55 protein-coding genes and 1 pseudogene (2 of these 56 cut by a window edge) are annotated in these 56,152 nt (G+C 67.0%); 28 read left to right on the top strand and 28 right to left on the bottom strand.

Translation table 11 applies throughout. From position 1 onward, the window contains the following. The 4 genes from ACOI2T_RS27500 to ACOI2T_RS27485 all read left to right on the top strand — a co-directional run. Positions 1-589: the 3' end of a M20 family metallopeptidase gene (locus ACOI2T_RS27500; protein WP_409504572.1), read on the top strand. The gene continues 596 nt to the left of window position 1, outside the view; the window shows 589 of its 1,185 coding nt (coding positions 597-1,185); its start codon lies off the left edge, out of view; its stop codon occupies positions 587-589. Further along, positions 586-1,752, top strand: a complete 1,167-nt coding sequence (locus ACOI2T_RS27495) for a M20 family metallopeptidase (protein WP_067843138.1) — start codon at positions 586-588, stop codon at positions 1,750-1,752. Before ACOI2T_RS27500 ends, ACOI2T_RS27495 begins: the two co-directional genes overlap by 4 nt. Before the next feature lie 135 nt (positions 1,753-1,887). Then, positions 1,888-2,835: a hypothetical protein gene (locus ACOI2T_RS27490; protein WP_409504571.1), complete on the top strand. Its 948-nt coding sequence runs from the start codon at positions 1,888-1,890 to the stop codon at positions 2,833-2,835. A 162-nt stretch (positions 2,836-2,997) separates the two neighbouring features. After that, positions 2,998-3,897 (top strand): type IV toxin-antitoxin system AbiEi family antitoxin, encoded by a 900-nt coding sequence (locus ACOI2T_RS27485; RefSeq protein WP_409504570.1) that lies wholly within the window; start codon positions 2,998-3,000, stop codon positions 3,895-3,897. An 85-nt stretch (positions 3,898-3,982) separates the two neighbouring features. On the opposite strand, the gene ACOI2T_RS27480 is transcribed toward ACOI2T_RS27485, so the two are convergent. Continuing rightward, positions 3,983-4,450 (bottom strand): gamma-glutamylcyclotransferase family protein, encoded by a 468-nt coding sequence (locus tag ACOI2T_RS27480; RefSeq protein ID WP_409504569.1) that lies wholly within the window; start codon positions 4,448-4,450, stop codon positions 3,983-3,985. A 41-nt stretch (positions 4,451-4,491) separates the two neighbouring features. Between ACOI2T_RS27480 and ACOI2T_RS27475 the strand changes: the two genes are divergently transcribed. The 3 genes from ACOI2T_RS27475 to ACOI2T_RS27465 all read left to right on the top strand — a co-directional run bounded on the left by ACOI2T_RS27475 (position 4,492) and on the right by ACOI2T_RS27465 (position 8,585). After that, positions 4,492-5,907 carry an NAD(P)H-quinone dehydrogenase gene (locus tag ACOI2T_RS27475; protein ID WP_085146908.1) on the top strand — a complete coding sequence of 472 codons (1,416 nt, stop codon included), beginning with the start codon at positions 4,492-4,494 and terminating at the stop codon, positions 5,905-5,907. A 66-nt stretch (positions 5,908-5,973) separates the two neighbouring features. After that, on the top strand, positions 5,974-7,719 hold the full coding sequence (locus ACOI2T_RS27470) for a glycerol-3-phosphate dehydrogenase/oxidase (RefSeq protein ID WP_085146910.1): 1,746 nt from the start codon (positions 5,974-5,976) through the stop codon (positions 7,717-7,719). Further along, positions 7,716-8,585 carry a pseudouridine synthase gene (locus ACOI2T_RS27465; RefSeq protein WP_409504568.1) on the top strand — a complete coding sequence of 290 codons (870 nt, stop codon included), beginning with the start codon at positions 7,716-7,718 and terminating at the stop codon, positions 8,583-8,585. Before ACOI2T_RS27470 ends, ACOI2T_RS27465 begins: the two co-directional genes overlap by 4 nt. Here the strand turns inward: ACOI2T_RS27465 and ACOI2T_RS27460 are convergent. The 3 genes from ACOI2T_RS27460 to ACOI2T_RS27450 form a co-directional block, all read right to left on the bottom strand. Further along, positions 8,574-9,740, bottom strand: a complete 1,167-nt coding sequence (locus ACOI2T_RS27460; RefSeq protein WP_409504567.1) for a zinc-dependent alcohol dehydrogenase — start codon at positions 9,738-9,740, stop codon at positions 8,574-8,576. The two genes, ACOI2T_RS27465 and ACOI2T_RS27460, sit on opposite strands and share 12 nt — an antisense overlap. 10 nt (positions 9,741-9,750) lie before the next feature. After that, positions 9,751-10,266, bottom strand: coding sequence for a hypothetical protein (locus tag ACOI2T_RS27455; protein WP_409504566.1), 516 nt, complete (start codon positions 10,264-10,266; stop codon positions 9,751-9,753). Positions 10,267-10,342: 76 nt separating this feature from the next. After that, positions 10,343-12,136, bottom strand: a complete 1,794-nt coding sequence (locus ACOI2T_RS27450; RefSeq protein ID WP_409504673.1) for a glycoside hydrolase family 2 protein — start codon at positions 12,134-12,136, stop codon at positions 10,343-10,345. Between the two features lie 370 nt (positions 12,137-12,506). Here ACOI2T_RS27450 and ACOI2T_RS27445 point away from each other — a divergent pair, with 370 nt between their 5' ends. Then, positions 12,507-12,776 (top strand): RNA-binding protein, encoded by a 270-nt coding sequence (locus ACOI2T_RS27445; protein ID WP_409504565.1) that lies wholly within the window; start codon positions 12,507-12,509, stop codon positions 12,774-12,776. Here ACOI2T_RS27445 and ACOI2T_RS27440 read toward each other — a convergent pair whose 3' ends face one another. Continuing rightward, positions 12,777-13,364 (bottom strand): Rv1733c family protein, encoded by a 588-nt coding sequence (locus tag ACOI2T_RS27440; protein ID WP_085146920.1) that lies wholly within the window; start codon positions 13,362-13,364, stop codon positions 12,777-12,779. Positions 13,365-13,495: 131 nt separating this feature from the next. On the opposite strand from ACOI2T_RS27440, the gene ACOI2T_RS27435 reads away from it, so the two are divergent. Then, the gene (locus ACOI2T_RS27435; RefSeq protein WP_409504564.1) at positions 13,496-14,266 is read left to right on the top strand and encodes an SDR family NAD(P)-dependent oxidoreductase; all 771 of its coding nucleotides are present in this window, start codon (positions 13,496-13,498) and stop codon (positions 14,264-14,266) included. Here ACOI2T_RS27435 and ACOI2T_RS27430 read toward each other — a convergent pair. Both ACOI2T_RS27430 and ACOI2T_RS27425 read right to left on the bottom strand, forming a co-directional pair. Further along, positions 14,235-15,010, bottom strand: a pseudogene (locus ACOI2T_RS27430) (enoyl-CoA hydratase/isomerase family protein). The gene ACOI2T_RS27435 and the pseudogene ACOI2T_RS27430 overlap by 32 nt on opposite strands. A 9-nt stretch (positions 15,011-15,019) precedes the next feature. Continuing rightward, the gene (locus ACOI2T_RS27425; RefSeq protein WP_409504563.1) at positions 15,020-15,703 is read right to left on the bottom strand and encodes a TetR family transcriptional regulator; all 684 of its coding nucleotides are present in this window, start codon (positions 15,701-15,703) and stop codon (positions 15,020-15,022) included. 71 nt (positions 15,704-15,774) lie between these two features. Between ACOI2T_RS27425 and ACOI2T_RS27420 the strand changes: the two genes are divergently transcribed. Both ACOI2T_RS27420 and ACOI2T_RS27415 read left to right on the top strand, forming a co-directional pair. Beyond that, positions 15,775-16,860, top strand: a complete 1,086-nt coding sequence (locus ACOI2T_RS27420; RefSeq protein ID WP_409504562.1) for a ferredoxin reductase — start codon at positions 15,775-15,777, stop codon at positions 16,858-16,860. A 25-nt stretch (positions 16,861-16,885) separates the two neighbouring features. Then, the gene (locus tag ACOI2T_RS27415; protein ID WP_409504561.1) at positions 16,886-18,031 is read left to right on the top strand and encodes a fatty acid desaturase family protein; all 1,146 of its coding nucleotides are present in this window, start codon (positions 16,886-16,888) and stop codon (positions 18,029-18,031) included. Here the strand turns inward: ACOI2T_RS27415 and ACOI2T_RS27410 are convergent. From ACOI2T_RS27410 to ACOI2T_RS27400, 3 genes are all read right to left on the bottom strand, one after another. Next, complete coding sequence (locus ACOI2T_RS27410; protein ID WP_409504560.1) at positions 18,021-18,536, bottom strand: GNAT family N-acetyltransferase; 516 nt, start codon at positions 18,534-18,536, stop codon at positions 18,021-18,023. The two genes, ACOI2T_RS27415 and ACOI2T_RS27410, sit on opposite strands and share 11 nt — an antisense overlap. A 68-nt stretch (positions 18,537-18,604) precedes the next feature. After that, entirely contained in the window at positions 18,605-18,907 is a 303-nt protein-coding gene (locus tag ACOI2T_RS27405; protein ID WP_409504559.1) for an HNH endonuclease signature motif containing protein, read from the bottom strand. A gap of 226 nt (positions 18,908-19,133) precedes the next feature. Further along, a complete protein-coding gene (locus tag ACOI2T_RS27400) occupies positions 19,134-19,496 on the bottom strand; it encodes a hypothetical protein (RefSeq protein WP_409504558.1) in 363 nt (120 codons plus the stop codon). A gap of 70 nt (positions 19,497-19,566) precedes the next feature. Between ACOI2T_RS27400 and ACOI2T_RS27395 the strand changes: the two genes are divergently transcribed. After that, positions 19,567-19,827 carry a DUF732 domain-containing protein gene (locus tag ACOI2T_RS27395; RefSeq protein WP_409504557.1) on the top strand — a complete coding sequence of 87 codons (261 nt, stop codon included), beginning with the start codon at positions 19,567-19,569 and terminating at the stop codon, positions 19,825-19,827. An 829-nt stretch (positions 19,828-20,656) separates the two neighbouring features. On the opposite strand, the gene nei2 is transcribed toward ACOI2T_RS27395, so the two are convergent. Genes nei2 through ACOI2T_RS27370 form a run of 5 tightly spaced genes read right to left on the bottom strand, consistent with a single transcriptional unit; the run spans position 20,657 to position 28,601 of the window. Next, positions 20,657-21,409, bottom strand: a complete 753-nt coding sequence (nei2, locus tag ACOI2T_RS27390) for an endonuclease VIII Nei2 (RefSeq protein WP_409504556.1) — start codon at positions 21,407-21,409, stop codon at positions 20,657-20,659. 3 nt (positions 21,410-21,412) lie between these two features. After that, entirely contained in the window at positions 21,413-22,360 is a 948-nt protein-coding gene (locus tag ACOI2T_RS27385) for an SDR family NAD(P)-dependent oxidoreductase (RefSeq protein ID WP_409504555.1), read from the bottom strand. A gap of 43 nt (positions 22,361-22,403) precedes the next feature. After that, positions 22,404-26,909, bottom strand: a complete 4,506-nt coding sequence (locus ACOI2T_RS27380; protein ID WP_409504554.1) for an ATP-dependent helicase — start codon at positions 26,907-26,909, stop codon at positions 22,404-22,406. Then, positions 26,910-27,911, bottom strand: coding sequence for a hypothetical protein (locus tag ACOI2T_RS27375; RefSeq protein WP_409504553.1), 1,002 nt, complete (start codon positions 27,909-27,911; stop codon positions 26,910-26,912). A gap of 36 nt (positions 27,912-27,947) precedes the next feature. Beyond that, positions 27,948-28,601: a TetR/AcrR family transcriptional regulator gene (locus ACOI2T_RS27370; RefSeq protein WP_409504552.1), complete on the bottom strand. Its 654-nt coding sequence runs from the start codon at positions 28,599-28,601 to the stop codon at positions 27,948-27,950. A 92-nt stretch (positions 28,602-28,693) separates the two neighbouring features. On the opposite strand from ACOI2T_RS27370, the gene ACOI2T_RS27365 reads away from it, so the two are divergent. Further along, positions 28,694-30,058, top strand: coding sequence for a cytochrome P450 (locus ACOI2T_RS27365; protein WP_409504551.1), 1,365 nt, complete (start codon positions 28,694-28,696; stop codon positions 30,056-30,058). Here the strand turns inward: ACOI2T_RS27365 and ACOI2T_RS27360 are convergent. After that, on the bottom strand, positions 30,055-30,228 hold the full coding sequence (locus ACOI2T_RS27360; RefSeq protein ID WP_409504550.1) for a hypothetical protein: 174 nt from the start codon (positions 30,226-30,228) through the stop codon (positions 30,055-30,057). The genes ACOI2T_RS27365 and ACOI2T_RS27360 overlap by 4 nt on opposite strands. A 90-nt stretch (positions 30,229-30,318) precedes the next feature. On the opposite strand from ACOI2T_RS27360, the gene ACOI2T_RS27355 reads away from it, so the two are divergent. Next, a complete protein-coding gene (locus ACOI2T_RS27355) occupies positions 30,319-31,776 on the top strand; it encodes a lipase maturation factor family protein (RefSeq protein ID WP_409504549.1) in 1,458 nt (485 codons plus the stop codon). A 14-nt stretch (positions 31,777-31,790) separates the two neighbouring features. Here ACOI2T_RS27355 and ACOI2T_RS27350 read toward each other — a convergent pair whose 3' ends face one another. Then, a complete protein-coding gene (locus tag ACOI2T_RS27350; protein ID WP_409504548.1) occupies positions 31,791-32,405 on the bottom strand; it encodes a TetR/AcrR family transcriptional regulator in 615 nt (204 codons plus the stop codon). Between the two features lie 294 nt (positions 32,406-32,699). Here ACOI2T_RS27350 and ACOI2T_RS27345 point away from each other — a divergent pair, with 294 nt between their 5' ends. From ACOI2T_RS27345 to ACOI2T_RS27325, 5 genes are read left to right on the top strand one after another with little or no spacing between them, the layout of a single operon-like run. Further along, complete coding sequence (locus tag ACOI2T_RS27345; protein WP_409504547.1) at positions 32,700-33,533, top strand: SDR family NAD(P)-dependent oxidoreductase; 834 nt, start codon at positions 32,700-32,702, stop codon at positions 33,531-33,533. After that, positions 33,530-35,587, top strand: coding sequence for an acetate--CoA ligase family protein (locus ACOI2T_RS27340; protein ID WP_409504546.1), 2,058 nt, complete (start codon positions 33,530-33,532; stop codon positions 35,585-35,587). Before ACOI2T_RS27345 ends, ACOI2T_RS27340 begins: the two co-directional genes overlap by 4 nt. 34 nt (positions 35,588-35,621) lie before the next feature. Beyond that, positions 35,622-36,821 (top strand): acyl-CoA dehydrogenase family protein, encoded by a 1,200-nt coding sequence (locus ACOI2T_RS27335; RefSeq protein WP_409504545.1) that lies wholly within the window; start codon positions 35,622-35,624, stop codon positions 36,819-36,821. Positions 36,822-36,825: 4 nt separating this feature from the next. Further along, positions 36,826-37,566: an enoyl-CoA hydratase/isomerase family protein gene (locus ACOI2T_RS27330; protein WP_409504544.1), complete on the top strand. Its 741-nt coding sequence runs from the start codon at positions 36,826-36,828 to the stop codon at positions 37,564-37,566. A 6-nt stretch (positions 37,567-37,572) separates the two neighbouring features. Next, positions 37,573-38,988, top strand: a complete 1,416-nt coding sequence (locus tag ACOI2T_RS27325) for an MFS transporter (protein ID WP_409504543.1) — start codon at positions 37,573-37,575, stop codon at positions 38,986-38,988. Positions 38,989-39,057: 69 nt separating this feature from the next. Here ACOI2T_RS27325 and ACOI2T_RS27320 read toward each other — a convergent pair whose 3' ends face one another. The 3 genes from ACOI2T_RS27320 to amaB all read right to left on the bottom strand — a co-directional run bounded on the left by ACOI2T_RS27320 (position 39,058) and on the right by amaB (position 41,999). Then, positions 39,058-39,528: an MPT63 family protein gene (locus ACOI2T_RS27320; protein WP_067843232.1), complete on the bottom strand. Its 471-nt coding sequence runs from the start codon at positions 39,526-39,528 to the stop codon at positions 39,058-39,060. Positions 39,529-39,623: 95 nt separating this feature from the next. Further along, a complete protein-coding gene (locus ACOI2T_RS27315) occupies positions 39,624-40,424 on the bottom strand; it encodes an SDR family oxidoreductase (protein WP_409504542.1) in 801 nt (266 codons plus the stop codon). A gap of 9 nt (positions 40,425-40,433) precedes the next feature. Beyond that, positions 40,434-41,999, bottom strand: coding sequence for an L-piperidine-6-carboxylate dehydrogenase (gene amaB, locus ACOI2T_RS27310; protein ID WP_067843257.1), 1,566 nt, complete (start codon positions 41,997-41,999; stop codon positions 40,434-40,436). Between the two features lie 60 nt (positions 42,000-42,059). Here amaB and ACOI2T_RS27305 point away from each other — a divergent pair, with 60 nt between their 5' ends. Together ACOI2T_RS27305 and lat are read left to right on the top strand one after the other, a co-directional pair. Then, positions 42,060-42,524: an Lrp/AsnC family transcriptional regulator gene (locus tag ACOI2T_RS27305; RefSeq protein WP_067843260.1), complete on the top strand. Its 465-nt coding sequence runs from the start codon at positions 42,060-42,062 to the stop codon at positions 42,522-42,524. Positions 42,525-42,576: 52 nt separating this feature from the next. Next, positions 42,577-43,902, top strand: coding sequence for an L-lysine 6-transaminase (lat, locus tag ACOI2T_RS27300; protein ID WP_409504541.1), 1,326 nt, complete (start codon positions 42,577-42,579; stop codon positions 43,900-43,902). Between the two features lie 118 nt (positions 43,903-44,020). Here the strand turns inward: lat and ACOI2T_RS27295 are convergent, their stop codons facing one another. Further along, on the bottom strand, positions 44,021-46,189 hold the full coding sequence (locus tag ACOI2T_RS27295; RefSeq protein ID WP_409504540.1) for a hypothetical protein: 2,169 nt from the start codon (positions 46,187-46,189) through the stop codon (positions 44,021-44,023). Positions 46,190-46,965: 776 nt separating this feature from the next. Then, positions 46,966-47,538, bottom strand: coding sequence for a restriction endonuclease (locus ACOI2T_RS27290; RefSeq protein ID WP_409504539.1), 573 nt, complete (start codon positions 47,536-47,538; stop codon positions 46,966-46,968). A 71-nt stretch (positions 47,539-47,609) separates the two neighbouring features. Between ACOI2T_RS27290 and ACOI2T_RS27285 the strand changes: the two genes are divergently transcribed. The 5 genes from ACOI2T_RS27285 to ACOI2T_RS27265 all read left to right on the top strand — a co-directional run bounded on the left by ACOI2T_RS27285 (position 47,610) and on the right by ACOI2T_RS27265 (position 49,963). Further along, positions 47,610-48,296 (top strand): PAS and ANTAR domain-containing protein, encoded by a 687-nt coding sequence (locus ACOI2T_RS27285; protein WP_409504538.1) that lies wholly within the window; start codon positions 47,610-47,612, stop codon positions 48,294-48,296. Positions 48,297-48,357: 61 nt separating this feature from the next. Next, positions 48,358-48,603: a metallothionein gene (locus ACOI2T_RS27280; RefSeq protein WP_409504537.1), complete on the top strand. Its 246-nt coding sequence runs from the start codon at positions 48,358-48,360 to the stop codon at positions 48,601-48,603. An 11-nt stretch (positions 48,604-48,614) separates the two neighbouring features. Beyond that, on the top strand, positions 48,615-48,992 hold the full coding sequence (locus ACOI2T_RS27275; protein ID WP_409504536.1) for a hypothetical protein: 378 nt from the start codon (positions 48,615-48,617) through the stop codon (positions 48,990-48,992). Beyond that, positions 48,989-49,609 carry a flavodoxin family protein gene (locus tag ACOI2T_RS27270; RefSeq protein ID WP_409504535.1) on the top strand — a complete coding sequence of 207 codons (621 nt, stop codon included), beginning with the start codon at positions 48,989-48,991 and terminating at the stop codon, positions 49,607-49,609. The genes ACOI2T_RS27275 and ACOI2T_RS27270 overlap by 4 nt, the downstream gene beginning before the upstream one ends. A gap of 108 nt (positions 49,610-49,717) precedes the next feature. Beyond that, the gene (locus ACOI2T_RS27265) at positions 49,718-49,963 is read left to right on the top strand and encodes a LapA family protein (RefSeq protein WP_421877424.1); all 246 of its coding nucleotides are present in this window, start codon (positions 49,718-49,720) and stop codon (positions 49,961-49,963) included. A 63-nt stretch (positions 49,964-50,026) separates the two neighbouring features. Here ACOI2T_RS27265 and mbp1 read toward each other — a convergent pair whose 3' ends face one another. The 4 genes from mbp1 to ACOI2T_RS27245 all read right to left on the bottom strand — a co-directional run bounded on the left by mbp1 (position 50,027) and on the right by ACOI2T_RS27245 (position 52,301). Continuing rightward, positions 50,027-50,269, bottom strand: a complete 243-nt coding sequence (gene mbp1, locus ACOI2T_RS27260) for a microaggregate-binding protein 1 (RefSeq protein ID WP_409504534.1) — start codon at positions 50,267-50,269, stop codon at positions 50,027-50,029. 119 nt (positions 50,270-50,388) lie between these two features. Further along, complete coding sequence (locus ACOI2T_RS27255) at positions 50,389-51,411, bottom strand: iron-containing redox enzyme family protein (protein ID WP_409504533.1); 1,023 nt, start codon at positions 51,409-51,411, stop codon at positions 50,389-50,391. A gap of 74 nt (positions 51,412-51,485) precedes the next feature. Then, positions 51,486-51,641: a hypothetical protein gene (locus tag ACOI2T_RS27250; RefSeq protein ID WP_165766058.1), complete on the bottom strand. Its 156-nt coding sequence runs from the start codon at positions 51,639-51,641 to the stop codon at positions 51,486-51,488. A gap of 162 nt (positions 51,642-51,803) precedes the next feature. Beyond that, positions 51,804-52,301, bottom strand: a complete 498-nt coding sequence (locus tag ACOI2T_RS27245; RefSeq protein ID WP_409504532.1) for a DUF4383 domain-containing protein — start codon at positions 52,299-52,301, stop codon at positions 51,804-51,806. 244 nt (positions 52,302-52,545) lie between these two features. On the opposite strand from ACOI2T_RS27245, the gene ACOI2T_RS27240 reads away from it, so the two are divergent. Both ACOI2T_RS27240 and ACOI2T_RS27235 read left to right on the top strand, forming a co-directional pair. Beyond that, entirely contained in the window at positions 52,546-53,064 is a 519-nt protein-coding gene (locus ACOI2T_RS27240) for a hypothetical protein (RefSeq protein WP_409504531.1), read from the top strand. Positions 53,065-53,110: 46 nt separating this feature from the next. Beyond that, positions 53,111-54,469, top strand: coding sequence for a cytochrome P450 (locus tag ACOI2T_RS27235; RefSeq protein WP_409504530.1), 1,359 nt, complete (start codon positions 53,111-53,113; stop codon positions 54,467-54,469). Between the two features lie 2 nt (positions 54,470-54,471). On the opposite strand, the gene ACOI2T_RS27230 is transcribed toward ACOI2T_RS27235, so the two are convergent. Together ACOI2T_RS27230 and ACOI2T_RS27225 are read right to left on the bottom strand one after the other, a co-directional pair. Next, positions 54,472-55,407 carry a ribonuclease Z gene (locus ACOI2T_RS27230; RefSeq protein WP_409504529.1) on the bottom strand — a complete coding sequence of 312 codons (936 nt, stop codon included), beginning with the start codon at positions 55,405-55,407 and terminating at the stop codon, positions 54,472-54,474. 3 nt (positions 55,408-55,410) lie between these two features. Further along, positions 55,411-56,152 carry the 3' portion of a hypothetical protein gene (locus ACOI2T_RS27225; protein ID WP_409504528.1) on the bottom strand. It continues 338 nt past the right edge of the window, so the window shows 742 of its 1,080 coding nt (coding positions 339-1,080); its start codon lies beyond the right edge, outside the window — the gene reads right to left on this strand; the stop codon is at positions 55,411-55,413.

The following is a 56,152-nucleotide window of genomic DNA, read 5'->3' as shown; positions in this document are numbered from 1 at the left end:
CCAGGTGGCGATCGGCCTGTTGCGTCAGCAGTTGATGCCGGGCCAGATGGTGCACGGCATCGTCACCCATGGCGGCCAGGCCACCAACGTCATTCCGGGCCGGGCCGAGATGCGCTACACGATGCGGGCCACCGACATGGCGGCGCTGCGCGAACTGGAAGGGCGCATGGCCGGCTGCTTCGAGGCCGGTGCGCTGGCCACCGGCTGCGAGCACCAGGTCACCGAGACCGCACCGGCCTACGCCGAACTACTACCTGATCCCTGGCTTTCGGAGACGATCCGCGCCGAGATGGTTCGGCTCGGGCGGGATCCGCTGCCCGAGAGCGTCGAGGCGAGCGTGCCGTTGGGCAGCACCGACATGGGCAACATCACGCAGGTCATGCCGGGCATTCACCCGGTGATCGGCATCGACTCGGGCGGTGCGGCCATCCACCAGCCTGCGTTCGCGACGGCCGCGGTGGGACCGAGCGCGGACAAGGCCGTGGTCGAAGGGGCAATCATGTTGGCGCGCACCGTCGTTCGGTTGGCCGAAACGCCTGCCGAGCGTGATCGCGTGCTCGAAGCACAGCAGAGGAGGCAGGTGCGATGAGCGTGTTGTCGCACGCCGCCGCGCGGTGGTTGTCGGCGAACTACGACGAGATGGTGTCGTGGCGTCGCCACATCCACGCCCATCCAGAGCTGGGCCGTCAGGAATTCGCCACCACCGAGTTCGTCGCCCGCCACCTCGCCGACGCCGGGCTCAACCCGAAGGTGCTGCCCGGAGGAACCGGGCTGACCTGTGACTTCGGACCCGAGGACGGCCCGCGGATCGCGTTGCGCGCCGACATGGATGCGCTGCCGATGGCCGACCGGACCGGGGCGTCGTACGCGTCCACCGTGCCCAATGTCGCCCACGCGTGCGGCCACGACGCACACACCGCGGTGCTGCTGGGTACTGCGCTCGCGCTGGCGTCGGCTTCCGAACTCCCGGTCGGCGTGCGGCTGGTCTTCCAGGCCGCCGAGGAACTCATGCCCGGCGGCGCGATCGACGCCGTCAACGCCGGCGTCCTCAACGGTGTGTCCCGCATCTACGCGTTGCACTGCGATCCGCGGCTCCGGGTCGGCCGGGTCGCGACCAAGCCGGGTCCCATCACCTCGGCCGCCGATTCGATCGAGATCACCCTGCACTCACCCGGCGGGCACACCTCGCGGCCACACCTGACCGGCGACCTCGTCTACGGGCTCGGCACGCTGATCACCGGCCTGCCCGGGGTCTTGTCCCGTCGTATCGACCCGCGGCATGACACCGTCATGGTGTGGGGCGCGGTCAACGCAGGCGTCGCCGCCAACGCCATCCCGCAGATCGGCACGCTCGCCGGCACCATCAGGACCGCGAGCCGCGACACCTGGCTGACGCTGGAATCCATTGTGGAAGAGACGGTTACGTCGCTGCTCGCACCGCTGAACATCGAGCACAGCCTGAACTACCGGCGTGGTGTGCCGCCCGTCGTCAACGAAGAGGTGTCCACCCGCATCCTCACCCACGCGATCGAGGCCGTCGGCCCGGACGTCCTCGCCGACACCCACCAGTCCGGCGGCGGCGAGGACTTCTCCTGGTACCTCGAAGAGGTGCCCGGAGCGATGGCCCGGCTCGGCGTGTGGAGCGGCCAAGGCCCACAGCTCGATCTCCACCAGCCCACCTTCGACATCGACGAGCGTGCCCTTGGCATCGGCGTACGCACGATGGTCAACATCATCGCCGCCTCAGCCTGATTGCCTGGCAGCCTCGCGCCGGCGGGTTGGCGGGTTGCCCAGCACCGCGAGCGACCGTGTCTGTACGCCGACACGCCGCATTTGGGCGACATTTTTGCGTCACTCGCGGCTCACGAGCGCCCATAGGCTGTCGGTGTGACCGATACACCCGATGACGAATTGTCAGCGGCAACCGCGGCCGTGCGGGAAGCGGAGTCTCTGCGGCGGCAGCTCGACGCCGCGAAGGTGGCGGCCAAGGAGTCGGCCGATCGCGCGCAAGCGGCTCAGCGGCAGGTCGCGGCCGAGGCCCGCGACGTGGCCAAGCTGGAATCGTTCTCGCTGACGATGATCCTGTCGCATCTCAAGGGCTCACACGACGACGCGCTGGCCCGCGAGACGGCCGAGCACCAAGCCGCCGAATACGAGTACCGCACACAGCAGGCCCGAGCCGATGCCGACCAGCGCCTCGTCGACCATCTCACCCGTCAACTCCAAGCTCTCGGCGATGTCACAACACGCTACGAACAGGCCCTGGCCGCCAAGGAACGATGGCTGCACGATCACCACGACCCAACTTTGGTGAGGTTGCTCGAAATCGCCGAGCGCCGTGGACAATTGACGGCCTCCCACACCGAACTCGATCAAGCATACGAAGCCGGTCAGCAGGCGCTGGGTGATTTACGTTCGGCCGCAGAGCGACTCGACAGCGCGCGGTCGTGGTCGGCTTACGACACGTGGTTCGACGGCGGGATGATCGCCAGCATCGTCAAGGAGAACCGGCTCGACGATGTCGCCGTCCTGCTGAGGTCTGCGGACAGTGCGCTCCGGCGATTCACGACCGAACTCGCCGATGTCCACATGGCGGGTGTGCAAGCCGTCGAACTCAGTTCGTTCACAAGGGTTTTCGACGTGTGGTTCGACAACTTCTTCACCGACCTCATCGTCCGCGACCGCATCATCGAGGCGCAGGAGAACGTCGAGAAAGCGATCACCGGCGTCAAGCGGGTACTCGATAACCTCAGGGTGGCCAAGCAGAGCGTCGCCGACGAACTCACCGCCCTGAGAGCTGAGCGCGCGGCCCTGCTCACCACGCACCGCGAGTGACCGTGTCTGTACACTGACACGCCGCAATTCGTGTACCTCGGCGGTCGGTCGTCGCGCGGGGCTGCCCGTGAAAAGCTCTGAACGGCCCACAAAGCGCAAGTTATCCACAACCAGACAATTTCGGGGTACCGCCCGACGCTCCGACTGCCGACGATCTTGGACATGGATCAGCAGCTCGAGTCGATCTTCCAGGGGCAGGGCGGTGTCGCGACCAGCGCCCAGATTCTCGCGTATTTCACACGGCGTGAATTGCAGTCTGCCGTGAACTGCGGTGTGTTGGAACGTATTTGGCAAGGCATCTATTGCATCGGTGAACCGGACCTGCAAACGCGACTACGTGGCCTCGACCTTTCCTGCGGTGCCCGGGTACCGGTGTGCCTCGGGACGGCGGCGGCGGTCTTCGGATTCGACACCGAGCAACCGGCCGATCTCCATGTGCTGGAACCGATCGGTTCGCGGCCGCGGTCGGCCGACGGCCTGGTCGTGCATCGCCGCGAGGGAGCGCCCCTCAATGTTGTCGGCGGGCGCTTGGTGACGACCCCGAACTGGACGGCGATCGAGGTGGCTCGCGGTCTGAGGCGTCCGCGCGCGCTCGCGACCCTCGACGCGGCACTCCGCAGTGGCACCTGCACGCGCGCCGACCTCTGGCGCGCGGCCCTCGATCAGGCCGGGCGGCGCGGCATCGTCCATGTGCGCAACCTCATACCGTTGGCCGATCCGCGTGCCGAGTCTCCGATGGAGAGCGAGGCGCGGCTGGTGATGCTCGACGGCGGCCTGCCGGTTCCCGAACTGCAGTACGAGGTCCGCGACGGCAACGGCCAGCTCAGGCGTCTTGATTTCGCCTGGCCGAACGAGCGGGTCGCGGTCGAATACGACAGCGCTGACTGGCATGACAATCCCGACGCCTTGCTGAACGACCGTCGGCGTACCGCGGCGTTGATGGCCGTGGGGTGGAGCGTCATCGCGATCGTGTTCGACGATGTTCGGCACCGGCAAGGGGAGATGGTCGCGCGGATCAGTTCGCAGTTGCGTGACGCTCGCGCGGCGCGTGCGACCGCTTAGGTACGCGAATTACGGCGTGTCGGCGTACAAACACGGTCGCTCGCGGTGCAAGGGGACCCAAGACAGGCGCAAGGGGACCCAAGAGCTACGGGCCGATGTTGCGGGCCGGGCGGGTGCGGAGGTCGTGGACGTACTCCGGCGGTGCGCCGGCGATCTCGGCCGCGTCGGCCATGACGCCGATGTAGCGGGCGGAGGGCAGGCCGCCTTCCCAGGCGTCGACGACGTAGAGCCAGGCCAGCACGGGGTCGGTGGTGGTGTCGGAGGACAGCCGGTCCACGCGGCAGCGGATCTTCTTGTGGAAGCCGAGCTCGGAACCCTCCCAGCGGTCCAGGGATTGCTCGTCGGCCGGGGTCATGTCGTAGAGCACGACGAACACCTTGGACAGCGGGTCTTCGACAACCGTTGCCAGGGCACCTTCCCAGCCGATGTCCTCGCCGCCGAAGGTCAGCCGCCAGCCGCGCAGCCACCCGGTTCCCGCCATCGGCGAATGGGGAGCACGCTGGAGCATTTGCTCCGGATGCATGTTGGATCCATACGCGGCGTAAAGCGGCACGGTAAGACAGCTTAATCCGCAAAGTTCGTTAGGTTAGTGCCGTGGTTACCCGCATCGTGATCCTCGGCGGCGGCCCCGCCGGATATGAGGCGGCCCTGGTCGCCGCGGCCCGAGGCCCGAAGGTCGCCCAGGTCACCGTCGTCGACTCCGATGGCATCGGTGGCGCGTGCGTGCTGTGGGACTGTGTGCCGTCGAAGACGTTCATCGCATCGACGGGCGTGCGGACCGAGCTGCGCCGGGCCCCCAACCTGGGCTATTCGCTGGATTTCGAGCAGGCCAAGATCTCGCTGCCGCAGATCAACGAGCGGGTGAAGTCGCTGGCTTCGGCGCAGTCCAGCGACATCGCGCAGCGGATGCGCAGCGAGGGCATCGACCTGATCGAGGGCCGTGGCGAACTGATCGACGACGTTCCCGGCATGGCCCAGCACCGCATCAAGGTCACCGGCGCGGACGGCCGTGTTCGCCAGTTGACGGCCGATGTCGTGTTGATCGCCACAGGCGCGAGCCCGCGTGTGTTGCCCAACGCCGCACCCGACGGCGACCGCATCCTCAATTGGCGTCAGCTTTACGACCTCGACAGCGTGCCCGACCATCTGGTCGTCGTCGGGTCCGGTGTGACGGGTGCCGAGTTCGTCAACGCCTACACCGAGCTCGGCGTGACCGTGACCGTCGTGGCCAGCCGCGACCAGATCCTGCCGCACGAGGACTCCGACGCCGCCGCGGTGCTGGAGCAGGTGTTCGCCGAACGCGGTGTCACCCTCGTCAAGAATGCCCGCGCTGAATCCGTGACGCGCACCGACAACGGCGTGCTGGTCACCATGACCGACGGCCGCACGGTCGAAGGCAGCCACGCGCTCATGACGGTCGGCTCGGTGCCCAACACGACGGGTCTCGGTCTGGAGCGCGTGGGCATCGAACTGGGTCAAGGCAATTACCTGACGGTCGACCGGGTGTCGCGCACGTCGGTCCCGGGTATCTACGCGGCAGGCGACTGCACGGGCCTGCTGCCATTGGCGTCGGTCGCCGCGATGCAGGGCCGCATCGCGATGTATCACGCGCTCGGCGAGGCGGTCGCGCCGATCAGGTTGCGGACCGTGGCCGCGGCGGTGTTCACGCGCCCCGAGATCGCGGCCGTGGGCGTGCCCCAAGCCGCGATCGACGACGGCTCGGTACCGGCCCGCACGCTGATGCTGCCGCTCAGCACGAATGCCCGCGCGAAGATGTCGAGCCTCAGCCACGGCTTCGTCAAAATCTTCTGCCGCCCGGCGACGGGTGTGGTGATCGGTGGTGTGGTGGTCGCACCGATCGCCTCCGAGCTGATCCTGCCCATCGCCCTGGCCGTGCAGAACGGCATACCCGTCGACGATCTCGCGCAGACGTTCTCCGTCTACCCGTCGCTGTCCGGGTCGATCACCGAGGCGGCGCGCCAGCTCATGAAACACGACGACCTGGATTAGCCACGACGGGCCACGCCACGGCCCGGCGGCGGGCAAATGGTCGGAGGGCCACGTAGCCTGGGGATCGTGACTGTCCCGATCTCAGCACCGGGCGACGGGCAAACCCTCCTCGGGCCGCAGCAACGGGCGCAAGCCTGGCAGCAATTAGGCAGTGAGCAATTCGACGTCGTGGTCATCGGCGGTGGTGTCGTGGGAGCAGGCGCGGCGCTGGACGCCGCCACCCGCGGGCTCAAGGTGGCCCTCGTCGAGGCCCGCGACTTCGCGTCCGGCACGTCGAGCCGCAGCTCGAAGATGTTCCACGGCGGGCTGCGCTATCTCGAGCAGCTGGAGTTCGGCCTGGTGCGCGAGGCGTTGCACGAACGCGAACTCAGCCTGACGACCCTCGCGCCGCACCTCGTCAAGCCGCTGCCGTTTCTGTTCCCGCTGACCAACAGGTGGTGGGAGCGGCCGTACGTGGCGGCGGGCATCTTCCTCTATGACCAGCTCGGCGGCGCGAAATCCGTTCCCGCGCAGAAACATCTGACCAAGGCCGGGGCGCTGCGGCTGGCCCCGGGGCTCAAGCGGAGTTCGCTCATCGGCGGCATCCGCTATTACGACACCGTCGTCGACGACGCCAGGCACACCATGACCGTCGCGCGCACCGCGGCCCATTACGGCGCCGTGGTCCGGACTTCGACGCAGGTGGTCGCGCTGTTGCGCGAGGGCGACCGCGTCACCGGCGTGCAGGTCCGTGACTCCGAGGACGGCAGCACGACCGACGTGCACGGCCATGTCGTGATCAACGCCACCGGCGTGTGGACCGACGAGATCCAGGCGCTGTCGAAGGAACGCGGCCGGTTCCGGGTCCGGGCCTCCAAGGGCGTACACGTCGTGGTGCCGCGGGACCGGATCGTCAGCGAGGTGGCGATCATCCTGCGCACCGAGAAGTCGGTGCTGTTCGTCATCCCGTGGGGCACGCACTGGATCATCGGCACCACCGACACCGACTGGAATCTCGACCTGGCTCACCCGGCGGCCACCAAGGCCGACATCGACTACATATTGGGCCATGTCAACACCGTGCTGGCCACACCGCTGACCCACGACGACATCGACGGTGTCTACGCCGGGCTGCGGCCGCTGCTGGCCGGTGAGAGTGAGGAAACGTCCAAGCTGTCACGCGAGCACGCCGTCGCGGTTCCCGCTCCCGGGCTGGTCGCGATCGCGGGCGGCAAGTACACCACCTATCGGGTGATGGCGGCCGACGCGGTCGATGCCGCGGCGGAGTTCGTCCCGGCCCGGGTGGCGACGTCGATCACCGAGAAGGTGCCGCTGATGGGCGCCGACGGCTATTTCGCGCTGATCAACCAGACCGAACACGTGGGCCGGCATTACGGACTGCACCCGTACCGGGTGCGCCACCTGCTCGACCGGTACGGCTCGTTGATCGGCGAGGTGCTCGCGATGGCCGATGGCAAGCCCGAACTGCTCGCGCCGATCTCGAATGCACCGGTGTATCTGAAGGTCGAGGCCTGGTACGCGGCCGCGGGCGAAGGCGCACTGCATCTGGAGGACATCCTGGCGCGGCGGATGCGGATCTCGATCGAGTACCCGCACCGCGGCGTGGACTGTGCCCGCGAGGTCGCCGAAGTGGTGGCACCGGTACTGGGTTGGAGCGCAGAGGATGTCGACCGCGAGGTCGCGACCTACATCGCCAGGGTCGATGCCGAGGTGCGTTCGCAACAGCAGCCCGACGACGAATCGGCCGACGCGCTGCGCCAGGCCGCGCCGGAGGCCCGCGCCGAGATCCTCGAGCCGGTACCGCTCACTTGAGAAGGCCCGCACCGCTGCCGGTGCGCGACGGACTGGGGCCGGCGCGGGTGCGCGTGCACGGCGGCCGATTGGTCGACGAGTTCGAGCGCCGGTTCGGTGCGGGGGCGAAAGTGCGTGCGGGGGAAGTGTTCTCGGTCGACGGCGCCGTCCTCGACGAATCGACCGTGCTGCCCGCGGGCGCTCACGTCTACCTCTACCGCGAGCTGCCCGACGAGGCGGTCGTGCCGTTCGACATCCCGGTGCTGTACCGCGACGACGACATCGTCGTGGTGGACAAACCGCACTTCTTGGCGACCATGCCCCGCGGCAGTCACGTCGCGCAGACCGCACTGGTGCGGCTGCGCCGGGAACTGGATCTCCCCGAGTTGAGCCCCGCGCACCGGCTGGACCGGTTGACCGCCGGGGTGCTGTTGTTCACGACCCGCCGTGAGCTGCGGGGCCGGTATCAGACCCTGTTCGCGCAGGGGCGCGTCGCGAAAACCTACCTCGCCCATGCCGACGGGCAGCCGACCGTGGCGCTTCCCACCACGTTGCGCAGCCGTATCATCAAGCGGCGCGGTCAGTTACAGGCCGTCGAGGAGCCCGGCGAACCGAATGCCGAAACCCACGTGGAACCGCTGAACGACGGCCGCTACCGGCTCACCCCGCGCACCGGTCGCACCCATCAGCTGCGGGTCCACATGGCCTCGATCGGGCTACCGATCACCGGTGATCCGTTCTACCCGAACGTGATCGACGTGGCGCCCGACGATTTCAGCAGCCCGTTGCAGCTTCTTGCACACCGCCTCGAATTCGACGACCCGGTCACCGGCCGGGCTCGGGTGTTCGTCAGTGCCCGCGAGCTGACGGGCGGGCTACGGGCGTAGGGCGACGCGGATGCAGCCGTCGGTCTTGTTCTTGAACATGTCGTAGGCGCGCACGCCCTCGTGGAGGGGTAGGTCGTGGGTGATCAGGATCGACGGGTCCAGGTCGCCCTGTGCGACGTAGTCGAAAAACTGTGGGATGTAGCGCTGTCCGTGTTGTTGGGCGGTGCGCAGGGTGAGGCTCTTGTTGGTGAGCATGCCCATCGGGAACTTGTCGGTGAGGCCGTAGACGCCGAGTACCGAGACAACGCCGCCTTTGCGGCAGGCCAGGATGGCCTCGCGCAGCGGGGCGGCGCGGTCGGTCTCCATGCGGAGGGCCTGTTTGGCGCGGTCGTAGACCTGTTGGACGCCGGTGGAATGGCCTTCCATGCCGACGGCTTCGATGACGGCGTCGGGCCCGCGGCCGCCGGTGGCCTCACCGAGGGCTTTCTGGACGCTGTCGATCTCGGCGTAGTTGATCGTCTCGGCGCCGAGTTGTTGTGCGAGAGCGAGGCGTTCGGGGTAGCGGTCGATGGATATGACGCGGCCGGCGCCGTTGAGCAGCGCGCTGCGGGCCGCCATGAGACCGACGGCGCCCGCGCCCCAGACGGCGACGGTGTCGCCGCCGGCGATGTCGCAGAAGTCGGCGCCCATGTAGCCGGTGGGAACGGCGTCGGACATGAACAGCGCTTGTTCGTCGGTGACGAAATCCGGTATGGCGAAGCAGTTCACGTCACCGAACGGCACGCGGATGTATTGGGCGTGCGAGCCGGCGTAGCCGCCGAACGGATGGGTGTAGCCGTAGATGCCCGCGGTGGGGGAGCCGAGGATCGGCCGCTGGAGTTCGGCGTTGGGATTGGTGGTGTCGCACACCGAGTAGAGGTCGTGGTCGCAGTACCAGCATCGGTTGCAGGCGATGAACGACGGCACGACGACGCGGGCGCCGACCTTGGTGTCGGTGACCTCGGCACCGACTTCGACGACCTCGCCCATGAACTCGTGGCCGAAGACGTCGCCCGCGCGCATGCCGGGCAGGTAGCCGTCGATGAAATGAAGGTCGGAGCCGCAGGTGGTGGTGAGCGTGACGGCCACGATGACGTCATGGGGGTTGAGAATCGTTGGGTCGTCAACGGTTTCGACAGCCAGGTCGTTGACGCCGTTCCAGACGAGGGCTTTCATGAAAGGCCTTTCAGCGGGAGGAGTCGCGGGCGCTGGGGTTGCGCGCGATGGTGGGCACTTCGCCGGTCTGCAGCAGGGCGCGGGCACGATAGAGGGCCTTGAACGTGAGCACGCCGGTGAGGGCGCCGGGTCCCGGCGCGGTGACGCGGGCGACCACTTCGGTGCCGCGGTCCCCCGGGGCGTCGGAGAAGTCAAGGGTGAGCCCGGCGGCGCGCTCCGGATTCACGTCGACATAGCGCAGCCGGTTGTCGCCTTCGCGGGAGACCACGCAGTCCCAGACGGGGCCGTCGTCGCCGGCGAAGGTCCACCGGAGACGGTCGGCCCCGGCGCCGGTGACGTCCGCGATGTCGCCGAAGATGCGGGAGAGGCGCCCAGGATCCTGGAAGAGGTCCAGGACTTCGGCGCGTGGGCGGGCGATGGTGATGGCTTGGACGCGCGAGTCGGCGGTGACCTTTTCACCGACCTTCTCGACGACTTTGTGCGCGAGCTGTTTGGCCTGTTGCTTGGCGGTGTCGACAACGTTCATCGGGCCTCCTCGGCTGGGCGTCGCGGGAGACTACCCGGGGTGAGGCGGCCTAAACAGCGCTTGCGGCGCCCTCGAGTCAGCCGGCGCCCGCGGCGATCACCGCGCGGTTGCGTTCGGCGACGACGGGCAGCTCGACCTTGACCAACCGCCGGTCGTAGCTGAGGTAGCCGTTCACCTCGTTCTCGACATCGGTCGTCTGGGTATAGACCGCGCCCGACAGGCCGTCGCTGCGCACCAGGTTCTCGACATCGCGGCTGACCTCGACATACCGCTGCGTCAACCGGGCCGGGCTGTCGGTCATCTCGTACGCCTCCGGCAGGCCCGGCCACCGGTTGTCGGCGAGCGCGAGACCGAGGCCGCCGTACTCGCCCTGCACGATCACGCGATGCTCGGGGCCCTCCTTGCGGACGGGGCCGACGTAGTTGTGGCTGTCGTAGACGTCCCCGGCCCGGCTGTCCGGACGGGACTTGCAGCAGTTGACGCCGCTGTTGGCGTTCACCATGCGTGAGGGGTCCTGCGCCTTCACCTTGTCGGCGATGCGGGCCGTGTCGAATTCACCCCAGCCCTCGTTGAACGGCACCCAGCCGATGATGGACGTGAAACTGCGCAGCTGGTCGACTATCGCGGCGAGTTCCTTCTCGAAGCGCGCCTTCGCCTCGGGGACCGGATCGGGGGACGGGCCAGTCATCGGGCCGTTGATCGATTCGCCCAGCGACGGCATGTCCTGCCACACCATCAGCCCGAGTTTGTCGGCCCAGTAATACCACCGGGCCGGCTCCACCTTGGCGTGCTTGCGAACGAAGTTGAACCCCAGCTCCTTTGTGCGCTCGAGGTCGAACTTGAGCGCATCGTCGGTGGGGGCGGTGTAGATGCCGTCCGGCCAGTAGCCCTGGTCCAGCGGGCCGTGCAGGAACGTGATCTTGCCGTTCAACGCGATACGCGGCCGGCCGACCGCGTCCCTGACCGTGCCGATGGTGCGCAACCCGCCGTAGCTGGACACCTCGTCGATGACGCGGCGGGACGGACTCACGAGCCGGACTTTGAGGTCGTAGAGATAGGGGTCGTCCGGTGTCCACAGGTGCGGCTTGGCCACCGGGAGACGGACGGGCTGGCCGGGTTTTCCGTATGCGCGCGCGACCTCCGCGCCGCCGGGCTCGGTGACGACGACCTCAACGCGCTGGTAGGTCGTGCCCGAGAGCCTGGGCGTGACGGTGAAGCCGGTCAGATCCGGGGTGATGTCGAGCTTCTCGATGTGGGCCGCACTGACCGGTTCCATCCACACCGTCTGCCAGATGCCCGACGCGCCGGTGTAGGCGAGCCCGCGGGGAGCGTTGCGCTGCTTGCCGACCGGAAACCCGCCTGCCTCGTTGCGGTCCTCGACGCGCACGGTCAACTCCTGGACGGGCGAGCGCAGCAGCGCGCCGGTGATGTCGGCGCTGAACCCGGTGTAGCCGCCCTCGTGGTGGGCCACCTGCTGGCCGTTGACCCAGACGGTCGCGATCTGGTCTACCGCGCCGAAGTGCAGCAGCACGCGTTGCCCACGCCAGTCGGCAGGCACCTTGACGAGCTTGCGGTACCACATCTGATCGTCGTGACGCTGGATGCCGGACAGTGCCGACTCCGTGGGATAGGGGACGAGGATCCGTTCGGTGTACTGGCTCGCCGATGGCGGTTTCTTCTCGGCGTCCTGCAGCGATCGGCCCGTGTAGCTCCATCCGCCGTTGAGGTTCAGCCAACGTTGCCGCACCATCTGCGGCCGCGGATACTCGGGCAGCGCGTTTCCCGGTCCCACCAGTTGCGTCCACGGCGTGGACAACGGGGGCTTCTTACGTTGCCAGATCTCGACGGCCTTGGCCGGTGTACTCACCATCACGAAACCCATCAACGGCACCAGTGCCACTACCGCGAACCGTCGAAGCCACGCGATGATCCCCACCCCCCCAAATTGTCGGTATGCAGCAAACATATCGGCCGGTCAGGCCGCATCGTTACACGGCCCTCGCGGTAATGCGATCACGTTTCATCACCACAGGGTTACCCACACGAAAATCAATGGATTGCAATGTGATACGTCACACCCATGCGTCGCAGGCGGGGGATCCCTGGCAAATCATCGGCATTGCTCCGAGCCTGACGGCATGGCTTTCGTCCGCTGACGGGCAAACTATCCAAAGGGCCGTCAAAACCGCAGCTTCCCGATAAAGCAGGCAAAGCGGCGGCAAACGGCGGAACATGAGCGCGTGCGTAAATTGTGGCCAGCGGCTGCCGCGACGCTGATGTTCGTCGCGGGCCTGGTGGTGACCGGCCCGCCGACCGCGCACGCGACCATCTGTGGATCGATCGGCGGCAGGCATGTCGACGTCACCGGGTGCTCGGATCCCATGTCCGAACTGAACGACGCGCTGGCTCCGCCGCCTCCGCCGGGTTACGTGCCGCCCCCGCCGCCGCCTCCGAACATCAGCGTGTGCGCGAACGTGGGCCGGCGCATCAACATCAGTGGCTGCGTGTAGCTAGCGAGGCCATTTGGTGCGGCCGTCGCCGCGGTCGAGCAGCACGTGCAACTCGTCCGACCACGCGTTCAGCCGGTAGCGGTTGAGAACTTTGCGGGTGGCCGCGACCGCCATCGCGCCGAGGGCGACCGCGCTCAACCAGATGCCGATCGCTGCGGCCGTCCCGTAGCCAGTGGCGGTTGCGGGGCTGGTCGGTGGTGGAACGCGGCGACCTTTGCCGTCCACCCAGATCTGCACCTGGTCGCCTTCGCTCACCGGCTGCGACGGCCGGATCACGCCGGTGTGCTCCGAACCGGCCGCGGTCCATTTCACGCTGACGATGCTGACGGCGGCGTTGTCGGCGGCGGGTGCACTGTCGGAGACCACGGTGGCCTGGGTCGGGATGCGGGTCTGCGCCTGTTCCCGCGCCGAGCGGAGACTCTCGCCGTATACATCCTCGCCGACGCTCACCGCATAGGGGATGACGAGGACCGCGAACACGGTGGCCAGCACCACGGCCATCGCCTCGATGCGGTCGAATCGCCGAACCAAGGGGTTGCGACCGAGGGCCCGCAGGACCCACCAGCGACGCCGGCTCAACGTGGACACTTTCTACCAGCCTGTTTCGTTCGTGTTACGGCTACATAGCCATGCTGGCACCGCGGCCGCCGGACATGCCAGTTTGCAGGGGGGTTTGGAGGCCAACGTCACATCCAGCTAGAACGTGTTCTACTGACCGGGTGGACCGCCAGAAATTCGATCACCTCTTCGATATGACCGACCGGACCGTCGTCGTCACCGGCGGCACCCGTGGCATCGGGTTCGCCCTCGCCGAGGGTTTCGTGCTCGCCGGCGCGCGCGTCGTCGTCGCGAGCCGCAAGTCCGACGCGTGTGAGGCGGCGGCCGCCAAGTTGCGCGATCTCGGCGGTCAGGCGATCGGGGTTCCGGCCCACAGCGGCAACATCGACGATCTGGGCGCGCTCGTGGAGCGCACGGTGTCGGAGTTCGGCGGCATCGACGTCGTGGTGAACAACGCCGCCAATGCGCTGGCTCAGCCGTTCGGCCAGATGACGCCGGAGGCCTGGGCCAAGTCCTACGACGTGAACCTGCGCGGCCCGGTGTTCCTCGTCCAGCACGCGCTGCCGCATCTCAAGGCGAGCCCCACGGCGGCGGTGTTGAACATGGTCTCGGTGGGCGCGTTCAACTTCGCCCCCGCGCTGTCGATCTATGCCTCGGGCAAGGCCGCACTGATGTCGGTGACGCGGTCGATGGCGGCCGAGTTCACACCGTTCGGCATCCGCGTCAACGCCTTGGCGCCCGGCCCCGTCGACACCGACATGATGCGCAACAACCCGCAGGAGGCCATCGACATGATGGTCGGCGGCACGCTGATGAAGCGGCTGGCCACTCCGGACGAGATGGTCGGTGCGGCGCTGTTGCTGTGTTCGGATGCCGGAAGCTACATCACCGGTCAGGTGATCATCGTGGACGGTGGCGGAACGCCTCGCTGAACTCGGCCACGCCGCCGCCCGACGACGCCAGGATCTGGCTGCGGTTTTCCACCGGGAGTGCGGTTTCCAGGCAACCCGCGTCGAGATTCGCCCACAACACCTGCTTGGTCGATTCGAGGCCGAATTTGCCATAGCCGCACAGGGTTTCGGCGATCTCCAGCGCGTCGTCGACCACGTTGGCGCACACCCGCGACACCAGGCCGAGACGCAGCGCCTCGGTCGCGTCGACCGTGCGGGCGGTCAGGATCATGTCGAATGCCGGGCCTGCGCCGATGATGCGGGGCAGGGTGTAGCTGACCCCGATGTCGCAGCCGCCGATGCCGAGTTTGATGAATTGCGTGCAGAACCGGGCGGATTCAGATGCCAACCGGATGTCGCTCGCCGCGGCGAGCGCGAACCCGCCGCCGTATGCCGGGCCGTTGACCGCGGCGATGACGGGCTGGCGCAGCCGGTGGAGTTTGACGGTGAGATTGGCGATGCGTTCCTGCCAGCGCATGCCGGATCGCGGAAACTCGGTGCCGCTGCGGCTTCCGGTGGATTCGGGGCGCTCAGGTCCAGCCCCGAACAGAACCCGCGACCCGCGCCGGTGAGCACGACGACGCGGCAGTGGTTGTTGGCGGCGATGTCGTCGAGTGTCGCGTGCAGGCCCTCCACGAGCTCGTAGGACAATGCGTTCAGTTTGTCCGGCCGGTTCAGCGTGACGACGGCGATGTCGGGGCGCGGGTAGGCGACGTCGAGGGTCATGACGGGACCCTAACTTTCACTGTGCCAACCCTGGACGCCGACGGCGATCATTCGCAATTGTTTGACCGCGGTGCGGTGGATGACGTCGATGGCCGCTGCATCCCCTGCGTCTTCCAGGGCCTCGGTGATCGAGATCATGGCGTTGACGAAGAGGCTGGCCAGGATGTTGAGATCCTCGCTGCTCCAGTCCTTGAGAGCCGGGAAGCGGGCCAGGTCGATCGCGAGCTCCGAGGTGATCAGCCGGACTTCGGTGCGAATCGCGTAGCGCAACACCGACACCCCGCTGGAGCGTTCCCGCGCGATGAACCGCCAGTGCTCACGGCGTTCGTTGAAGCTGCCGATGAGGATCTCCGCCGAGGATTCGATGACGTGGTGCGGATCGAGCTTGCCGGCGCGCGCGCCACGCAACATTTCGCGCAGAGAACGGAACGATTCGTCGATGAGTACGAGGCCGAGCGCGTCCATCGAGTCGAAGTGGCGGTAGAACGCGGCGGGCACGATACCGGCCTCACGCGTGACCTCACGCAGGCTCAGCGCGCTGAAGCTGCGGTCCTCCAGGAGTTTGAGTGCGGCCGCGATGATCGCCCGACGGGTGGCTTCTTTTCGTTCGTCTCGGGAGAGGGTGTCCCGCGAACGCGACGATCGAGATGTTTCTGCGCGTCGTGTTCGGGTACTCGGCGTACGTCTGTTCACTGATGTGAACCGTACCACAAGCAGCAAATTCATCGTTGACAGGTCGAGCTGTATGCGCGCACTGTGTACACATGTTCACTCAAACACTGACTGAAGGCGTCGGCCGGCGCCTCCTCGCGAGTCGGCGGGTGAGCGCGTTGGCCAACTTGCTCACGGGCCCGCACGGCGTGGACCGCTACACCGAGCTCGTCGAACCGACGTGGACGCGGCGTGACGCGCGCGCCAAGGTGGTCGCGGTACGGCGGCAGACGCCCCGGAGCGTGACGCTGACCCTGGAACCCAACGAGGCGTTCGCCGGCTTCCGGGCCGGCCAGCACATCAACCTGTCCGTCGAGATCAACGGCAGACGCAGAACTCGCTGCTACTCGCCGGCCAGCGCGGAAGGCGCCCGCTACATCGAGCTGACCATCGGCCGCCACGACGGCGGTCTGGTGTCGAACTACCTGTGCGACCACGCTTATCCGGGCATGGTGCTCGGTCTGGATGCGGTGGGCGGGGATTTCGTCATGCCCGAGGTTTTGCCGCGGCGCATCCTGTTCGTCTCCGGTGGCAGCGGCATCACGCCGGTGATGTCGATGTTGCGCACACTGCGTGCACAGGCGTTCACCGGCGACATCGCTTTCGTGCACTATGCCCGCGCCGCCGACGAGGCCTGCTATCGCGACGAACTCGCCGCGACGCGCGGGGTACGGGTCCTGCACGGCTATACCCGCAGCACCGACGAGTCCGATCTCGACGGTCACTTCGGGCCTGCGCACCTGGCCGCGGCGTGTCCCGACGCCGAACCGGACGCGGTATTCGTGTGCGGTCCGCCGGCCCTCGTGGACGCGGTTCGCGGGCACTGCCGCAACGTCAGCTCGGAGAGCTTCGTGCCCCCGACGTTCACGGTGCCTGCCGCATCGACCGGGGGCACCGTCACATTCAGCACCAGCGGCGTCGACGTCGTCGACGACGGCAGGCCGCTGCTCGTGCAGGCCGAAGCCGCCGGGCTGACGCCGGAGAGCGGATGCCGCATGGGGATCTGCCACAGCTGCACCCGCTTCAAGTCCAGCGGCGCGGTCCGCAACCTGATCACCGGTGCGGTCTCGTCCGCCGATTGCGAAGACATCCAGATCTGCGTCACCGCGCCCGTCGGCGACGTCGCCATCGACCTCTGAGCACTCTGACCCGAAAGGAGCTGTCATGAATGCACCGAAGTACGCCCTGACCCCCGAGCAGGCCGACGCGTTCGGCCGCGAACTCGACGCCATCCGTGAGCGCGTGATCGCCGACCTCGGCGAACGCGACGCCACCTACATCCGCACGATCATCAAGGCGCAGCGCACCCTCGAGGTCGGTGGCCGCGCCCTGATGTGGTTCCCGCTGACCTGGCTCCCGGGGACCGCGATGCTGGCGATCTCGAAGATCCTCGACAACATGGAGATCGGCCACAACGTCATGCACGGCCAGTACGACTGGATGGGCGATCCGGCGTTGTCCAGCAAGGCTTTCGAGTGGGACACCGCGTGCCCGGCCGATCAGTGGCGCCACTCGCACAACTACATGCACCACACCTACACCAACATCGTCGACATGGACCGCGACATCGGCTACGGCATCCTACGGATGAGCGAGGACCAGAAATGGAGCCCGTACTATCTGGGCAACCCGCTCTACGCGTTCCTGCTGATGGTGTTGTTCCAGTACGGCGTGGCGCTGCACGAGATGGAAACCGAGCGAATCCGGGCCGGCGAGATCAGCATCGCCGACAAACGTGATGTGCTGCGCGGCATCTGGGCCAAGACCAAGAAGCAGACACTCAAGGACTATGTGGCCTTCCCGCTGCTGGCCGGGCCGTTCGCGCCGTTCGTGTTCGCCGGCAACCTCACCGCCAACCTGACCCGCAACGTGTGGGCGTTCATGATCATCTTCTGCGGTCACTTCCCGGACGGCACGCAGGAGTTCTCCATCGAGGAGACCGAGAACGAGACGCGCGGCATGTGGTACTTCCGTCAGCTGCTCGGTTCGGCAAATCTCACCGGCGGCAAGTGGTTTCACATCCTGAGCGGCAACCTGTCGTTCCAGATCGAGCACCACCTGTTCCCGGACATCCCCGCGCATCGTCATGCCGAGATCTCCGTCGAAGTCCGCGAGATCTGCGAGCGCTACGGCCTGCCGTACAACACCGGCCCGCTCTACAAGCAGTTCGGGACCGTGGTGCGCAAGATCGTCAAGCTCGCGTTCCCATGGGGTGGCAAGCCGAAGGATCCCGAGCCGGCAGACGTCAAAGAGCCTGCGCCCGAACCGGCTCCGCAGCCGATATGTGAACCCGAACTCGTCAACTGCTGACGGGCAAGCTGCGCTGCAGCAGCACGGTGTCCAGCCAGCGGCCGTGCTTGAAACCGACGGCGCGCAGCCGCCCGGCCTCGACGAAGCCGTGCCTGCGGTGCAACGCCAATGACGCGGCGGCATCCTCGGTGTCCACGACGACCGCGATCACCTCCCGGATGCCCGCCGCAGCGCAGCCGTCGAGCAGCGCCGTCATGAGCTGAGCCCCGATACCCCGCCCGGCCGCGTGCGGCACGAGATAGATCGAGTTCTCGACGGTGTGCCGGTAGGCGGGCCGGGTCTTCCACGGCGCGCAATAGGCGTAGCCGACGACGCCGCCGTCGAGTGACGCTGTGAGAAAAGGCAATCCGAGGTCGCGCGCCGTCGTCAAGCGCCGGTCCCATTCCGCCCGGTCCGGCGGTGTCAGCTCGAATGTCGCGACCCCGCTCTCGACGTGGTGGGCATAGATCGCGGCGATCGCGTCGAGGTCATCCGGTGAGGTGGGGCGGATGGCGGCGTTGCACATGAATTCACCCTAGGTGAGCGTTGATCCGCTCAATTGTCTGACTTTCATGCCTTCGCCGTGAAAACCGGCTAAGGATCATCGTCTTCGGGCGGGTGGAAGAGTTCTTCCGGGTGCCAGTAGTTGTTGATGCGGTCTTGGCCGGACTCCAGCAGTGGCGGGGCGATCCATTCGACGCGGCCGTCATCGCGAATGCGGGTGGTCCAACCGTGCTCGGTGACGAGGTGGTTATGGGATGGGCAGGCCAGGCCAAGGTCGGGAATGTTGGTCTGTCCGCCTTTGGCGTAATCCAGACGAGCGTGGTGGGCTTCGGTGTGGTACGCCGGAGCGGTACAGCCAGGGGCGGTGCAGCCGCGGTCGCGGTTGTAGAGCACGATGCGTTGCCCGGTCGATGCCAGGCGTTTCGTGCGGCCGAGGTAGAGCGGTTCTTCGCGATGATCGTCAGTGGTTGGCGTGGGAGGCCAGGCGGATCACATCGGCCATGGGCAGGCCGAGCTCTCCAGAGCTCAATACTGATCTGGCGACGGCTTTTGCGGAATGTGAAATGTGGCACACCTGCCGGTGGTCGCACGGCCAGTTCTGGTCTTGGCGCAGAACGGGTTACGACGGGCGTTCCGCCGCAGACCCACCCGGCGGCACTACCTGGTAAGTGTACGGCCACTCCACCTCGGTGCCATGCTCGCCGCCGACCGGGTGCGCGGTGCCCAGCTGAATGTCAAAGACCCGGTCGTCTTCGCCCACCGACGACTGCGCCTTCTGTTCGGCGAGCGCTTTCACCTGATCAGAGGGCATCGTTTCGGGCACCACGATGGTGTCGTGGTGCACGCCCGGGGCATCGAACACAATCACCCATGCTGTCAGAGGTGGGCGCGCGACACGCGTGTTTTCCCCGGCCCGCAGGCGTTCGCGTGGAATCTGGATCCACGACAATATTGCGGTTTGCCCGTGCCGCACCCAGACCACGGCCTAGAGTTTGCCAGAGAGCACCTGCAAGCTGTACTCGGCGCTAGCGGCATTCGCTGCAGCGCCCATAGTGTTCGCCGCACCCGCCGCCGCAGAACCGGACACCGACGAGATGTTCTACCTGTGGACCGTGGCCAACGGCTACCAACTGAGCCAAGACGACGCCGCCGCGCAAGGCGCAGCCGTCTGCGTGCTCCTCATCCAAGGCACCAGCCTGCAATCCACCGTGCTCCAAGTGGCCGCGGCGCACACCGAGTGGAGCCTGAACGAGACGGCGCGCTTCGTCGGTGCCGCGGCGGAGGCGTACTGCCCGGAGGGGAACTACATCTGATGATCGACCCGATGCCCGGGAAACTCCTGATCTTCTGCGGAGCACTCGCGTTCATCGGGGCGCACCTCGCACACGGCCCTGGTCCTCGCCGCGATCGTGGTCTGCGGGGTGGGCCTGATCTTGGGGGACTGTGGTGTTTGCGCCGGTCGCCTGAGTGGTCGCGTAGCTGGCAGCGGCGCTCTGGGTCGTCGAGTTCGCGCCGGCCGGTGTGTTGATCGCGGCCTGGTGGATGGGACACGAGCCGTCCTGAGTGGTGTGGGCGGCGCTGCTGCTCGGGGTTGTCGCGACCTATGAGGGCAGGCTGGCCGCGAGGGAGGAGGACCGCGCCGCCGACGACGACGCGCCGGTCCGGGCTGAAAGACTGGCGGAGCATGTTCACCCCCGAATTTCCGTTAACAAAGGAGCTAAGCGAAAGGCAGGGGTGTTCGCGTGTCGTGGAGCAATCTGCGCCTAGCGGCTGGGTAGCGTGTTGCACAGGTCGAAGTCACCGGGCTCACGAGCCACGTGAGCGCCCGGCGACCTCGGGCCGGATCTCCCGAACGACGCACCCGCCAGTTGCGGCCCGTCCCGGCGATCCGGTTAGGCGGAGTGGTGTTGCTTTGCAGGGCGGCCCACTCCGCCACCTTTCTTCGTCTTGCGTGCCTATGCACGGCTGCACAATCAGGCTAGCCCAACCAGTATCAGATTCGAGCTAGGCCAACGTCCCGTGTTGCGTAGACGCAACAGCCCCGGTGTAACAGGCCGACCTGGCAGCGCAGTCATCCACAACTTGTACTTCGTCCACAGATCCAGCGGCGCAAGGCCATTCGAGGTTGGCAACCGAGCGGATCTAGGTCTGACAGGTCGGGCACCAGTACGTCACCCGCTCGCCGCTGTTGTCTGTCTCGATCGGGGTTCCGCAGCGGCGACAGGGCTCGCCGGCCCGGCCGTAGACCCACAGTTGCCGACCTCGGCGGGTGTCGCCGGTGGTGGTTCGATTCCACCGGGACCGGTTGAGCCACAGCATGTCCCGCGCACGTTGCACGACCCGCAGCGGATCGCTCAGTGTGCTGACCGGGGACGTGGGGCGGCGGCCGAAGACAAAGCAGAGTTCGTTGCAGTAGACATTCCCGACACCGGCCATGACGCGTTGGTCGAGCAGGGCGTCGGACAACGGCCGGTCCGGATCGGCGGTCAGGTTGGCGGCCGCGGTGCGGGCATGCCAGTCAGGACCGAGCAGGTCGGGGCCGAGATGTGCGACGGCATCCATGTCGGCGGCCCGGTCCAAAACCTCCAACACGCCGAGGTCGATCCCCGAGGCCCGGCTGTCGGCCGTCTCCAGCACGATGCGGATTCGGTGGGCCGCGCCGGCAGACCAGCCGATGCGCCAACTGCCCTCCATCTTCAGATGGGAATGGATACTGGCCGGTCCCACCCGGATGAACAGGTGCTTTCCGCGGCTGAGAACTTCATCGACGACCTGCCCGGTCAGATCGACCGTGGCGTAGCGCGGCACCCTGATGTCGCAGCGGGTCAACGTCTTACCCACCAGCGCCGTGCGGAGCGCCGCGGCGGTGTGAAAGACGGTGTCCCCTTCAGGCATGCCCTATTGAACCAGCCGTTGCGAAAGTTCCCACAGCCGTTGCGCGTTGCCAGGGTCGAGGGCGTAGGGAGCCACACCGCTGATACCGAACTCATCGCGATGATCGACCACGACCGCTTCGTTGCAGTCGTCGAAGTATCGTCCGCCGACACCTTCCAGCAGTGGTGACGCGGCCAGCAGCACCGACGTGGCGGCACCCTGCTCGACTGTTTTCAGTCGGCTGCCCGCTTGGCGGAATCGCTCGGCTGCTTGTTCGCCATACGCCGGATCGAGATGGCGTTGCAGCGCGGTGAGAATTCCGCCCGGCATCAGCGCGTTGGCGGTGATGCCGTCGTCTCGCCATCGTCGGGTCGCCTCGACCGCGAACAGCACGTTTGCGGTCTTTGACTGGCCGTATGCGCCGAAGGGGTCGTAGTCGCGGAACGCGTAGTCGATGTCGTCGAACACCACGGGGGAACGCAGGTGTCCGGATGAGCTGACCGACACCACACGGGCACCGCCCGCGGCGGCGAGTGCCCGGTGCAGACCGGTTGCGAGGGCGAAATGGCCGAGATGATTGGTGGCGAACTGTAGTTCGTGCCCGCCCGCCGACCGGGTCAGCTGCTGCACCGCCATCACACCCGCGTTGTTGACGAGGATGTGCAGCGGCCCGCTCCAGGCCCGGGTGAACGCCGCGACACTGGCGAGGTCGGCCAGGTCGAGCGCACCGACAGTGATGGCGTCGTTGCCGATCGACGTACGAAGGTCGGCAGCTACGCGCTGGCCCGCGGCAACGTCGCGGACCGCCAATGTCACCGCCGCTCCGGCCGCGGCGAGCGCGCGGGCCGTTTCGACACCGATGCCCGACGCCGCCCCGGTGACGATCGCCGATTTGCCGGACAGGTCGACACCGTCGATCACGTCGGCGGCCGTTGATTCGGAATTGAAGGGTGTGGTGATGGGAGTGGTCACGACTCACACGAACAGGTCGCGGTCCTTCGCTGTTCCCGCCAAGTCAGCGCAACCGCAGCCCACGGGGTGTCCGGGTGAAGCCGGCCCCGGCCAAGGCGTCCTGCACGGCGCCCCGTGCGGCGTCGACGTCGGGGTCGAGGACCGCGACGCCGTTGATCCGTTCCACCAGCAGTGCCGGGATCCGCCGCGCGGTCACCAGATCGGCCAGCGCGGCGGCCGCCGCCCGCTGCGCGTCGTCGTCGGACCCGAAGCTGAGCAGGGACCGCCCACCGCGCTCCAGGAACCACACCAGTTGACCGTCGACCATCGCCACCAGGGCGCCGGCTTTGCGGCCGGGCCGGTGCGCTTCGCCGTCGCCTGCGCGTTCGGGCCACGGGAGCGCAGCCCCGTATGGATTGGCCGGGTCGGTCGCGGCCAGCACGACCGCGTGGTACTCGGGCCGCTCCGGGTCGACACTGTCGATGTAGGAGCGGAGCCGGTCGACGGTCGACGCCACCGCGAACTGTGCGCCGCCCAGCGATTCCACGAAATACCCGCGTTGGCAGCGGCCGGCGTCCTCGAATGCGCTCAGCACCTTGTAGAGCGTCGCGAACCCGCCCGGCACGCCTTCGGCCGCGACAGCGCCCTTCGTGAGAACACCGTGGCGACTCAACAGCAGTTCGGCCTGGAAATGGGCCCGGACCGTGGAGTCGGGCTCGGCCGCCGGCAGCGCCGACCACCGGCCCGACACCGTCGGATCGCTGGACCGGGTCTGGGCGTGGGCGACGCTGTACCGGCTCAACCGTGGTGGCCGCTTCTGCTGACGGTGTGCCGGGGTACGTCGCGTGCCCGACAAGATCGCACGTACCGGTGCGAACGTGTCGCCGGTGACCCAGCCAGCCCAAATGAGTTCCCACAGCGCACCTTTGAGGTCTTCGGCAGGGGCGCCGTCGGCGAGCTGGCGGAAGAAATAGGCGCCGCCGTGACCGAGGGTATGCATGATCGCGCGGTGGGTGTCGGTGAACTCGATCTCGGTGGGCATGGCCAGCGTGAGCGGTGCCGAGTCGGCCAGGTGGAACGCGATCCAGCCGTCACCGCCGCCGATCTGGCCGGCCCCCGACCAGGTGACCTCACCGGAGGCCAGCAGTTCGTCGAGCATCGCGGGCTGATAATCGCCGACGCGTTGCGGCAACACCAGAGACTCGACCGCGGACGCGGGTAGCGGCACCCCGGCCAGCTGTTCGACGACCGCGGCCAGCCCGTCGATGCCGGTGCTTTGCGCCGACCCGACATGCTGCCACCCCGGCAGGAATCGACCGTAGGCCGCGGTGCTGACCGGTTCGACCTGTGCGCGCAATGCGGCAAGCGACCGGCGGCGCAGGATCTTGAGCACATCGGCGTCACACCATTGATCACCGGCCAGGTCATCGACGAACTCGCCCCGCACCAGCCGACCGTCGATTGCCATGCGGCCCAACAGGTCCGCGGTCACCCGAAGGCCGAGGCCGAACCGGGCGGCGGCTGCCTCGGTGGTGAACGGGCCACGCGTACGGGCATAGCGCCCGATGAGGTCGCCGAGCGGATCGGCCACCGACTCGGTGAAGGCCGAGGGAACACCGATCGGAACGGGCGCGCCGACACCGTCGCGGAGCAGGCCGATGTCCTCGACCGCGGCCCACCATGTCTGGCCGGCGAACGTGACCGGAAGGGCCCGCTTGGCGGCATGCAACCCGTCGAGCCAGCCGCCCACGTTGTCGGCGGTCGAGCGCTGCGCGACTTCGGCTTCGGTGAGCGGGCCCAGCAGGCGCAGCAGGTCGGCAACGCCTTCGGCATCGCGCGCGGCCCGGTCCTCGGTCAGGTGCTGCAACTGCGCGGCCGTCGACGCGACGATCGCCGGGTCGAGCAGTTCGCGCAACTCGATGCGGCCCAGCAGTTCGGACAGCAGAACCGTGTCGAGCGCCAGTGCCGCCGCACGTCGCTCGGCCAGTGGGCTGTCGCCTTCGTACATGAACGCGCCGACGTAGCCAAACAACAACGAGGCCGCGAACGGCGAGGGGGTCGGGGTCTCGACATCGACCACCCGGAGCCGGCGCTGAGCCACCTTGCGCATCAACTCGGTCAGGGCGGGTACGTCGTAGACGTCCTGCAGACATTCGCGCACCGCTTCCAGCACGATCGGGAAATCCGGGTACTTGCGGGCGATGTCGAGGAGTTGCGCGGCCCGCTGCCGTTGATGCCAGAGCGGGGATCGTTTACCCGGATGGCGGCGCGGCAGCAGCAGCGCGCGAGCCGCGCATTCGCGGAACCGGGAGGCGAACAGTGCCGAACCGCCCACCTCGGCCGTCACGATCGGCTCGATCTCGTCGGCGTCGAACACGAACAGGTCGGCGCCCGGCGGGTTTTCGCCCGTATCGGGCAGCCGCACGATGATGCCGTCGTCGGACGCCGTCGGTTTCTCGTCGATCCCGTAGCGTTCGCGCAGCCGACGCCCCACCGCGAGTGCGAGCGGGCCGTGCACCCGAAGGCCGTACGGCGAATGCAGAATCACCCGCCAATCGCCGAGTTCGTCGCGGAAGCGCTCCACCACGAATGTGGTATCGCTGGGAACCACACCGGTGGCCTCGCGCTGTTCGCGCAACAGCTGGTGCAGGTTGTCGGTGGCGTATCCCGCGAAACCCATGTCCCGGCAGCGTTCGTCGAACGCCTTGCGGTCGAGGCTTGCCAGCTCCCCGGTGAACGCGCCGACCGCCGCGCCCAGTTCCGCGGGGCGTCCGACACTGTCGCCGCGCCAGAACGGCAGCCGGGCCGGCTGGCCGGGTGCCGGAATCACCAGCACCCGGTCATGGGTGATCTCGGTGATCCGCCAGCTCGTTGCGCCCAGCGAGATCACGTCGCCGGGCCGCGACTCGTAAACCATCTCCTCGTCGAGTTCACCCACCCGCGAAGGCTTTTCGGAGTCGGTCGCGAGGTACACGGTGAACAACCCGCGATCGGGGATGGCACCGCCGGAGGTGACCGCCAGCCGCTGCGCGCCCGGCCGGGCGGTGAGGGTGCCGGCATCGCGGTCGTACACGAGCCGGGGACGCAGCTCGGCGAATTCGGTGGACGGATACTTCCCGGACAACAGATCCAGCGTCGCCTCGAACGCACTGTGTGGCAACGTCGCAAACGGTGCGCTGCGGCGCACCGCATGGAACCAGGCGTCGGCGTCGAGCGGCTCAAGCGCGGCCGCTGCGACGGTGTGCTGGGCGAGCACGTCAAGCGGATTGGCCGGCACCCGCATGCTCTCGATGTCGCCGGAACGCATGCGCTGCACCGTGACCGCGCAGCCGATCAGATCGGTGCGGTGTTTGGGAAACAGCACGCCTTGCGAGATCTCACCGACCTGGTGGCCGGCGCGGCCGATGCGTTGCAGCCCGCTGGCCACCGACGGTGGTGCCTCCACCTGGATCACCAGATCCACTGCGCCCATGTCGATGCCGAGTTCGAGGCTCGAGGTCGCGACCACTGCGCGCAGGCGACCGCTCTTGAGGTCGTCCTCGACCTGCGCACGCTGTTCCTTGCTGACCGAGCCGTGGTGCGCCCGGGCCAGCAGCGGCGGTGCGCCATTGGCTTGGCCACTGGCCATCAATTGCGCGGGCGCGCCGCCGCCGACCTGAGGGTTGTGGGCGGACGGCAGCTCGATGCCGCTGCGCTCGGCGTGAATCTCGTTGAGCCGGGAGGTCAGCCGCTCCGCGAGCCGGCGCGAGTTGGCGAACACGATCGAGGATTGGTGCGCCTCGACCAGATCGACGATGCGCTCCTCGACATCGGGCCAGATGGAGTTGTTGTCGAGATTGGCCATGTCCGGCACCGGGACCTGGACCGAAAGGTCGAAGGTCTTGGTAGCCGGCGGCGAGACGATGGTGGTCGGGGCCTGCCCGGACAGGAAGCGTGCCACCTCCTCGGGGGGCCGCACGGTCGCCGAGAGCCCGATTCGCTGTGCGGGCTTGTCGAGCAGCTGGTCGAGCCGTTCGAGCGACAGCGCCAGGTGCGCGCCGCGTTTGGTCGCGGCCACGGCATGGACCTCGTCGACGATGACCGTCTCCACGGTGGCGAGCGTCTCGCGGGCGGCCGAGGTCAACATCAGGAACAGCGATTCCGGAGTGGTGATCAGGATGTCGGGTGGCTTGCTGATCATCGCGCGCCGTTGGTTGGGCGGTGTGTCGCCGGAGCGCACGCCGACGCTGATCTCCGGTGCGGGCAGCCCGTGGCGCTCGGCGACGCGGGTGATGCCCGTCAACGGCGTACGCAGGTTGCGCTCGACGTCGACGGCCAGCGCCTTCAGCGGGGACACATACAGCACCCGGGTGCCCGGCCGATGCTCGGTGGCGAGCTGGTCGATGGCCCACAGGAACGCCGCGAGCGTCTTGCCCGACCCGGTCGGTGCGATGACCAGGGTGTTGTCGCCTTTGGCGATCGCCGCCCAGGCCTGTTCCTGGGCCGACGTCGGCGCGGGGAAGGCAGCAGTGAACCACTCCCGGGTCAGCGTGCTGAACCGGGTCAGTGGATCGGCCGATTCGGTGGTCATCTAGCCATCGTGCACGCCGGCACCGACAAGTGATTCCGGTTGCGGTTCCCCGGCCCGCATCCGGTTCTTCCGTCGTCTCCATTTACGTAGCCAGTAGTAGCGATTGTGCTGACTTACCGGGGTGTATTGCAGGTGGATCGTCTCGGCGTGCTCGTGGTGATCCGGGCCATGCCAGTGCACGGTCATCTGGCCGGTGAACCCGATGACGGTATCCACGTGCATGAATACGTTGTCACCATCCTCGGATCGTGCGGCTACCAGCAGCTTCGACCGGGTGCCGTCGATATCGAGGTTCACCGGTTCTGTGGTTACGTTGAACGCGGTGAGGCCGGTTCGGTTCGTGAGCCGGTACCGATCTTGGCGGGGGCCGTTGCCCGGCATCGATGGGTGTCGCTCATGAACCCATCGAAATTCCCACCGGGGTCGAGCGGGCACGAGTGGTTCTGGCGGATTGTCGTGCAGCCAGCGTCGGTGCCGGGTCAGCCAGGTTGGCGCGCCGGCCGCGAGTCGCCGGTAACGGATACGGCCGAACTCCTCAGCTTCCCGGATCTCTCGCTTCAATTGGCGTGTCCAGCTTTCGAACTCGCTAGACACCGTACGGCGCACATGACGGCGGCCAACTACGGCCAGCCCGTAGCAGACGGAGATTACGGTGACCGCCAAGAGATACAGTTCCGCCCAGCTCAACGCAGCGTGCACCATCGCCCCTGGCGTGATCTGCGCAATCGCATCGGCCGGCAACCCCGCAGCGTCCATGCGACCTTCTACGAACCGAATGGTGTCGGCGAATTCGGGCCACGTCTTGAGCAGCGTGAAACTCATCAACGCAGTGGTTAGGTAGGCGACGATCTCGAGTCTCTTGCCCCACCGGGCGATCCGCTCGAAGCGGCTGGTCTGAACTACTTTCGAGACGCAGAACATCCCGCCGTGCATCATCGCAATGGTATAGACGAATGGCGCGAGGAGATTCCACCCGAGATTGTCGCCGAGTGCGTTCGTCATACCCGCAGGGTCCCATCGGGTACCGACAAGTCGGCGCTAACGGTGCTCGGGAGCGGCCGCATCCGCCAGTTCGGGAGGCAGTCCCGGCACCCGGCCGACCGCGTCGAGCAGGGCATGCGCGCAGGTGTCGGCCACGAAGCCGGCGTCGATGGACGGGTCGACGAGACGTTGCCTGCACATCTCGAACGTCAACGCGAGCCAGCCGTAGATGGTGGCCCGCAGGTCGCGCTCGACCTTGGGGTCCAACGGCTCGGCGGCCGCCTCGCCGATGCGGCTCATGATCCGGTTGGCCTGCCGGTCGTTGTCGACGTCGTCGATGCCGCGCAACACGGGGTCGGCGCGGCCCATACCCATGTACGCCGCCCACGCGCCGTGTGGATGCTCCTCGTCGTAGCGCAGGTAGGCCAGGACCCCGGCGCGAAGCTGTCCGAACAGGCTCTGGCCGGGGTCGGGCGGGGTGTTGGTGGCCTCGAACAGGCGCTCACCCTCGGCCCGCACGACCGCAGCGAAGAACGCGCGTTTGTCGGGGAAGTAGTGGTACATGAGCGCGCGAGACACCCCGGCGCGTTCGGCGATCTCGTCGATGCGGACCTCGTCGTACGGTCGTTGGCCGAACACCTCGGCCCCCAACGCCAACAGCTCGCTACGCCGATCGGCGGGGGAGAGTCGTCGTCTCGACTCAGCACCCACCCGGCCAGCTTAACCGGGCTGCCCGTCATCACCTGGTACGACGTGCCGCGCCACTACTTGACACATGTAGAATAACGGGGCAGCCTTGGACCATGACCGTCCTGGACGAACGGCATCGCTACCCGAAACTGCCCCATCCGCCACGGCGAATCCCTCTGCTGGGCGACATGTTCGGATTCGACGCGGATTCTCCTTCGCAGTCGGCGGCCGAACTGGCCCGGCTCGGGGCCGTCTTCGAATTCACGTTTCTCGGCGCGCGGTACGTCGTGGCGGCCGGCGCGGACGCGGTCATGGATCTCAACGACGAGAACCGCTTCTGCAAGCACGTCGGCCCCGATATCGAGGCGCTGCGGATCATCGGCGGGGACGGGTTGTTCACCGCCTACAACGATGAACCGAACTGGCTCAAGGCGCATCAGCTGCTGATGCCGGCTTTCAGCCAGGCCGCGATGCGCCGCTACCACGCGGTGATGTTCGATGTCGCCGCCGAGTTGACCGACCGCTGGGACACCAGCGACACGGTCGACGTGTCCGCCGACACCACGCGCGTCACGCTCGAGACGATCGGGCGTTGCGCGGCCGGATACTCGTTCGGCTGCTTCGAATCTGACGAAACCCACCCGTTCGTCGAGCACATGGTGTCCGCGCTCAAAGGCGCCGACCGGGTGGGTGTGCTGCGGGAGACGTTTCTTCCCGGCTTCGTCGCGCGCATCTTCGAGCGCCGGGTCCGTCGCGACGCCGCATACCTGCACGACCTGGCCGACGACATCGTCACCGAACGCCGGAAGGCCGGCCCGGGGGGCCACGGCGATCTGTTGGACATCATGCTCGGCTCGGACCTCGACGCCGCGAACATCCGCTACCAGCTGATCAACTTCCTGATCGCCGGCCATGAGACCACCTCGGGCGCATTGTCTTTCGCGCTGTACTTTCTGTCACGCCATCCGGAGGTGTTCGCCCGCGCCCGCGCCGAGGTCGACCAGGTATGGGGAGGCGAGGAGCGACCGGAGTTCGCGAAGATCGCGAAACTGCGCTATATCAGGCGGGTTCTCGACGAATCGCTGCGCCTGCAGCCGACGGTCCCGGGCTATTACCGCGCCGCTCGTGAGGACACCGTGCTGGCGGGTATTCACCCGATGCGCAAAGGCGATTGGGCATTGGCGCTGACCTCGACACTGCACCGCGATCCCCGATGGGGCGCCGACCCAGAGGAATTCGATCCGGACCGGTTCGCGCCCGAGCGCGTCCGAGCGCGGCCCGGCGGTCTGTACAAGCCCTTCGGCACGGGTGAAAGATCTTGTATCGGGCGACAATTCGCCCTGCACGAGGCGGTCCTGCTCCTGGCGGTGCTCATTCGCCGATATGACTTCGAGGCAGAGCCGCACTACCGGTTGCAGATCCAGGAGCGGCTGACGATGATGCCGTTCGGTTTTCGGCTGGGGTTGCGGCGGCGCTAGCGGTCGTCCTCGCTGCGCGCCTCCGCACCCGTCTCGCCCGCGTCGAACGCGTCGTCGGAGGTGGTCCGCCCGACATAGCGCCCGCCGGCACGGGATCCGGCCACCTTCTCGTCCTCGTCGACGTCGGATTCGGACTTGTCGTCGGTACTGTCCCCGCTGCGTTCTGACATGCTGGCCGCGTACCCCGCGGGCATCGGAGTGAAACACCGCGAAACGGGGTACCTTCATGTGGTCAGGCCGGTGTCTTCGAAGGTCCGTACATGGAGTGGTTCACGGCACCCGAATACTGGTTCGCCAGGCAGGTGTTGCAGCGGGGAACCGCGGCGATCTATCTGGTCGCCTTCATCGCCGCCGCCCGCCAGTTCCGCGCGCTCATGGGCGAGCGGGGGTTGCTGCCGATACCCGCATTTCTGGCGCGCACCTCATTCCGCCGCGCCCCCAGCATCTTCCACCTCCACTACTCGGACCGGTTCTTCGCCGTGGTCTGCTGGACCGGTGCGGCGATCTCGGCGGCGCTGCTGGCCGGTGCCGGCGATCTGGTGCCGTTGTGGGCGGCGATGCTCGCCTGGCTGCTGCTGTGGGTGCTGTATCTGTCGATCGTCAACGTGGGGCAGACGTGGTATTCGTTCGGATGGGAATCGCTGCTGCTGGAAGCCGGATTCCTGGCGATTTTCCTGGGCAACGACCACATCGCGCCGCCGGTGCTCGTGTTGTGGTTGACCCGCTGGTTGCTGTTCCGCGTCGAGTTCGGGGCCGGCCTGATCAAGCTGCGTGGCGACCGGTGCTGGCGTGATCTGACATGCCTGTACTACCACCACGAGACGCAGCCGATGCCCGGCCCGCTGAGCTGGTTCTTCCACCATCTCCCGCGGCCGCTGCACCGAATCGAGGTCGCGGGCAACCACTTTGCCCAACTCGTTGTGCCGTTCGCGCTCTTCGCTCCGCAGCCGATCGCCTCCGGTGCCGCCGCGATCGTGATCGTCACGCAGCTGTGGCTGGTCTTGTCCGGCAATTTCGCCTGGCTCAATTGGGTGACGATCGTCTTGGCCGCCAGCGCCATATCCGACTCCGCCGTGGCCACCGTTCTTCCCGTCACCGCACCCGAGTTCTCCGACACTCCGCTGTGGTTCGTCGTCGCGGTCGTCGCGTTCACCGCGGTGACCGTTGTCCTGAGCTTCTGGCCGGTGCGCAATCTGGTGTCGAAGCGTCAGCGAATGAACGCCTCCTACAACAACTATCACCTGGTGAACTCCTACGGAGCCTTCGGAGCGGTGGGCCGCAGCCGCGACGAGGTGGTGATCGAGGGCACCGACGACGACGTGGTGACGGCCAGCACCACATGGCGCGAGTACGAGTTCAAGGGCAAACCGGGTGACGTGCGCCGGTGGCCCCGCCAGTTCGCGCCGTACCATCTGCGCCTGGACTGGCTCATGTGGTTTGCGGCCATCTCACCGGCATACGCGCAACAGTGGTTGCGCACCCTGCTGATACGCCTGCTCGAGAATGACAGGCAAACACTGAAACTCTTGCGGCACAATCCTTTCCCCGACCATCCGCCCCGTTACGTACGGGCGCGTCTGTACCGGTACCGGTTCAGCACGTGGGACGAACTGCGCCACGACCACGTGTGGTGGGAACGGACCCTGCTGACGGATTATCTGCCGCCGGTGGCGTTGCGCGGCTCAGCCCAGGGGGCACGCCCCGCGCGCCCGGGCTGAGTCCCGGCACGGGGCTACGGCGACGGGACGTTGCGAGGGATCAGCTCGTCCTGGACGAACTGCGCGAGAATCTCTTTCATCGCCGAAACCGTCATGTTCGGTGCGCCGGTGAGCACCTGGATGGCAACACCATCGGTGAGCGCGGTCAACCGGTGGGCGACGGTCTCGGGATCGACGTCGGTGCGGAAGATCCCCTGCCGCTGCCCGCGCCGCACGATGCGGCCGACTGTCTCGTGCCACCGGGCGTAGTACGTGTTGTGAATCGGCCGCAGCTCGGGGCGGATGGTTGCCTCGGCCCAGAGCTGCATCCAGATCGACCATTCGTCGCGTAGCGGCCCGACCCTCGGCAGCTGCATGTCGATGAGCTTGAGCAGCCGCTCGTGCGCGTTGTCGATCTTCTTCAACTCGTCGCTCTGGCGCTCGAACGCGCGGTCGAGGGCATGGCGCAGCGCCGCGGTCAACACGTCGCTCTTGCCGGGAAAGTAGTAGTGCACGGCCCCGGTGCTGGTTCCGACGACTGCGGCGATGTCGGAGATGCGCACGGAGTGATATCCACGCTCGGCGATGAGTTGAGCTGCGGCATCGAGGATGGCTGTGCGCCTGATGTCCTCGGTGAGTTGAGCGGTCACACATCCTCCCGAACTCGCGCCGGTTGCTCACCAGGCGATCTGGCAGCCGGCGTGGTGTTTCTGACGCTTCAATCAAATCACATGTCGCTGACTGATGCATCAGTCAGTCGAAGGTAAGCCATGACCTGAGTGAGAAACCTGCACTTTCGGTTTGCTCGCATACGCGTTGAACTGCTTGTTCGTTAGCGAGGTCAATCGCTGGACGTAGTGGCGCTAATTACAACCCTTGACAGCTGTGGGGTGGGTCACGGTAGAACTGATTCATCAGTCAGACGGCGAGGAGATGGGTTCGCGATGCAAAACAGGAGTGCCGATGGCGGTGCAGCACAGGTGCTGCGGCCTGACGTGCACCGGGGAACGGTCGCTGTGATCACCGGCGGCGGTACCGGAATCGGCCGTGCGGTTGCGCTCGATCTGGCCGCGTGCGGCGCGGACGTCGTGATCTGCGGGCGGCGAGAAGAGCCGCTCGAGAAAACCGCGGCCGACATCGAGGCGCTCGGTGCGCGGGCGCTCGTCGTCCCGGCCGATATCCGAGACGACGCTGCCGTGACAGCACTGGTCGACCGGGCGTTGGGCGAGTTCGGCAGGATCGACACCCTCGTCAACAACGCCGGAGGACAGTTCGCCGCGCCGGCCGAGGAGATCACGAGCAAGGGGTGGCGCGCGGTGCACCGGCTCGCCGTCGACGCAACCTGGGCGGTGACGCGTGAGGTCGCGGTACGGGCCATGATCCCGCAGCGGTCGGGAGCGATCTTCTTCATGGCGTTCTCCCCGCGCCGGGGTATCGCATCGATGGTGCATGCCACGTCGGCCCGCGCCGCGCTGGAGAACCTTGCCGCCGGGCTGTCGCTGGAGTGGAGCCGGTTCGGCATCCGCAGCGTGTGCATCGCTCCGGGGACCATCGCCACCGAGGGCATGGAGGAGAACTACACCGAGGCGGCCCGGGCCGAATGGGCGGCGGCGGTACCCCTCGGCCGCCTCGGCACGGCCGAAGAGGTGTCCGGCGTGATCGCCTTCCTCGCCTCGCCTGCCGGCAGTTACGTGACAGGTACCACGATCGTCATCGACGGCGGCGCTGATGCGTGGGGTGCCGGTCATCCCGCCCCGCGGCCGGAGGCGAAGCTGTGACCGGCCCACGCGACCTGACGGCGCTCTTCGATCCGAAGACCGTCGCCGTGCTCGGCGCCAGCAATGACGAGAGCAAGTACGGCAACTGGCTGAGCGTGCAGGCGTTGCGGATGGTTTCGCATCGCACCGTGCACCTGGTCAATCGCCGCGGCGAGACCATCCTGGGGCAACCGTCGTTGCGCAGCCTCGCCGAGGTCGACGAACCGGTGGAACTGGTCGTCGTGACCGTGCCCGCGCACGGATTCGAGCAAGCCGTCGACGATGCCCTCAACGCAGGCGCGCGCGCGATCGTCGGTGTGACCGCGGGATTCGCCGAGCTCGGCGACGACGGGCGAGCGCTGCAGGAGCGCATCGTCGAACGTGTCCGAGCCGCCGGTGCGGTTCTGCTGGGGCCCAATTGCCTTGGTGTGCTCGACTCCAGCACCTCGCTCACCCTGGCGTCGAATCCCTTGCCGCCGGGGCGGATTGCGCTGCTGTCGCAGAGCGGCAACATGGCGCTGGAACTGAGCGGATTCCTCGCGGCCCGCGGCCACGGTTTCTCTCGCTTCGTATCGCTGGGCAATCAGGCCGATCTCGGCGCGGCAGATCTGATCCGATCGTGCGTGGAGCACACCGAAACCGATCTCATCGCCGTCTATTGCGAGGATTTCGGTGATGGCCGGGCCTTTGTGGCGGCTGCCACCGCGGCAGCCGAGGCGGGCAAACCGGTGGTGCTGTTGACGGTGGGCGGTAGCGAAGCGTCGGTTCGGGGCGCACAGTCGCACACCGGCTCACTGACCTCCGACAGCGCAGTGATCGACGCGGCTTGTGAGGCGGCGGGCGTGTACCGCGTCGCAAGCCCCCGGCAACTGGCGAACGCCGCGGTGACGCTCCTGAGTTACGGTGCGGCACCGGTGCATCGCGTCGGGGTGATCGCCGACGGTGGGGGACACGCGGGCGTCGCCTCCGACGTCGTCGAGGCGAGCGGTTTGAGCGTGCCGGAGTTTTCCGCCGATGTGAGTGTGGCGCTGCGCGCCCGGCTCACACCGTCGGCCGGCGTTCGCAATCCGGTCGATCTGGCCGGCGCCGGCGAGCAGGACATCACGTCTTTCGTGTCGGTGCTCGACACCGTCCTGTCGAGCCCCGACATCGATTCGGCTTTGGTGACCGGCTATTTCGGGGGCTATGGCGGGTATGGCGACAACCTGGCGCGGGGTGAGATCGCCGCCGCGGCCGCGATGGCCGATGTCGCGCACCGCCACGGCAAGCCGGTCGTCGTGCACACCATGCACTCCGACAGCGAGGCGGCCAAGGTGCTCGCCGATCGCGGGGTTCCGGTGTTCACGGCGGTCGAAGATGCCGCGGGCACCCTGGCCATTCTCGACCGGGCAGCGGTGCCGCGCGTCCTGCCCGAACTCCCGGCACGAGCGGCGGACCCCGTTCCGGCGGCCGGCTACTGGGATGCCCGCGAGCTGTTCCGGGCCGCGGGGGTCACGTTTCCCGAAGCCCGGCTCGTCGCTGATGCCGACGAGGCGGTCGCCGCGGCCGAACGCATCGGATATCCGGTCGTGGTCAAGGCAATGGGTCTCCTGCACAAGTCCGACTCCGGTGGTGTCGCGCTCGGCCTGACCGGACGAGACGAGGTCGCCGACGCGGTGAGGCGTATGCGAGAACGCTTGAACCCCTCGGGCTTCTGCGTCGAAGGTATGGCCGACACGTCGGACGGGACAGAACTCATCGTCGGTGTGCAACGCGATCCCCGGTTCGGGCCCGTCGCGATGGTGGGCCTCGGCGGTGTGTTCACCGAGGTGCTCGCCGACGTGACCTTCGCGCTCGCACCGGTCGACGCCGCAACCGCCCGTCGGCTTCTGGAGAACTTGCGGGCAGCTGCGCTGCTGCACGGGGTTCGAGGCCGGCCACCGATCGACATCGACTCAGCGGCGGCGGCGATCGCCACGATCAGCGAGGTCGCGGCCGCCCATCCCGAAATCGCCGAGCTCGAGATCAATCCACTGCTCGCCACGCCGCGCGGCACGCTCGGGCTGGACGCCCGGATCGTGCTCGGCAACCACTGACCACCTCCAGTATCCTGAAAGGAACCAATTACCAATGGAATTCGCCTACACTCCGCGCCTCGTCGAGCTCAAGGACCGGGCTCGCACGCTCACCGAGAAGATCATCCCGTTCGAGGAGGAATGCGAACGCAACAACGGACTGACCGCGGAATCGCATGCGACGATCAAGGCCGCGGTGCTCGACGCCGGTCTCCAGGCCATCAACACCCCGACCGAATTCGGCGGCGCCGGGCTGACAGTCCTCGAACAGGTGGTCGTGCAGGACGAGTTGGGCAAGCTGACCAACGCGTTGTGGGATGCGGTCTGGCGGCCGGCCAACCCCCTTGCGCATGCCACTCAGGAACAGCGCGAGCGTTACCTCATCCCCGGCGCGCGCGGGGACCGTCGCGACGCGGTGGCGATCTCCGAGGCCGACGCCGGGTCGGATTTCTCCGCCGCGAAAACCACTGCGACGCCCGACGGGAACGGTGGTTACGTCATCAACGGTGAGAAGTGGTTCGTCACCGTGGGTGACGTCGCCGACTACCTCATCGTGCTCGCCTACGTGCAACCCGAGCACGCCCCGACGATGTTTCTGGTCGACGTGGACACGCCCGGCGTGCAGATCACCAAGATCCCCCGGTACACGCACACGTTCGTCTATGAGCATCCCGAGTTCACGTTCACCGATGTCCGGGTGGGCGCCGAGGCGGTACTCGGCGGCGTGGGGGCAGGCCTGGAACTGACCAGGGACTGGTTCACCGAGGAACGACTCATGATCGGCGCCAGGACGATCGGTGCGGCCGAGCGTGCCCTGACCTTGGCGGTCGATTGGGCCCGTGAACGTGTTCAGGGCGGGGAGCCGCTGATCAACCGGCAGTTGATCCAGGGCATGATCGCCGACTCGGTCGTCGACATCACCACCAATCGAGCGCTCACCCACCAGGTCGCGTGGGAGTTCGACAACGCCGATCTCAACGACCCGAACCAGCGAAAGACACTGCACGCCAAGGCGGCGACGGTCAAGCTGGCCGCCTCCGAGGCGTCCAACCGGGTCGTCGACCGTGCCGTCCAGATCTTCGGCGGCCGGGGCTACATCCGCGACTACCCCGTCGAGCGGCTGTGGCGCGAACTGCGCGTCGATCGGATCTGGGAAGGCACCTCCGAAATCCAGCGGCTGGTCATCGCCAACGAGGCCAACAAACGCGGCCTGAGCAACCTGCTGTCGTTTCCCGCTCCGGTCACGGCGAGCTAGCGCCATGTCGGCCGAGAACACCGGAACCGTCGACGTTCACCGCGAGGATACGGTCGCCGTGGTGACGCTCCGGCGCGAGCGCAAACGAAACGCGCTGTCGACCCACATGGAATCCGAACTGCTACGCGCATTGCGAAGCCCGGAGGTTGAGTCCAGTCGGGCAATCGTGATCACCGGTGGGGACACGGTGTTCTCGGCAGGCGCGGACGTCACCGAGTTACGCGAGATGACCCCGCACGCCATCGCCGACTATTACCGCGGGTCGGGTTCGGTGTACGAGGTGTTCGCCGGCCTGCCGCAGCCCACGATCGCGGCCATCACCGGATACTGCCTCGGTGGCGGGCTCGAACTCTCCCTGGCGGCGGATATCCGGATCGCCGACCCCGCAGCGGTTTTCGGGTTCCCGGAGATCGGCATCGGTATCCTGCCCTCGTCCGGGGGAGTGACGCGGATGGTGCGGGTGGTCGGTGCGGGTCGTACCCGGGACCTGGTGCTGCGCGGTCGGCGATTCGATGCCGGGCAGGCCGAACTGTGGGGGATCGTCAGCGAGGTCACCGCGCCTGGCGAGCACATCAAGAAGGCCATGGAGATCGCTCGCGAACTCGCCGAGCGGCCGACGCTGGCGCTGCGTATCACCAAGCAGGTTCTCGACGTGAGCCTCGATGCCCCGACTCAGGCTGCCCTGCTGCTGGAGCAGCTGGCCTATGCCGTGCTCAACAACGCCCCCGAGAAAGACGAGGACTGAAGCGATATGAGCTCACTGGATGTAATGGACCTGCCGGCCAGGCGAGGTTTTCACGCCAAGCTGCTGACCGCGTGCTGTGGTGGTCCGTTCCTCGATGGCTACGTGATGAGCATCATCGGCGTCGCAATGCTCGGCGTCACCGCCGAACTCAATCCGTCGACCGCGGAGTCAGGTCTGATCGGCGCGGCGTCGTTGATCGGTATCTTCTTCGGGGCCACGGTCTTCGGATTCCTCACCGATCGCCTCGGTCGCGAGAAGATGTACGCATTGGACCTCGTCGTCCTCGTGGTGGCCTGTGGGCTGTGCGTATTCGTCCAGGCGCCTTGGCAACTCATCGTTCTGCGGTTCGTCATCGGCGCCGCGATCGGCGCGGACTACCCGATCGCCACCTCCCTGCTCACCGAGTTCACGCCGTCGAAGAAGCGTGGCGCGATGATCGGCATGTCGGCCGTGGCGTGGTCGGCGGGTGCGGTGTTCGCCTACATCGTCGGTGCGTTCTTCGTCGGTTTCACCGGTGGCAACGACCACTGGCGGCTGCTGCTGGCCACCAGCGCCGTGCTCGGCGTGATCGTCATCATCATGAGGCGCGGTATTCCCGAGTCGCCGCGCTGGCTGCTGCAGCACGGCCGGGTCGCCGACGCCGAGGCCGTCGTCAAGAAGATCTATGGCACTGCAGTCGATCTGAGCTCGGTGGCGGTCGACGATCCGGACGCGAATCCGCTGAAGCCGCGCGCGAACCTCGGGGTGTTCTTCCGCGGCCAGTACATGCGCCGGCTGGTGATGTGCAGTGTCCTGTACCTGGCGGTGGTCACGCCGCTGTACGCCTTGCTGACGTTCCTGCCCGCGATCCTGTCGGGTTTCGCGATCTCGGGCGAGGGACCCATGGGCCTGATCGTCGAGACGGTCATCATCGGGCTCATCGTCGCCGGATCCATCCCCGCGCTCTATCTCGTCGAGCGGTGGGGCCGACGCCCGATCGCGGTGGTCCCATTGGGACTCATGGTGCTTCCACTCGCCGGGCTGTGGTTGTGGGCCGACGGCCCCCTGTGGTTCATCGTCGCAGCGTTCTGCGTGTACACGTTCATCTCGGGCGGTCCGAGCATCCTGGTGTGGATCTATCCGAACGAGCTGTTCCCCACGGAGTTTCGCGCCACGGCCGTCGGGATCGCCACCGCGGTCAGCCGTTTCGGGGCGGCCACCGGCACCTATCTCCTGCCGCTGAGCATATCGTCGTTGGGCACCGGCACCACGATGCTGTTCGGTGCGGTGCTGACCGCGGTCGCGTTCGTCGTCTGCTTCTTCATGTCCCCGGAGACCAAAGGTAAGTCACTGGAGGAGGTTTCCGAGTTGCCGGGCGCCGCGGCGACTGCGGTGAGTCCCACCGCGCCCGGACCCGACGGCGCGATGGCGCACCGCGGCTGAACGAAGCCGGCACCGCACGAGTGTCCCCGCCGAGGGCGATCGACCGGCGGGGACACGGTGTTGTGTCGTCTACTTCCAGATCAGCAGATCCTGTGCGCCGTTGTTGAACACCACGGTGTCCGGGGCCGGTCCCACGACGTCGAAGTACACCTCGCCGGTGGTCGCGTTGCCCTGCGGCAGTGGCGTGGGATTCACCCCGTTCGCGGTCGGCGCGGTGAAGATCGCACGATAGTTCTGCCCGTTCGCGGCTCGGGCATTGAAGTCCGACACGACCGGGGTCGCGGTGCCCTGCACCGCCGTTGCGGTGGCCGTGGCCTCCCATAGCTGCCCGGAGACCGGGTGCGGAATCTGATCGTCGCTCGGCCGCAGATCGCTGACCGTCCAGCCGGTCACGGTGGCGCCGGTGACGTCCGGCAGGTTCTGCTGCATGCCGAAACTGCGCACAGTGGTGTAAGCCGATGCCGGCGACGCACTGAACACCGCTGCGGCCGTGGTGGCGAGCACTGCTGAAGTCATTGCCGCCGTCTTGCTGAACTTCATGGTTTCTCCAATCGTTCGGGCGGCGGCCGCCCTGTCCGCGGGCGGTCACCTTCGGTTTATCGCCCTCTTGCAGCGCTACCCGATCCGTCCGCGGGCTAACCCTCTCGCAGAGATCGCTGGTAGCGGCGCATGCCGGCGATCCACCGGTCGTAATCAGAGCCCTTGTGGCGATACATGTCGAGGACCTGGGGGTGGGGGAGCACCAAGAACCGCTCCGAACGCACTGCTTCGACGGTCGCCGTGGCAACGTCCTGCGGGCTGATGACCAACCCGGATTGCACGATCGATTCGGCGCCGACAAGCGCATCGGGTTCGTCCGCATTGCGCACGGCATGCAGTAGCGGGGTGTCCACGCCGAGCGGGCATACACAGCTGACGCCGATGCCGTCGTCGCCGTAGGTGATCGCCAGCCACTCGGCGAACCCGACCGCCGCATGTTTGGTGACGGCATAGCCGGCCGCACCGATCTGTGACAGCAGCCCGGCCGCCGAAGCGATCGACACGAAGTGACCCCGACCACGCGAGCGCCACTGTGGGACAAGCACTTCGGCGGCCCGGATGTGCGCACGCAAATTGACGCCAAGAATGCGGTCCCAATCGGTGTCGGTGCCGAGCCCGCTCGCACCGATGATCCCGGCGTTCGCGACATATATGTCGGCAGGCCCGAACGCGTTGTCGGCCAACGCCTCGATATCGGCCGGGTCGGCAGCATCCGCGCGCAGCGCGACCGCCGAGCCGCCGGCTGCGGCGATCCGCGATGCGGTCTCATTCGCGCCCGCCTCATCCACGTCGCCGATGACCACGCGTGCGCCGCCCGCGGCGAAGGCCTCGGCGAGTGCCCGACCGATCCCCGAGCCTGCGCCGGTGACGACGACAACGCGCTGTTCGATATCCATTGAGCCTTACTACCCGAAGTGAACGCCCTGAGCCAGCGGCAGTTCCGATGAGTAGTTGACGGTATTGGTGGCGCGGCGCATGTAGGCCTTCCACGCGTCCGAGCCCGACTCGCGGCCGCCGCCGGTGTGCTTCTCACCGCCGAACGCCCCGCCGATCTCGGCGCCCGACGTGCCGATGTTGACGTTGGCGATGCCGCAGTCGGACCCGTCCGCGGCCATGAACCGCTCGGCTTCGCGCACGTCGGTCGTGAAGATCGCCGACGAAAGTCCCTGCGGCACCTCATTGTTCAAGGCAATCGCCTCATCGAGGTCGTCGTAGGTGAGCACGTAGAGTATCGGGGCGAACGTCTCGGTGTGTACCACGGCGGTCTGTGCGGGCATCACCACCACCGCGGGCGCGACATAGAACGACGTGTCACCGGACTCGCCGGAGAACATGCGGCGTTCCCCACCGAAGACCTTCCCGCCGTCCGCGCGCGCCTGCTCGAGCGCACCGACCATGTCGCGATAGGCGCGTTCGTGGATGAGCGGGCCGACGAGCGTGCCCTCGGCGCCCGGCGCACCGATCGGCAGGCTCTGATAGGCCGACACGATCCGCTGCACCAGTTCGTCGGCCACCGAGGAATGTGCGATCAACCGGCGCAGGGTCGTGCAACGCTGGCCCGCGGTGCCCGCGGCCGAGAACACGATCGCGCGTACCGCCAGGTCGAGATCGGCCGACGGCGTCACGATCGCCGCGTTGTTCCCGCCCAGCTCCAACAGGGCCTTGCCGAATCGCGCGGCCACCCGCGGGCCGACCTGCTGGCCCATCCGGACCGAGCCGGTCGCGCTGACCAGCGCGACCCGCGGATCGTCGACAAGCCGTTCGCCGAGTTCGCGCCCGCCCTGCACGAGCCTGCTCACCGCCGCGGGTGCACCCACATCGGCAGCCGCGCGCTCGATCAGCGCCTGACAGGCGATCGCCGTCAAGGGGGTCAGCTCGGAGGGCTTCCACACCACGGTGTCGCCACACACCAACGCGACCGCGGTGTTCCACGACCACACCGCGACCGGGAAGTTGAACGCGGTGATCACGCCGACGACGCCAAGCGGATGCCAGGTCTCCATCAGACGGTGGCCGGGCCGCTCGGAGGCGATCGTGCGCCCGTACAGCTGCCGGGAGAGGCCGACGGCGAACTCGCAGATGTCGATCATCTCCTGTACCTCGCCGAGGGCCTCGGAGGTGATCTTGCCCGCCTCGATTGTCACGAGCGTCGCCAGATCGGACTTGTGCTCGACGAGCAGCTCGCCCAGCCGCGCCACCACGGCGCCGCGCACCGGGGCGGGAGTGGTGCGCCACACCGAAAAAGCCTGGGCGGCTTCGGCAATCGCGGCGTCAGCCTGTTCGGCGGTGTCTTCGGGAACCGTGAACAACACCTCACCGGTGATCGGCGTGCTGGCGGGCAGGCCGGCCTCGCCGGGTGCACCCAACGCGACATTCGCGCCGATCGAGTCGAACGCTTGCCGTGCCTGCGCACGCAGGTCGTCGGCGGTGGGGAGCATGGTCTGCTCGGTCGTCGAATCTGGTCGTGTCATATCGCGCCTCTCTGGTCGGCAGCCCCGGGATGGAGAAATCGAACGGCTACAGTGCGGGCCATGGGTGAACCGGACGAACAGCCGCTGGACGGGATCGACCGGATCCTGGTTCGTGAACTCGTGGCCGACGGCCGCGCAACGTTGGCGCACCTGGCGTCGGTCGCAGGCCTGTCGGTGTCGGCGGTGCAGGCGCGGGTACGCCGGCTGGAATCGCGTGGCGTGGTGACCGGGTATGCCGCACGGCTCAACCCGGAAGCACTGGGCAGCATGCTGTCGGCGTTCGTGGCCATCACCCCTCTCGATCCTTCTCAACCCGATGATGCGCCTGCGCGGCTGGAGCACATCCCCGAAATCGAATCGTGCCACTCGGTGGCCGGCGAGGAGAGCTACATCTTGCAGGTCCGGGTCGCTTCCGCGCGGGCCCTGGAGGACCTGCTGCAACGCATCAGGACCGCCGCCAATGTGCGCACGCGAAGCACCGTCATCTTGCAGACATTTTACACAGGCAGAGACTACATTCCGTAATCGTTACGGTTGTCAAGCGTGATGACCGTAAAAATTGCGATAAAGTGGCGCCATGACCGCAGTGCTGACATCGCAATCCCTCACGCCCGACCACGTGCGCGAGGTGCTGGCCCGCAGCATCCTGGCCGACGGTTTCGATTTCGTGCTCGATCTGGACCGCTCGTCGGGCTCGCATCTGGTCGACGCGCGCACGGGTGAGCGCTTCCTGGACATGTTCACGTTCTTCGCGTCGTCGGCGCTGGGGATGAACCACCCGGCGCTCGCCGACGACCGTGACTTCATGGCCGAACTGGCGCAGGCCGCGGTGAACAAGCCGAGTAACTCCGACATCTACAGCGTCCCGATGGCGCGGTTCGTCGCCACATTCCGCCGGGTACTCGGAGATCCGGCGCTTCCGCATCTGTTCTTCGTTGACGGAGGAGCGCTTGCGGTGGAGAACGCCTTGAAGGTGGCGTTCGACTGGAAGAGCCGGCTCAACGAGGCCCGCGGCGTGGATCCTGCGTTGGGCACCAAGGTGTTACACCTGCGCGGCGCCTTCCACGGTCGCAGCGGCTACACCCTGTCGCTCACCAACACCGATCCGGTCAAAGTGGCCCGCTTCCCGAAGTTCGACTGGCCGCGCATCGACGCTCCCTACATTCGGCCGGGGGCGAACATGGCCGAGATCGAAGCCGAATCGCTGCGTCAGGCGAGAGCGGCGTTCGAGGCCAACGCCCATGACATCGCGTGCTTCATCGCCGAGCCGATCCAGGGCGAAGGCGGCGATCGGCACTTCCGTCCGGAGTTCTTCGCGGCGATGCGCGACCTGTGCGACGAGTTCGACGCGTTGCTGATCTTCGACGAGGTGCAGACGGGTTGCGGGATCACCGGAACCGCTTGGGCTTACCAGCAATTGGGCGTCACCCCCGACGTCGTGTCATTCGGGAAGAAGACGCAGGTGTGCGGCGTGATGGCCGGACGGCGCGTCGACGAGGTCGCCGACAACGTGTTCACCGTCAGCTCACGGATCAACTCGACCTGGGGCGGCAATCTGGTCGACATGGTTCGGTCTCGGCGCATCCTCGAGGTGATCGAGTCCGACGGACTGCTGGGCAACGCCGCCGCGATGGGCGACCACCTGCTCGCTCAATTACGGCTACTGGCAACTGAATTCCCGCACACGGTGCTCGATCCGCGAGGCCGGGGACTGATGTGTGCCTTCAGCATGCCCGCCGCCGCCGACCGCGACGAACTCATCCGCCGACTCTGGGATCGCCACGTCATCATGCTGCCCAGCGGCTCGAATTCGGTGCGGTTCCGGCCGGCACTCACCGTCACGCGCGACGAGATCGACGCCTGCATCGGCACCGTGCGTGACGCACTGATGACTCTGGCATAGTCGCCCGCACCCCAGCCGTCAAATGGTCGGCCCCGCTTCCCGAATACGGGAAGCGGGGCCGCCTTTCCCCCCCACTGAGCGTGGCTACCGGGTCACCGCCGGTCGCCAGCCATTGGTTTTACTTGTCGCCCGAATCCGACTTCGAGCTCTTCGAATCCGACTTCGAGTCGGAGCCCTTCGAGCTGCTCTTGGAGCTCTTGGATTCGGAAGCTCCGGAGGAGGCCTTCGAATCGGACTTGGTGTCCGAACCGGTCGAGCCGCTGCCGGAGTCCTTGCTGCCGGAATCCTTGGTGTCGGTGTCCGAAGCAGGCTTCGACGGCTTGGCCGGCTTGGTCGACTCGCTGTCGTCGGCGTCGCGATCCTTGGGCGAGAAGACGTTCTTGACCGCGTCGGCGACGCCGTCGATGCTCTTCTTGAGCTCTTCGGCCGGCTTCACGACGGCCTTGACCGGTTTGGTCTCCGCTGCGGGCGCAGTCTCGACCGTTTCCTCTGGCGCGGCCACGGTCTCCTCGGCGGTCTTGTCGGTGACCGACACCTTGACCAGGGACGCATCAGCGTCGGGCAACGACGCCGGTCCGGAATCCGACTTGCCTGCCTTGGCCGCTGCGGCCAAAGACGCGGTGGTCGAGTCGGTTTCGGTCTCCTCCTGCGGCGGCGCGACGATGTCGAGGATCGTCCCGCCGACCGTCTCGACGACCTGCTTGAAGACGTCGATGCTGGCGTTGACCAGGGTGACGGCGGTGGCCGCGGCCAGGGTCAGCCCGCTCTTGAAGGCGTCGAGCGTGCCGCCGGTGGCCGTCCACACCGCGAGTGCGATCGACCGGAACGCCTGCTGGAGATCGGTGGTCGTGGGCAGGGACGCTGTCGCCGAATCGGTCTCGGGCGTGGTCTCCACCGCGGCCACCGGGGTGACGCTGCCGGATTCGGTACCGGTACCCGTCTCGTCCGGTTCCTGTTCGACCGGCGGCGCGACGATGTCGAGGATCGTCCCGCCGACGGTGTCGACGACCTGCTTGAAGACGTCGATCGTGGCGTTGACCAGGGTGACGGCGGTGGCCGCGGCCAGGGTCAGCCCGCTCTTGAAGGCGTCGAGCGTGCCGCCGGTCGCGGTCCACAGTGCCAGCGCGACCGCCCGGAACGCTTGCTGCGCACCGGAAATCAGACCGGTCGAGGCGACGGAGGCGTCGGCCGGGTCTGGCGCGGGCGGGGCGATGATGTCGAGGATGGTCCCGCCGACCACGTCGACCGACTGCTTGAACACATCGATACCGCCGTTGACGAGCGAAACCGCGGTCGCCGTCGCGAGGGACAGCCCGCTCTTGAAGGCGTCGAGGGTGCCGCCGGTGGCCGTCCACAGTGCCAGTGCGACCGCCCGGAAGGCTTGCTGCGCACCGGAAACCACGCCACCCGCGGTGGTCGCGGCCGGGGGAGCGATGATGTTGAGGATCGTCCCGCCGACCAGATCGACGGCCTGCTTGAAGGTGTCGATCGTGCCGTTGACGAGGGTGAGCCCGGTGGCGGTCGCGAGGACCAGCCCGCTCTTGAAGGCGTCGAGGCTGCCCGCGACGGCCGTCCACGTCGCCAGCGAGATTGCGCGGAACGCCTGCTGCGCGTCGGAAGGCGACGGCAGCAGAGCCGTTGCGGCCGAAGCCTCCTGCGGCGGCGCGATGATGTCGAGGATGGTCCCGCCGACGAGGCTGAATGCCTGCTTGAAGGTATCGACGCCGGCGTTGACCAGCGTGACCGCCGTGGTCGCCGCGAGGATCAGCCCGCTCTTGAAGGCGTCGAGGGTGCCGCCGGTGGCGGTCCACAATGCCAGGGCCACGTCACGGAACGCCTGCTGGGCGCCGGTGAACAAACCGCTGCCCGCGACCTGCTCGGGCGCGATGACATCGAGGATCGTCCCGCCGACCAGATCGAAGGCCTGCTTGAAGGTGTCGATGCCGCCATTGACCAGGGTCACGCCGGCAGCGGTGGACACCACCAGCCCGCTCTTGAACGCGTCGAGGGTGCCGCCGGTGGCGGTCCACAGCGCCAGCGCCAGTTCACGGAACGCTTGCTGGGCGTTGGTCGCGGCCGCCCCGGGCACGGCTGCCAAAGCGGCGGTCGGCGCATTCTCCAGTGTCGCCGCGAACAACTGATTGGTGGTCGGCGAACTGAACGCGGCCGGTGTCACCGCGGCGACCTTGATGTCCGGCGGCGGCGGAGCGATCGGGCTCGCGATGATCGCACCGGCAGCCAGCATCGCGATTCCCGCTGTGGCGTATGGGCGGACAGCTAAGTGCATTGCATTCCCCTCTAGACGAATTAAAGAACCCCCGAATGCGGCAAACAGTACCTGAGAAGAACCTTAGGGCCCAACTTATTAAGAAAAAATCTCGAAGAAGCTTTGTGTTAACCGATGCACCTCTTCTGATTACCCGGGTCGTCGCTTTGCCATTAATGCCGACGTGCGCCACACATACGAAATTGGCAAATGCATGGAAAGATTGCTGAAACTCATGTGAGGCGGCGGCGGACATCTGAGCGACACCGATGGTTAACCCATCAAAATTTTGCCAACGCAACCGAGATGGCGAGAAAAGCAGCCTGTCATACCATTTTTTGCCCCGGCAGGCTTTGCGAAGTCTGCGTAGCGTCAGATATGAATCCAAAGCGCCGAACGGTGGGTGCGGATGCTGTGGGACGGTCGGCAATCGGTTTTCCGCTCATCGTTCGAGGTGCCTTCGTTCGCTGTTTGTGATTTTGCTCCGATGTGCCCCTATAACGGTTCGCGGCGTTGTCCGTGTGAGTTGTGTCGCGACCCGACAACTGACGCTCAGGTAGAAACCTGAGAAACTCAGCTAACCTCTGCGCGACCGTCATCTGGCGTCGCGCCTATTTCGTACCGGAACGCGTGAATCCAGCTAACAGCTCCGCCGGGCAGGCATGGCATCTTGACCTCGGCATGGTGACCGCGCGCCGCCGTTTGGGCGACCTCGCAGCCCGTACACCGGGTCCCCGGCACACGGCAAAGCCGTGCATCATGCCGTAGCAACCCACTTCGGGGCGTCGGCTGCGGCGTCAAACCCTCGGATCGGGTGGAACCTCGGTGATCACTCTGCGGAGGATGGATTTCAGGCGTGGCAGTTGGGCTCCGCCGACCAGTACGCTACCATGTAGCGCGGCGAGCTTGTGAGCGGCCGGGGTGAACTCGTGGTTGGTCACCACCATGGTCTTGGCGCAGTCCTGCATCGGGGCGCCCGCCACAACTTCCTGTACTGCGCCCGCCCCGACCGGGCGGGACTGTCGCTTGCATTGGATCGCAACACGATTGGGCCGATGGCCGACGATCAGATCGACCCCCCAGTCACCGGTCACCGGGGTCATGATCACCGGCAAGCCACAGGAGCGGGCGATGCGCGCGACGTGGTCCTCGAACTCCAGTCCGGACATCTCGGCGCCCGGCTGCTCACTCGGACCGGGGGTGCGGGCGCCGTCCCACGCCCCTGCGAGGAAATGGGGCGCGGCCACGAGCGCGAGCGGCACGGCGACGCCGATGGCGAGACTCCACGGCACATCGACCCCTGCCGCATGACCCGCGATCGCCGCGCAGGCCCCCGCCACGAGGTACAGCTTGGTCCGGAGTCGACGCACCCGCCGAATGTTAGATGGCCTGTGCGACAAACGATCACTCAATTCCCAGGTCGGCGGGATAACCTTTTGCCATGGCGAACGACCCGACCCAGCTCGACATGCAGTCGTCTGTCGAGCATGCCCTCGCCGGGGGAGAACCCCAGCGGGTCGGATCGTTCCGGTTCTATTTCGCCGACGAGCGCTGGGAGTGGTCGCCGCAGGTGGAACGGATGCACGGATACGAGCCGGGCACCGCGCAACCGACCACCGAGCTGGTGTTGTCGCACAAGCATCCCGATGACTACGGGCAGGTCGCTGCCACGCTGGACGAGATCCGTCGTACGTCGGGGGCGTTCAGCACGCGCCACCGGATCATCGACACCGCCGGCGCCGTCCACGAGGTGGTCGTCGTCGGCGATCAACTCTTCGGCGACGACGGCAGCGTCATCGGCACCCACGGCTTCTACGTCGACGTCACGCCCGCCATCACCGAGGCGCGGCAGCAGGTGGTCACCGAAGCGGTGGCCGAGATCGCCGAGGCCCGCAGCGGTATCGAGCAGGCCAAGGGCATGCTGATGCTCATCTACCGGATCAATGCCGACTCGGCGTTCGAATTGCTGAGATGGCGCTCGCAGGAGACCAACACCAAGCTGCGTCTGCTGGCCGAGCAGCTCGCCAAGGACTTCCTGGAGCTCGACTACAACGAGATCCTGCCCAACCGCGTCGTGTTCGACAGACTGCTGCTCACCGCCCATCTACGGGTCGGGGGCGAGGTTTAGCCGGCCCCCGTTCCGGGAACGCTCGGGTCGCTTGAGTCAATGCGAACCGGGAGATGGAGCAATGGCGACGTGCGCCACGTGCGGCAACGACTACGACAAGGCGTTCACGGTGAGCTGGGACGGTCACACCGAGACGTTCGACAGTGTGGAGTGCGCAGCGGTCCGGATCGCCCCCGAGTGCGCGCACTGCGGATGCCGGATTCTCGGCCATGGCGTCGAGGCGGCCGACACGATGTACTGCTGCGCTCACTGCGCCCGTGAGTCGGGGCGCTCCGAGCTTGTCGACCGCCAAGCGGTTGCCAAGTAGGCCGCGCCGCGATGTACCACGACGCACAAGACCTGCGTAGCGGTGATGTCGACGTCTGGCAGGCGGTCCGGTTCGGGTTGGTCGCTGCGGCGGCCGGCCTGGGCTTCCTCTTGATGGCCGTCACCTGGGTGAGTACGTGCGCGGGTGCCACGGCCGATATGGCGGCGTGCGGAGCGCCCCAGCGCACCGCGTTGGCGCTCGGCGCACCACTGATCCTGTTCGTCGCCGGGCTCCGGGCATTCACCCGGGCTTACCAGGCGTGGAAGAGGCGTGAGACCTGGTGGGCGTGGCACGGCGCCGGGTGGCTCTTGACGTTGCTGACGCTGTTGGTGCTCGTCACGTCCCTGCCCGCGTTCGGTGGCACGGGGACCACGGGGTTGACACTGTGACCGCGTCGTCGAAGCTCAAGGCGCTCGCCTTGGTGTGCAGCCTGAAACCGAATCCGGCCGAATCCAGCAGTGAGTTGATCGCTGAACAGGTCCTCGACCGGCTCGGCGCGCTCGGGGTCGGTACCGAGTGCCTGCGGTGTGCCGATTTCAAGATCGATCCGGGTGTCGAGGCCGACATGGGAAACGGCGACCAGTGGCCAGAGATCAGGCAGAAGATCCTCGGCGCCGACATCCTCGTGCTGTCGACGCCAGTGTGGCTCGGGCATCCGTCGAGCATCGCGCAGCGGGTTCTGGAGCGGCTCGACGCCGAACTGTCGAACACCGACGACGCCGGCCGTCCGGTGCTCGCAGGCAAAGTCGCGCTGGTGTCGGTCGTGGGCAACGAGGACGGTGCGCACAAGACGGTCGCGGATATCTTCCAGGGACTCAACGATATTGGGTTCAGCATCCCTGCGCAGGGGTGCACCTACTGGAACGGCGAGGCCATGCAGGGCGTCGACTACAAGGATCTGGACAAGGTTCCCGACCCGGTGGCGAGCGCCACGTCGGCCGCGGCCCGCAACGCGGCGCATCTGGCCGGGCTGCTGAAGGCGGGTCAATACCCGAGCTATGAATAGCCCTGTCCGACAAACAGTTACGAATAACAAGCGAAGGAGAATGTGGTGACTGATTCGCGCGATCCAGTCGATCATGCCCGAACCACCCGCCCGCATGCCGGTGAGTCGATGAAGGACAATCTCGCGATGCCCGCACTCGTGCTCATCGGCGTCGGCCTGGTGTTGTTCGTCAGCTGCCTGGTGGCATTCGCCACCGGGAACGCCGGAGTCGGGGTGGTGCTCGCGGCATTGGCCGCCGTCGGTGTCGGGGCAGGCGCGGTCTGGCTGGCGGTCGAGCACCTCCGGGTACGGCGCGTCGAAGATCGTTGGTACGAGGACCATCCCAGCGCGGCGCGGCAGGGCCACAGCGGTTGATCGCCGAAACAACGCAAGCAAAAAGATGACCCAGCCGGATGGCTGGGTCATCTTGTTTGGGGCCTACGGACGCTGGCTGGCCTGCTCGCGCTTCTCGGCGGCTTTCGCGCCGGCCCGGGCGGATTCGGCTTCAGCTTCCTTCTTGGCGGCGTCCTGCTGGGCGTCTGCCTTGTCCTGCTGAGCCTTGCCCTCGCGGACCAGGTCGTCACGGCCGGTGACCGTGCCAACAGCCTCCTTGGCCTTGCCCTTGACGTCCTCGACGGCGCCCTTGATGCCTTCTTCAGGTCCTGAGTTCTTGTCGGTCATGGCTACCTTTCCGCTACATGGAGTGGAGTGGTTTTCAACACGCATCTTCGCGCGCACCCATAGATTTCCCGGCGGTGGGCGGGCCGAAACGTGACCTGACGAATACCAGTTCCAGTAAATCAACCGAGTGGTCGTGTCAACGAACTGCGTTCAGCTGACCAGCTTTTCAACAGATGTTCGGTGAGCCGGTCTTCCAGGGCGGCAAATGCGCGGACACCGAAGACGACATCGGCCTCCAAATCCGGTTCGCGTGTGACGAGATCACCGATCACGTCGGTGCGAACCACCTGCTCGTGCGCCGCATCGGTCTTCGCGTGTTCGCGGTAGAACCGCACGCAGGCCTCGGGCGCTGCCAGCCGCTGCAGTGCCGCGACCATGCGCTGGGAAACCGGTGACGACGTGATCTCCGTGGCGGCGAAAAGGCCTGCCGCCGCGCCCCGGAGCCGACGGTGTAACCCGAACAGCGACATCAGGTTCACCACGGCGAGCGATTCGGCGGTGACCGTGCCCAGATACCCGAGGTAGGTGCTGTCGAGATCGGCTGCGTCCATGAGATCGACGAACAACTGTTGATGGCCGCGGGCGCCGCGACCTGCGCCGTAGTCGTCGAATTCGACGGCGACGAACGACGCTTTGGCTTGACCGGCCAGCCGCGGGATCAGCCACGCGTGGGGATCACCCTGTTTGAGGTGGTAGAGCGATCGATGGACGAAATACTCTCGCATCTGATCCCAGGTCCCGCCGTCGCGCAAATGGTGGGACGGGCCGAGACCGCCGATCGGTTCCGCCGAGAGCCGGTCCAGCTCGCTTTCCGCGGTGACGTCCGGCGGGATGAGCCCCACCTCTTTGTGGACCGCGGCCAGAAAGACCCGTTCGAACTGCGAACGCAGGTGAAGTAGCCCGGCATTCCACTCCCAGGAGGGGTCGACGCCGGCGAATCCCCGGTAGTGCAACTCGTAGCAGACGTGAAGGGCCAACTGCACGTCTATGCCGAGCGGATCGGAATCCCGTAGCGGAACCCAGACGGGCTCGAGGTGATTGTGCGGGGGACGTCCCCTGAGTTGCTCGATGACAGCTGCGGAAACGCGGCCTTGTCCGTCGGGTAACTGCGGCTGTGCCGTTGCCGGGGGGAGAGTCGTCATAGCACGCGGTGAATTCCCTTCCAGGCGAACGGCAAACCTCGTCGCAACGGCCCACGCCGCCACGACGCGCGAGATCAACGCACGTCGACGTCCGGGTCGTCGTCGGCGGGCGGCTCGGGATCGCGCCACTCCTCGACCCGGCTCGACCGGTTGCCCTGCAACGTGCCGCGCAGTTCGTCTTTCAGCTGATCGTCTTTACGTGGGCTGTTCTTGGCGCTCTCGCGTTCCATCACGCGCCTCCTTCGAGTTCATGTGCACACCGGCAGGGCGGTGTTGCACTGCGAGTTCGTTGTCCGATTCCGATCGCAGCCAGTCCGACAGCTCGCGCGACGACACGGCGGCGGCGCGGTGGAAGCCGTCCCACAGCGCCGTGTCGAGGCCCGTTCCGGCGGTCATTCGATCGTCCCCGGCGCTCCGGTGCCCAAGCCATGCGTTGTCGTGCTCGCGGTCTGGCGTCCCAAAGTCACTCCGAGCAGGATCATGACGAGCGCCAGCCCGAAGTGCAGCCAGTTGTCAGCGGTGTTGACGGGGATGAAATTCGCGGCGCTGTCCCGGTCGATCACGAGCCCGTAGAGCCACAGGACCGCGTAGATGATGCCGCCGCCGATGAGGAAGGCGCGCGCGGCGCCGGCCGTGCGGGCCATCAGCAGGCCCGCGACACCGAACAGCAGGTGAACGACGTTGTGAAGTACCGACACGGCGAACACCCCGAGGAGCATGGCGTGGGAATGATGGCCGGCAAAGCTCATGTCGCCGTAGTCCGATGTGATCCCCGGGATGAAGCCGAGGATTCCGACGAGCAAGAACGTCGCACCGACGACAAGCGCGGCCACCTGCACGGGTGTCGCCCTCGTCGTTCTGCCGGGACTACGCGGATTTGGGGTAGTCATGATGCAACCTCTTTCTCCTACATCGGCCGCGGCAGATCGCCGCCGGGTGACCGAACGCGTCAAGCGGGTGCGTCGCGCGCGTACCCGCTGGTGATGGGTTACCCTCCGCGGCCCGACCCCACACGCCGCAGGGCATCGGATTTCGTCGTCCGGCCCGGGAGGTTTACCGGCCGAGGAGCACGGGGATCTCCACTGAGGCCCGCCATGCGTTGACGGCGGTGCTGGGACGAACGGCTGCAAGCAGATGAAGACGACCCTGTATCACGAGATCGAGCCCCAGACGCTCGACGATGTCAGACGGAACGGCCTCAAACGCAAGGGCGACGGCGAAAAGAGCGATTCCGACACAAAGACGGCCGACGCGTACCTGGATACGCATCGGCCGCCTGAGACGATCCGGGCTCAGCTCTGCCGCGACGGCGTTCTCTACGGGTTCTTGCCGGCCGGCGACCGCATCGTCGACATCAGAAACGGTGCGGAGGTCGATATCGCGACCTTCGACAGGGACCGTCCGCAGACGCTGCTGCGGATCGCGGTGGACCCGACGCACTGCTTCGTTTCAGATCTCGACCTGTACGACCGCGTCAAGCGGGCCTTGAAAACCGCCGAGTCCGACGACGAATGCCATCGACTGGCACAGGTCTACTGGCAGCGGGTCATCCCACTGCTGGACTACGAACCCGGCTCCATCAGGCGGCCCGAGGCGATGGTGGTCGCCGACATCGAACCGGCCGACATCGAGGTGGTGTCGCCCGACGGGTGACCATGCCGCCAGGTTTGGCGCGACTGGCGGCGGGTAACTGCTTCGCATGGCTATCGACGGACCGCGATTGCATGGTGCCTCCGCCCTCATGACGTTGAGCGATCTCGGCTTCGCGTCGATCTCGGCAGGGGTGATCGCTCGGCGCCGCCCGGTGCTTCGGCTGCTGGAACGCATGCAGGCCGATACCCGCGCGGTGAAGCGGTTGCAGCGGTTGCGACGCCAGTTCGGCCGCGGCCCGGTCGAACTCGTGATCCCTGGTCGCCGGATCGTCGTGGTACTCGACCCGGACGATGTCGGGACGGTGCTGAGCCGGTCGCCCCAGCCGTTCGACCCGGCTAACCGCAAAAAGCGCAAGGCCCTGCAGTGGTTTCAGCCGCACGGTGTGCTGATCTCGCAGGGCGCCATCAGATCGCGACGGCGCGCGGTCAATGACGCCGCGCTGGACTCCGGGTCGGACCTGCACCGGTTGGCCGACGCGTTCGCGACGAAGATCGCCGACGAGGCACGCGATCTGGTGAGCGAGGCCACCTCACTCGGGCACCTGGATTCGTCGATGTTCATGTCGGCATGGTGGCGTCTGGTCCGCCGTTTGGCGCTCGGTGAGAGAGCCCGCGACGACGAGGCGATCACCGACGACCTGTTGCGGCTGCGCAAGGCAGGCAATTGGTCATTCCTGGCACTGCCGCACTACCGGGCCCGGGCTCAGTTCACGGAGCGACTCTACGGCTACGCAGAGGATCCCGAACCAGGAACCTTGGTGGGGGCACTGGCCGAAACGCCTGCCGCCGGGGCAGTCGACCCGGTCGGACAGATGCCGCAGTGGCTGTTCGCGTTCGACGCGGCGGGCATGGCGCTGCTGCGCGCGATCGCGGTCCTGGCGACCCACCCGGTCCACCTGAACCGCGCCGTCGACGACTGTGCAGAACCAGAGCGTCCGCTACCGCGGCCCTATCTTCGAAGCTGTGTGCTCGAGTCGGTGCGGCTGTGGCCGACGACGCCGACGATCCTGCGCGATACCACAGAGGACACCCACTGGCGGGACGGCGCGGATCAGTTCACGATCCGCAAAGGTGCCGGGGTGATGATCGTGACGCCGGCCTTCCATCGCGACGAGTCGTTGCTGCCGTTCGCACACGACTTCACGCCGGACATCTGGCTCGACGGCCGGGCTCGCCGGTACCCGCAGCTGGTGCCGTTCTCGGCAGGCCCCGCTGAGTGCCCCGGCCGCAATCTGGTGTTGTTCAGCACCAGCACGCTCGCCGCGAATCTGCTGAGCCGAATGCGCTTCGAGCTGCGGTCCACACCACGCCCGGCGCCCGGCGAACCGCTACCGATGACACTCAACCAGCTCGATCTCGAGTTCTCGGTCGGCGCCGCCGAACCCGCACTGGCCGCCGGTCGGTGAACTCAGCGTGATCGGCGCCGCGGGACCTCGATTCGCGCCAGGTCTTCGGCGATGACGAGGTCGCCGTCGAAACCCTTGGCCGCCAACACCTCAGCGGCTTCCGCGCGGTGTCGGTCCGTGTCGGGGTAACGCTGCGAGAAGTGGGTGAGGACGAGCCGCCGGACGTTGCATTCGGCCGCGACCTGCGCGGCCTGACCGGCGGTCAGGTGCCCGTAGCGGCTCGCGAGCTCGGCCTCCTCGCCGAGAAACGTCGCCTCGATCACCAGAAGGTCCACGCCGTCGGCGAGCGCGTACACGGCGTCGCACATTCCGGTGTCCATCACGAAGGCGAACCGTTGCCCACGCCGCGGCTCGCTGACATCCGACAACCGCACGACGCGCGAGCCCACGCGAACCGAACCGGTCCGTTGCAGTTCGCCGACCATCGGGCCACTGATGCCGAAGCGTGCCAGCAACTCTGGCACCATGCGGTGACCGTCGGGTTCGACGATTCGGTAGCCGATGGACTCCACCGAGTGGTCGAGCCGCCGGGTCTCGAGTACGCCGAACGGTCCCGTGGCCACCGGGCCGTCGACCGCGATCGGATGCTCGTGAACCTCCGTGACATCGTGAAAGATGCTGGCGTTGCGCAGCCGGCTGAAGAATTCCTGCCCGGACGCCGGATAGTACGCGCGGAGCGGATGGGGTGTTTGGTCCAACGACATGCGTTGCAGCACACCGGGTACACCGAGGCAGTGGTCGCCGTGGAAGTGGGTCAGACACAGCCGTGTGACGGTGCCGGCCGACACGCCGGCGAGCAGGAGCTGGCGTTGCGTGCCTTCACCGGGGTCGAACAGAAAACCCTCGCCGTCCCATCGCAGCAGGTATCCGTTGTGGTTTCGATTGCGGGTGGGCACCTGGCTCGCGGTACCGAGCACGACAAGTTCGCGGACCGACATGTGTCAGTTCGCCGCCGCAGCACGGGCATGCCGCTCCTGCTCACGCTTCCCGTACGTGGCATTGCGGACCGTGTAATCGCTTTCGAAACTCGAGCCGAGCGCCCCGGCGAAAGTGCCGAGCGAACTGGCGAGCCACGCGAGTTCGGCGTAGTCGCGCCACGTGACCGGGTGTTCCAGCGTCGCCGCCAGGTAGCTTGGCGGGACTATCGTCAACGCGCCCAACAGCACCACACAGAACAACATGACATACATGGATGCGATGCCGACACCCAAGGTCAGTACGGTCGCGCCGTTGTACAGCACGGCGTTCTGGCGTTGATCGAGGTCACGCGGCCGCTCCCACAGGCCGTTGTAGAGCATGAGCCACAACATCATGGCCAGGATCGCTACGACGCTGACCGCGGCCAGCCGCGTCGTACTCATCGAATCGGCCATGTTCCAGATGCTGGAGTAGAACACCCCGAATGCCGCGGCCGCGACGCCCGCCGCGATCGCGCTGGACAGGCTGGGCAGGAGCCGCCACGGGCGGTTGACCCGGACCATTCCCAGCAGGAGGCGCAGCCTCCCGTGCACGCGCGTCAGCTCCAGGTAGGCGTTCTTCCCGCCATCGGTGACCTCTCGCTTCGTCGGCTCGAATAACGGCCCGACGTTGGCGTGGTTGCGGTCCTCGGCGCCCGCCGTGGTGAGCGCGCCGACGACGTGCACGATGGCGCCGGCGACATGGCGGCGTAGCCGGACCGGGCCA

The sequence above is a fragment of the Mycolicibacterium wolinskyi str. Jessa 2025 genome (genome assembly GCF_049241375.1).
In the GTDB taxonomy this organism is placed as follows: Bacteria; Actinomycetota; Actinomycetes; order Mycobacteriales; family Mycobacteriaceae; genus Mycobacterium; species Mycobacterium wolinskyi.
The sequence above is the reverse complement of the archived record's forward strand: the minus strand, read 5'-3'. Positions and strand labels throughout refer to the sequence as shown.

What these genes read in the sequence shown, in the direction of transcription:
- ACOI2T_RS27495 (WP_067843138.1), top strand. Translation starts at nt 586, where the DNA reads ATGAGCGTGTTGTCGCACGCCGCCGCGCGGTGGTTGTCGGCGAACTAC.
- ACOI2T_RS27485 (WP_409504570.1), top strand. Translation starts at nt 2,998, where the DNA reads ATGGATCAGCAGCTCGAGTCGATCTTCCAGGGGCAGGGCGGTGTCGCG.
- ACOI2T_RS27460 (WP_409504567.1), bottom strand. Translation starts at nt 9,740, where the DNA reads ATGAAAGCCCTCGTCTGGAACGGCGTCAACGACCTGGCTGTCGAAACC.
- ACOI2T_RS27455 (WP_409504566.1), bottom strand. Translation starts at nt 10,266, where the DNA reads ATGAACGTTGTCGACACCGCCAAGCAACAGGCCAAACAGCTCGCGCAC.
- ACOI2T_RS27450 (WP_409504673.1), bottom strand. Translation starts at nt 12,136, where the DNA reads ATGGTGAGTACACCGGCCAAGGCCGTCGAGATCTGGCAACGTAAGAAG.
- ACOI2T_RS27420 (WP_409504562.1), top strand. Translation starts at nt 15,775, where the DNA reads ATGTTCACTCAAACACTGACTGAAGGCGTCGGCCGGCGCCTCCTCGCG.
- ACOI2T_RS27415 (WP_409504561.1), top strand. Translation starts at nt 16,886, where the DNA reads ATGAATGCACCGAAGTACGCCCTGACCCCCGAGCAGGCCGACGCGTTC.
- ACOI2T_RS27410 (WP_409504560.1), bottom strand. Translation starts at nt 18,536, where the DNA reads ATGTGCAACGCCGCCATCCGCCCCACCTCACCGGATGACCTCGACGCG.
- nei2 (WP_409504556.1), bottom strand. Translation starts at nt 21,409, where the DNA reads ATGCCTGAAGGGGACACCGTCTTTCACACCGCCGCGGCGCTCCGCACG.
- ACOI2T_RS27380 (WP_409504554.1), bottom strand. Translation starts at nt 26,909, where the DNA reads ATGACCACCGAATCGGCCGATCCACTGACCCGGTTCAGCACGCTGACC.
- ACOI2T_RS27375 (WP_409504553.1), bottom strand. Translation starts at nt 27,911, where the DNA reads ATGACGAACGCACTCGGCGACAATCTCGGGTGGAATCTCCTCGCGCCA.
- ACOI2T_RS27365 (WP_409504551.1), top strand. Translation starts at nt 28,694, where the DNA reads ATGACCGTCCTGGACGAACGGCATCGCTACCCGAAACTGCCCCATCCG.
- ACOI2T_RS27360 (WP_409504550.1), bottom strand. Translation starts at nt 30,228, where the DNA reads ATGTCAGAACGCAGCGGGGACAGTACCGACGACAAGTCCGAATCCGAC.
- ACOI2T_RS27355 (WP_409504549.1), top strand. Translation starts at nt 30,319, where the DNA reads ATGGAGTGGTTCACGGCACCCGAATACTGGTTCGCCAGGCAGGTGTTG.
- ACOI2T_RS27345 (WP_409504547.1), top strand. Translation starts at nt 32,700, where the DNA reads ATGCAAAACAGGAGTGCCGATGGCGGTGCAGCACAGGTGCTGCGGCCT.
- ACOI2T_RS27335 (WP_409504545.1), top strand. Translation starts at nt 35,622, where the DNA reads ATGGAATTCGCCTACACTCCGCGCCTCGTCGAGCTCAAGGACCGGGCT.
- ACOI2T_RS27330 (WP_409504544.1), top strand. Translation starts at nt 36,826, where the DNA reads ATGTCGGCCGAGAACACCGGAACCGTCGACGTTCACCGCGAGGATACG.
- ACOI2T_RS27325 (WP_409504543.1), top strand. Translation starts at nt 37,573, where the DNA reads ATGAGCTCACTGGATGTAATGGACCTGCCGGCCAGGCGAGGTTTTCAC.
- ACOI2T_RS27320 (WP_067843232.1), bottom strand. Translation starts at nt 39,528, where the DNA reads ATGAAGTTCAGCAAGACGGCGGCAATGACTTCAGCAGTGCTCGCCACC.
- ACOI2T_RS27315 (WP_409504542.1), bottom strand. Translation starts at nt 40,424, where the DNA reads ATGGATATCGAACAGCGCGTTGTCGTCGTCACCGGCGCAGGCTCGGGG.
- amaB (WP_067843257.1), bottom strand. Translation starts at nt 41,999, where the DNA reads ATGACACGACCAGATTCGACGACCGAGCAGACCATGCTCCCCACCGCC.
- ACOI2T_RS27305 (WP_067843260.1), top strand. Translation starts at nt 42,060, where the DNA reads ATGGGTGAACCGGACGAACAGCCGCTGGACGGGATCGACCGGATCCTG.
- lat (WP_409504541.1), top strand. Translation starts at nt 42,577, where the DNA reads ATGACCGCAGTGCTGACATCGCAATCCCTCACGCCCGACCACGTGCGC.
- ACOI2T_RS27295 (WP_409504540.1), bottom strand. Translation starts at nt 46,189, where the DNA reads ATGCACTTAGCTGTCCGCCCATACGCCACAGCGGGAATCGCGATGCTG.
- ACOI2T_RS27285 (WP_409504538.1), top strand. Translation starts at nt 47,610, where the DNA reads ATGGCGAACGACCCGACCCAGCTCGACATGCAGTCGTCTGTCGAGCAT.
- ACOI2T_RS27280 (WP_409504537.1), top strand. Translation starts at nt 48,358, where the DNA reads ATGGCGACGTGCGCCACGTGCGGCAACGACTACGACAAGGCGTTCACG.
- ACOI2T_RS27275 (WP_409504536.1), top strand. Translation starts at nt 48,615, where the DNA reads ATGTACCACGACGCACAAGACCTGCGTAGCGGTGATGTCGACGTCTGG.
- ACOI2T_RS27265 (WP_421877424.1), top strand. Translation starts at nt 49,718, where the DNA reads ATGAAGGACAATCTCGCGATGCCCGCACTCGTGCTCATCGGCGTCGGC.
- mbp1 (WP_409504534.1), bottom strand. Translation starts at nt 50,269, where the DNA reads ATGACCGACAAGAACTCAGGACCTGAAGAAGGCATCAAGGGCGCCGTC.
- ACOI2T_RS27255 (WP_409504533.1), bottom strand. Translation starts at nt 51,411, where the DNA reads ATGACGACTCTCCCCCCGGCAACGGCACAGCCGCAGTTACCCGACGGA.
- ACOI2T_RS27250 (WP_165766058.1), bottom strand. Translation starts at nt 51,641, where the DNA reads ATGGAACGCGAGAGCGCCAAGAACAGCCCACGTAAAGACGATCAGCTG.
- ACOI2T_RS27245 (WP_409504532.1), bottom strand. Translation starts at nt 52,301, where the DNA reads ATGACTACCCCAAATCCGCGTAGTCCCGGCAGAACGACGAGGGCGACA.
- ACOI2T_RS27240 (WP_409504531.1), top strand. Translation starts at nt 52,546, where the DNA reads ATGAAGACGACCCTGTATCACGAGATCGAGCCCCAGACGCTCGACGAT.
- ACOI2T_RS27235 (WP_409504530.1), top strand. Translation starts at nt 53,111, where the DNA reads ATGGCTATCGACGGACCGCGATTGCATGGTGCCTCCGCCCTCATGACG.
- ACOI2T_RS27230 (WP_409504529.1), bottom strand. Translation starts at nt 55,407, where the DNA reads ATGTCGGTCCGCGAACTTGTCGTGCTCGGTACCGCGAGCCAGGTGCCC.